This is a genomic window from Bradyrhizobium sp. GCM10028915, assembly GCF_042666195.1.
GTDB classification, from domain to species: Bacteria; Pseudomonadota; Alphaproteobacteria; order Rhizobiales; family Xanthobacteraceae; genus Bradyrhizobium; species Bradyrhizobium canariense_D.
Genome location: NZ_JBHTFN010000024.1, coordinates 165,509 through 220,445, shown reverse-complemented (window position 1 = coordinate 220,445; position 54,937 = coordinate 165,509). Strand labels below are relative to the sequence as shown.

The following is a 54,937-nucleotide window of genomic DNA, read 5'->3' as shown; positions in this document are numbered from 1 at the left end:
CATGGCGGCTGCGGCGCGCAGAGGCGCCATGCCGCCGACGATCTCGGTCCGGCCGTTCAGGCGGTTTTGCGCCCGATCGCCTTCAGCTCCCGATCGATGCGCAGCTGCACCCGTCGGATCGCCAACAGATCGATCTTGGTCTCGGTCCTGCCGGTCTTGATCTGCTCGCCGATCCGGAACTGCCACTGCCAGATGCCGGGAATTGCCGTCTTGGCGACGGTGAACTCGATGCCCCTGTGATTCATGGCCATCTCCCACGATTCACTTCCATCACTGAGAACATGCTGGGCGGCATAATATTCCAAGGGAAAGCCAAATCTGTCGGTAAGCCCCGGATAGCTCACGGCTATCGCGCAAACGCACGCGCTCCGGAACATACCGAAATCGAAATTCGAAAGACGCCGGCCGCCCAGCGTCGGCGCGAGACCTCATGCCCGTGGTTCTCCGGCCAAGAACAGAGTTCCTGGGATGGGTAAGGGCGCCTTCCGGAACGCGGCGGCATGTGCCTTGCTTGGCCGATGCGGTCAAGCAACATGGACGCGTCATGCCGGGCATTCCCCGCCGCTATTCTCATTTCGTGTTCGGAATCATCCAGTCCGGACTGACCTCGCTGATCGCCGCGGGCATCGCCAGCTTTCCCGCAGGGAACGCGCTGGACTTCCTGGCGCACTGGATGGTGTCGTGGCTGATCGCATGGGCGGCGATGCTGCCGATCGTGCTGCTCGCGGCGCCGGCGATCCGCGCCTTCTCGCTGCGGCTGACGCGGGAGGAGGACGGTTCGCAAACCGGCCGGCCGGCAAGAAAATCAGCATGAAAATCGGATGAAAATCGGAATGAAAAAAACCCCGCTTGGGAGAACCAAGCGGGGAGAAGGTTATTGGAGGCTGAGGTGCTGGGCTGCAACACCATAGCCGGATGACCCTAGCCGGCTCAGCTTACGACAGCCTGACAAGGCTCGACGGTGGCAGCAAAAGCCGGAGCGCGGGGGCCGCAGACTGGCCCCGCACCGGTCCCAATTTCGACATCCGTTCGCACAACTCAGGACACAACCGCAGGCGAGATTTCGCGGCGACGGTGCTGCCATGGGGGAAACGTGGCGTGCCGGCAACGGGGTGGCATCATGGACAACGTAGAGCGGTCATTCGCCGCCGCGACGGCGGCTGGCTTCGTCGTGCTGGTGATCGGCATCGGGTTGCTGGTTCTGCTGTAGGCGCTGTTGGAGCGGGAGATGGCTCCGAGGGTGGAAAGGCCCGTGCGCGCCTTTCAAAAACGCGAAAACAACCCCATGCACAGTAGCGTGCCTACAAATTTCCCCGCTCAATCAATGGCTTATTGGTAGTATTTAGATACCACATTTCCTCGGACTCGCCTTCCACGGCCATCCGAATCCCGATTCGCGTGCCGAGTCCCTGAGATCAACGGGCGGCCGCTCCGGCAGCGTCTCCAGCGCGGTCCCAGCGGCCTAATGAACCTTGACCGCGCCCAGCGGCAAACGGAGTTCGGCGGCACGCTCTTCGCGGTCTTTCTTGCGGAACTCGTTTTCCTTGCGCTCGAACTTGCTCAGCTCCTCCCGCGCCGCCTCCAGCAGCGGAGTGCGCCGGGTCGTATCGTGATGCGTGTTGTCCGTCATGACTGAAGTCCCCTCAGTTGAGGTCCCATCCAAGAGTCCATCCAGGAGAAGGCCGCAGACCGCGAAAGGTTCGGTGCCGCAGGATTGCGGAATCCTGACGGCGCACAGCGCATCCGTCTTTGATGCGCTTCAGGCAGCCAAATTCCCAAAAGAACATATTGCGAACCTAGAACAAATAGGGTACATTGTTTTTATCGCCGCGCCGCCTCGCCAATCGTTTGTCCCTCACGCGAATCCTCGTCATAAGGAGCACGACCCGATGTCCACCACTGCCCTGCGTATCGTCGAAGGATCCTCCATGGACAAGAGTAAAGCTCTCGCCGCCGCGCTCTCCCAGATCGAGCGTCAGTTCGGCAAGGGCTCGGTGATGAAGCTCGGCAAGAACGACCGTTCGATGGATGTCGAGGCGGTCTCTTCGGGCTCGTTGGGGCTCGATATCGCGCTCGGGATCGGCGGCCTGCCGAAGGGGCGCGTCGTGGAGATCTACGGGCCGGAATCCTCGGGCAAGACCACGCTGGCGCTGCACACGGTGGCGGAAGGGCAGAAGAAGGGCGGCATCTGCGCCTTCATCGACGCCGAGCACGCGCTCGACCCGGTCTATGCGCGCAAGCTGGGCGTCAATATCGACGAGCTCCTGATCTCCCAGCCGGACACCGGCGAGCAGGCGCTGGAAATCTGCGACACGCTGGTGCGCTCCGGCGCGGTCGACGTGCTGGTGATTGATTCGGTCGCGGCGCTGGTGCCGAAGGCCGAGCTCGAGGGCGAGATGGGCGATGCGCTGCCGGGTCTGCAGGCGCGTCTGATGAGCCAGGCGCTGCGCAAGCTGACGGCGTCCATCAACAAGTCCAATACCATGGTGATCTTCATCAACCAGATCCGCATGAAGATCGGCGTGATGTACGGCTCGCCGGAGACCACCACCGGCGGCAACGCGCTGAAATTCTATGCTTCCGTCCGCCTCGACATCCGCCGCATCGGCGCGATCAAGGAGCGTGACGAAGTGGTCGGCAACACCACGCGCGTCAAGGTCGTCAAGAACAAGCTGGCGCCGCCGTTCAAGCAGGTCGAGTTCGACATCATGTACGGCGAGGGCGTCTCCAAGATGGGCGAGATCCTCGATCTCGGCGTCAAGGCCGGCATCGTCGAAAAATCCGGCGCATGGTTCTCCTACGACAGCCAGCGTCTTGGCCAGGGCCGCGAGAATTCGAAAGCGTTCCTGAAGGCCAACCCCGACATCACCGCCAAGATCGAGACCTCGATCCGCCAGAACTCCGGCCTGATCGCCGAGCAGATTCTCGCCGGCAGCCCCGAGCGTGACGCCGACGGCGAGGAGCCGGCGGACGAGTAAGCTTCAGCAGTAAAGTTTTTCGCGAGGAGCGGGCGCTGAGGACGTTGAGTTGCCGACGTCTTCGGCGCCTGTTTCGTTTGGCGTGGGGGCACCGGGTGGTGCGATGAAGCGTCTGATCTTGACCAGTTCGTCCGGAGGCCAGCTCGCACGATCCGGGTTGGCGGAGCTTGTCATCTCATCCTCGTTTCACTTTGAGTGGGGACCGCTGCCCTCACCCGAGAAGCTCGCAGCCTATTTCGCGGCGCGTTCGGCGAATCTCGGGCCGGGTGATCATTGGTCCGATTGGGGCATCCGCTGGCCCAAGGGTATCAAGGACCGCAAAGACTTGTCCCTGGCAGACTTCTGCGAGCGATATGACGTGGTTGAACTTTGGTTCGACCCAGCTCCCCGGGATCAATTGCAGCTCGTCTGCCTGCTGGACCACCTCAGCTCCTGCTCCTCGCTGGTGCCAAAGCTTCGACTTCGACTTGTGTCATCCGAGCTGACGACAGCACACGGTGAGGATCTCGCTGCGTCCGAGCCGCACATCCATGTCGTGCCTGTTAGGGCCCAGGAGTTCGAGACTGCCCGGTTGGCGTGGTCGGCCTACCGCGCGATGACCCCTGAGGCGTGCGTCGTCCTTCACCAGGATCTCAGTGCATTGCTGATGCTGCGCCCGGCCTTGCTCGATCTCTTGGCAGAACTGCCGTCGCCTTTCACGGGTCTCGGTGCGACCGAGATGCGATTTCTGGAGCTCCTTGCCAGAGGGTTTGCAAACACGAATGCGTTGTTTCACCTGCGCTCGCAACGGCGCACATATGTGTTCGGAGAATTTGAGTTGGGTTCGTTGCTCGAGGGGCTCGCGCTCGGCCCCAAGCCCGTAGTGGCCGGGTTGGGCGACGAACTGCGCACGATCGATCGCGAAAATTTAAGAGCTCGGCACGAGGTCTATCTCCGCAGCCGGTTGTCGTTGACCGAGTTCGGCAGGGCCGTCCTGGCCCATCAGGAAGATTTCAGTCGCCACAATCCGATCGACCGCTGGTGGGGCGGCACGCACCTGACCAATGATCGGCTGTGGCGTTACGGTAATGTTTTGACGAAGCCTTGAGGCCACGGCATGACGCGGCTCATTGTCACGACCGACTCGTCCATCGCCGGCGCTATTCAACAGGCGGGCCTTGCCGACCTCGTGATTGCCATCGAGCGCCGGCTGGTCTGGGGACCGTTGCCAGCCGATGCAGAGCTGGACGCATTCTTTGCGCCGCGTACGACACAGCCCCGCGGGCTTCACTGGCTCGACGATACGCCGTCCTGGCGTCTCGAGGAATCAGGCGTGAAGGATCGAGGACTGATTGAACTGCTCGCGGAATATGACACGGTCGAGTTTTGGCGAGGGCCGGAGCCAAATGCGCAATTGATCCTGCTCTGGCTGCTCGATCATTGGGGCCGCCAACACGATGCAAATCCCGACTTTGTCGTGCGCTCCCTGTTCTTGGGTGTCAGGGATGTCGACCCACCGCGAAGCGAACTCTACCCGCCGGCTGTTGCGATCACACCTCGTCAACTCAAATCGGCCAAGCGTGCATGGCGGGCCTATCGCGCGCCGACCCCGCAAAGTTGGAGGGATCTCTTCAAGACCAATTTGAGCTGGCTGCCACAACTCGCCCCTCACGTGAGGGCTCTGCTCAACGAACTTCCGCGTCCCGCCTCAGGCCTTGGAGCCACGGAAGCGCGGATACTCCAGCTCATCGCGCGAGGCGGCATGCAGCCTTTCGATGTCTTTCCGGGCCATCAGAAGTGCAACGGGCTGGATGTGTATGGTTATTGGGAAGTTGGAGCGCTGCTTGACGGCCTTGCGCGGTGCGAGAGGCCGGCCGTGTCGGGACTGGATCAAGGTCCGTTTTCGCTAGAGATGCACAACGATTCAAGTCAGTTCGATCGGTGCGAGCGGTCGCAATTGACGCTGACCGAGTTCGGAAAGGCGGTGTTGGGAGGCGACCAGGATTTTCGCCGGCACAACCGGATTGATCGCTGGTGGGGCGGCACTCACCTGACCAACGAGCGACTCTGGCGGTGGGACCCCGAGACCCGCTCGTTGGTTGCGCCCTAAATGCGTGTTCCGTGCCGGAGGGTGGGTTAGCGAAGTGTAGCCCACCTCTTCCATTTCGCCAGAGACAGAAGTGGTGGGTTACGCCGGCGACTGCGCTTCGCGCAGCCGGTGGCTAACCCACCCTACAAAACGGTTACTCCGCCGCCTCCGCGTAATCGCTCACCGGCGGGCAGGAGCACACCAGGTTGCGGTCGCCATAGACGTTGTCGACGCGCCCGACCGGGCTCCAGTATTTGTCGGTGCGCGAGGTGCCCGCGGGGAAGCAGCCCTCGGCGCGGGTGTAGGCGCGCTTCCAGTCGTCATCCGCGATGTCGTGCACGGTGTGCGGGGCGTGGCGGAGCGGCGACGCCTCGATCTTGAAGCGGCCGGCCTCGACCTCGGCGATTTCCTTCCGGATCGCGATCATGGCATCGCAGAAACGGTCGAGCTCCGCCCTGGATTCCGACTCGGTCGGCTCGATCATCAGCGTGCCCGGCACCGGAAAACTCATGGTGGGCGCATGGAAGCCGTAATCGATCAGGCGCTTGGCGATGTCGTCGACGGTGACGCCTGAGGTCGTCTTCAGCGCGCGGGGATCGACGATACACTCGTGCGCGACGCGGCCCTTTTCGTTCTTGTAGAGCACCGGGAAGTGCGCATCGAGCCTTGCTGCGACGTAGTTGGCGTTGAGGATCGCGATCTCGGTGGCGCGCTTGAGGCCTTCGCCGCCCATCATCAGAATGTAGATGTAGGAGATGGTGAGGATCGAAGCCGAGCCGAACGGCGCGGCCGAGACCGGCCCCACGGGCGCTTTCCCATCCGTCGCGGGATGACCGGGCAAGAACGGCTTAAGGTGCGCCTTGACGCCGATCGGGCCCATGCCCGGGCCGCCGCCGCCATGCGGGATGCAGAAGGTCTTGTGCAGGTTGAGATGGCTGACATCGGCGCCGTAATCGCCGGGCCTGCTAAGGCCGACCTGCGCGTTGAGGTTGGCGCCGTCGAGATAAACCTGCCCGCCATGGCCATGCACGATGTCGCAGATCTCGCGGATGTGCTCCTCGAACACGCCATGGGTCGAGGGATAGGTGATCATGACGGCGGCGAGGTCGTTCGAATGCTTCTCGGCCTTGGCGCGGAGATCATTGACGTCGACGTCGCCGTTCTTCTCGCAGGCGACCACCACGACGTCCATGCCGACCATCGCGGCCGAGGCCGGGTTGGTGCCGTGGGCGGAGGAGGGGATCAGGCAGATCTTGCGATGCGTCTCGCCACGCGCCGCGTGATAGCCGCGGATGGCCAGAAGCCCGGCATATTCTCCTTGCGCGCCCGAGTTCGGCTGCAGCGAGATCGCGTCATAGCCGGTGATGTCGCACAGCCACTTCTCCAGGCGCGCGAACAGCGCGTGATAGCCGCGTGCCTGCTCGCGCGGGGCGAACGGATGCAGCGAGCCGAACTCGGGCCAGGTCAGCGGCATCACCTCGGTGGTCGCGTTCAGCTTCATGGTGCACGAGCCGAGCGGGATCATCGCGCGGTCGAGCGCGAGGTCGCGATCGCTGAGCTTGCGCATGTAGCGCAGCATCTCGGTTTCCGAGCGATGCGCGTGGAACACGGGGTGAGTGAGGAAAGAGGTCGCGCGCTTGAGCGTCTCCGGCAGCGCCTCGCGCGTGGTGGCGTCGATCTCGGCATAGGCAAGCTGGCCGCCGAAGGCGCGCCAGACCGCTTCGACCGTCGCGGGCGTGGTGGTCTCGTCGAGCGCGATGCGCAGAGCGCTCTCACCAATACCGAGATTGATCTTCTCGGCAGAGGCGCGCGCGACGATCTCGGCGCGTTTGCCACCTGCATCCACGCTGAGCGTGTCGAAGAAACTGTCGGACTGCAGCGCAAAGCCGAGCTTGCGCAGGCCGGCAGCCAGCACCGCCGTGCGGCGATGCACATTGCGCGCGATCTGCGAAAGGCCTTCGGGGCCGTGATAGACCGCATACATCGAGGCGATCACGGCGAGCAGCACCTGCGCGGTGCAGATGTTGGAGGTCGCCTTCTCGCGGCGGATGTGCTGCTCGCGGGTCTGCAGCGCGAGGCGATAGGCCGGCATTCCGCGCGAATCCACGGAGAGGCCGACGATGCGGCCGGGCAGCGAACGCTTCAGCGCATCGCGCACCGCCATATAGGCTGCGTGCGGCCCGCCATACCCCATCGGCACGCCAAAACGTTGCGCCGAGCCGATGGCGATGTCCGCGCCGAGCTCGCCGGGCGAGGCGAGCAGTGTCAGCGCCAGCAGATCGGCGGCAATGATCGCGAGTGCGCCCTTGGCCTTCAGGCTGGCGATCGCGGGCCTGAGGTCGCGCACAGCGCCTGACGAGCCCGGGTATTGCAGCAGCGCGCCAAGCACGTCCGTCTTGTCGAGATCGGTGAGGGGGTCGCCGACGACCAGGGTCCAGCCCAGCGGCTCCGCGCGGGTGCGCATCACGGCGAGCGTCTGCGGATGCACGTCCTTGTCGACGAAGAAGGCCTTTGCTTCGACCCGCGAGTGCCGCTCGGCGAGTGCCATCGCTTCGGCGGCCGCGGTGGCTTCGTCGAGCAGCGAGGCGTTGGCGACGTCGAGCCCGGTGAGGTCACAGATCATGGTCTGGAAGTTGAGCAGCGCCTCCAGCCGGCCCTGGCTGATCTCGGGCTGGTAGGGCGTGTAGGCCGTGTACCAGGCCGGGCTCTCCAAGATGTTGCGCTGGATCACCGCGGGCAGGATCGTGCCAGAATAGCCCTGGCCAATCAACGAGGTGAAGACCTGGTTCTGGGCGGCGAGTTCGGCCATATGCGCGATCGCCTCGGTCTCGCTCAAGGGCTTGCCGAGATCGAGTGGAGCAGTCTGCCGGATCGAAGCCGGCAGCGTCTGCGCCATCAGCGCGTCGACGCTGTTTGCGCCGACGGCCTCGAGCATCGCGGTGACGTCGCGCGTGGAGGGGCCGATGTGGCGGCGAACGAAGCTCGTGGTATCGCCGTTGGATTTGCGGTGCGCGGTCATCATGGGTCCTCGCTAGGAGTTGCTGTCATCGCCCGCGAAGGCGGGCGATCCAGTACGCCGCGGCCTCTCGGCTCTAGCCGAAGCGGCTGCGTTTACTGGATGCCCCGCCTTCGCGGGGCATGACAGTGAGTATGGGGAGACGGCTCGGCTCATATCTTCACGCCGTGTGGGCCTTGTACGCCGCTTCATCCATGAGGCCGCCGAGCTCGCTCTTGTCGGCCATCTTGATCTTGAAGAACCACGCATTGCCCTGCGCGTCCGAGTTCACCAGCGCCGGCTCGCTCGCGAGCTCGGGGTTGGTCTCGAGCACCTCACCGCTAACAGGCGCGTAGACGTCCGATGCGGCCTTGACCGATTCCACGACAGCGGCGGCTTCCGCCTTCTTCAGCACGCGGCCGAGCTTGGGCAATTCGACGAACACGACGTCGCCGAGCTGCGATTGCGCGTAGTCGGTGATCCCGACGGTGGCGACATCGCCGTCGATCGCGAGCCATTCGTGGTCGGAGGTGTAGAGCGTCGTGGTCATTTTCTCGGTCCTCAGCGTTTGTAGGTGTTTTTCACGAAGGGCATGGCGGCGATTTGCACGGCCAGGCGTTGGCCGCGCACCTCGGCGAAGAGTTTTGTGTCGATCGCGCTCGATGCGGTGGGCACATAGCCCATCGCGACCGGCGCATTCAGGCTCGGGCCGAAACCGCCCGAGGTGACCTTTCCGATCGGCTCGGCGGAGGTCGCATCCGCAAACAGCAGCGCGCCTTCGCGCACCGGCGCGCGGCCCTCGGTGCGCAGGCCGACGCGGCGGCGGGATGCGCCATGGTCGAAATGGGCGAGAATCTTTGCCGCGCCGGGGAAGCCCCCGCCACGCGCGCCGCCGGTGCGGCGGCTCTTCTGCACCGACCATTCCAGTGCCGCCTCGACCGGCGTGGTCGCGGTGTCGATGTCGTGGCCGTAAAGACAAAGCCCGGCCTCGAGCCGCAGGCTGTCACGGGCGCCGAGCCCGATCGGCATGACGTCAGGATTGTCCAGCAGGGCCTTGGCGAGCCGTTCGGCATCGCCGGCAGGAACCGAAATCTCGAAGCCGTCCTCGCCGGTATAGCCGGAGCGCGAGACGAAGCAGTCGAGGCCGGCAACCTTGTGCGGGCCGGAATCCATGAATTTCATGGCGGGCGCCTCTGCACATAATTTCGCCAGCGCCGATTCCCCCTTCGGCCCCTGCAGCGCGATCAGCGCGCGGTCAGCCAGCTGCTCGATGACGCAATCGTCCGAGAGATTCGCGCGCAGATGCGCCTCGTCCTCGGCCTTGCAGGCGGCGTTGACGACCAGGAAGAGGTGATCGCCGAAATTGGCGACCATCAGATCATCCAGAATCCCGCCCTCGGCATTGGTGAACTGGGCGTAGCGCTGCCGGCCAGGCGCGATCGCCATGATATCCTGCGGCACCAGCCGTTCCAGCGCGCGGGCGGCGTCCTCGACCTTGCCGGATTTCGGCCGGAGCGCGATCTGGCCCATGTGGGAGACGTCGAACAGGCCGGCTGCGTTGCGGGTATGAAGGTGCTCCTTCAGGACTCCGGCCGGATATTGCACGGGCATGTCATAGCCCGCGAACGGCACCATCTTGCCGCCGAGCGAGACATGCAGGTTGTAAAGGGGGGTGCGTTTCAGGGAGTCTTTGTCGTCACGCGCAAGCATCGGGGGGCCCTCGGCGGTTCCCCGGGAACGATTTCCCGTGGACACCAGTCGAAGCCCCATCTGTCGCTGTGCCTGAGAGTATTATCCCGTCGGCGGACGCTGTCCGGACCTAAACCCGTCGGCGCCTCTTTCCAGATGCTGTCAAAGCCACGCGGTCCTTTTGCCTGAGAGTTTCCGGGGCGGTTGCTCCTTCGGCGCCGGCACCAGTGCCGGTCTCTCCCGACGTGGCCGTACGATACAGATGGGTAAAGACCACAGGCCGGCCAAGCCTGTCAACGCGGCATCGGCGGCTTTCCAACGGGATTACGCGACTGCGGCAACGCCTTGATCTCTCTGCACAGTTTCTGGACAGCGAAGCTGGCCTTGTCTAAAAGCGCATTGGCCCGCAGATATCAGCCCAAACTTGCGGTTTGGGTGGCTGGAAGGCGGGTGCAAGCACACCCGATTGGATGAACATGAGCGGCGTCAACGAGATCAGGTCGACCTTTCTGAACTTCTTTGCCGAGAACGGCCACGAGATCGTGTCGTCCTCGCCATTGGTGCCGCGCAACGATCCGACGTTGATGTTCACCAATGCCGGCATGGTGCAGTTCAAGAACGTCTTCACCGGCGTCGAGAAGCGGCCCTATCAGCGCGCCACCACCTCGCAGAAATGCGTGCGCGCCGGCGGCAAGCACAATGACCTCGACAATGTCGGCTACACCGCGCGCCATCTCACCTTCTTCGAGATGCTCGGCAACTTCTCCTTCGGCGACTATTTCAAGGAGCGCGCGATCGAGCTGGCCTGGACGCTGATCACGAAGGAATTCGGGCTCAAGAAAGACAAGCTGCTCGTCACGGTCTACCACACCGACGACGAGGCGGCCGGGCTGTGGAAGAAGATCGCGGGCTTCTCCGAGGACCGCATCATCCGCATCCCGACCTCGGACAATTTCTGGGCGATGGGCGACACCGGCCCGTGCGGGCCGTGCTCGGAGATCTTCATCGATCGCGGCGAGCACATCTGGGGCGGGCCTCCGGGCTCGCCTGAGGAGGATGGCGATCGCTTCCTCGAATTCTGGAATCTCGTCTTCATGCAGTACGAGCAGGTGACGAAGGAGGAGCGCGTGGCGCTGCCGCGTCCCTCGATCGACACCGGCATGGGACTGGAGCGCATGGCCTGCATCATGCAGGGCGTCGACAGCGTGTTCGAGACCGACCTGTTCCGTCATTTGATCGACGCAACGGCGTCGGCTCTGGGAAGCGGACCGGACGAGAAGACCGTGGCCTCGTTCCGCGTCATCGCCGACCATCTGCGTTCGTCGGCCTTCCTCGTCGCCGACGGCGTGCTGCCCTCGAACGAGGGCCGCGGTTATGTGCTGCGCCGGATCATGCGCCGCGCGATGCGCCATGCGCAGCTGCTCGGTGCGCAAGAGCCGCTGATGCATCGGCTGGTCTGGGCGCTGGTGCGCGAGATGGGCCAGGCCTATCCGGATTTGATGCGCGCGGAAAATTTGATCGAGGAAACGCTGCGGCTGGAAGAAACCCGCTTCCGCAAGACGCTGACGCGCGGCCTCGCCATTCTCGACGAGAAGAGCGCGTCCTTGAAGAAGGGCGACATGTTCGACGGCGACGTCGCCTTCACGCTGTACGACACTTACGGCTTCCCGCTCGATTTGACGCAGGACGCGCTGAAGTCGCGCGGCATCAGCGTCGACCAGGCTTCCTTCACCGACGCGATGGAGCGTCAGAAGGCCAAGGCGCGCGAGTCCTGGAAGGGGTCGGGCGAAGCGGCTTCCGAATCGATCTGGTTCCCGCTGCGTGAGAAGCTGGGCGCAACCGAATTCCTGGGTTACGAGACCGAGAGCGCTGAAGGCGTGGTGACTGCGCTGGTCAAGGACGGCAAGGAAGCCACGAGCCTCAAGGCCGGCGAGACGGGCGCGATCGTGCTGAACCAGACGCCGTTCTACGCGGAGTCCGGCGGCCAGGTCGGCGACACCGGCGTATTGACCGGCGAGGGCGGCATCAAATTCCGCGTCACCGACACCCAGAAGAAGCTCGGTGATTTCTTCGTTCACGTCGGCACATTGGAGAGCGGCGAGCTGAAGCTCGGCACCGCGCTGCAGCTCGAAGTGGATCACGGCAGGCGCTTTTCGATCCGCGCGCATCATTCGGCGACCCATCTCATCCACGAGGCGCTGCGCCAGGTGCTCGGCGACCACATCGCCCAGCGCGGCTCGATGGTCGCGCCGGATCGGCTGCGTTTCGACTTCGTGCATCCGAAGCCGATCACGGCGGAAGAGCTCGCGCGCGTCGAGGACATCGCCAACGAGGTGGTGCTGGAGAATGACGAAGTCTCGACCCGCGTCATGGGCGTGGACGAGGCCCGTGAGGCCGGCGCACGCGCCCTGTTCGGCGAGAAATATGGCGACGAGGTTCGCGTCGTCTCGATGGGCCGGACCGCGCGCGAGCGCGGCGCCAACGCACTCGGCTGGTCGGTCGAACTTTGCGGCGGCACGCATGTCAGGCGGACCGGCGACATCGGGCTGATCACGCTGACGGGCGAGAGCGCGGTCGCCTCCGGCGTGCGCCGCATCGAGGCTTTAACCGGCAACTACGCGCGAAAACACGCCAACGACACCATGGCGCTGGCGAAGACCGCGGCCCACGAGCTGCGCACCTCGATCGACGACGTCCCGGCGCGCATTGCCGCTCTGATGGAGGAGCGCAAGAAGCTCGAGCGCGAACTCTCCGACGCCCGCAAGAAGCTGGCGATGGGCGGCGGTGCAGCTTCGAGCAACGGCGCGGCCTCAGGTGTGCGCGAAGTCGGCGACGTCAAGCTGATGGCGCGCGCGGTCGAGGGCATCGAGATGAAGGATCTCAAGAGCCTTGCCGACGACGGCAAGAAGCAGATCGGCTCCGGCGTCGTCGCTATCGTCGGCGTCACCGAGGATGGCAAGGCCGGCGTCGTGGTCGGCGTCACCGCGGACCTCACTTCGCGTTTCAATGCGGTCAATCTGGTGAAGGTCGCCTCCGAAGCGCTCGGCGGCAAGGGCGGCGGCGGGCGGCCCGACATGGCGCAGGCCGGCGGCCCTGATGGCGCGAATGCGGCCGCGGCGCTCACGGCGATCGAAAAAGCCATGGCTGAACAAAAATCGGCCGGCGCGTAGGCAGGTGCGCCCCGTTCCGCGAGGAATTGGGCTTCGCGATCCCAATCTGAGGGATCGCCTCTACGAATTGCTGGAGCATGATCCGCTGGCCTACTCGGTCGGGTCGCGCTTCATCCAGCTGATCATCGGCGTCATCGTGCTCGATGTCGCCGCGATGATCCTTGCCTCGGTGCCGGAGCTGGACGCGCAATTCGGCGCGCTGTTTTCGGCGATCACCATCCTGTCCGTGATCGTGTTCGCGCTGGAATATGCGGCGCGGCTGTGGACGGTGGCGGGCCATACCCAGCGCCCGGCGTCCGCGCTGTCCGACCGGCTCAGCTATGTCTTCTCCGCACTCGGCATCATCGATCTGCTCGCGTTCCTGCCGGCTGCGGTCGTGCTCGCTACGGGCCGGCATGCGACGCTGGCAGCGCTCGGCGTGCTGCCGTTCTTCAAGCTGGTGCGCTACTCGCCGGCGATGCGCTCGCTGCTCGCGGCCGTGCACGCGGAGCGGCGGGCGCTGATCGGCTGCATCGTCATCCTGATCGGCGCGGTTCTGACGTTTGCCTCGCTGCTCTATGCCATCGAGCGCGACGTGCAGCCGGACAAGCTCGGCACCATTCCGCAGGCGATGTGGTGGGCGATCGTGACGCTCGGCACCGTCGGTTACGGCGACGTCGTGCCGGTGACGGCGCTCGGAAAGTTCATCTCCGTCTTCACCATCATCAGTGGATTTGCCATGATCGCGCTGCCGGTCGCGATCATCTCGACGGCCTTTGCGGAAGAGGTGAAGCGGCGGGACTTTGTCGTCACCTGGGGCATGCTGGCGCGGGTGCCGCTGTTCTCGCATCTCAGCGCATCCGAGATCGCCGACATCATGCGGCTGCTGCGGGCGCGCACGATCGAGCAGGGCGAGATCCTGGTGCGGCGGGGCGATGCGGCTTCGTCGATGTATTTCATCACCGCCGGCGAGGTCGAGATCGCGCTGCCGAACCAGCAGGTGCGGCTCGCGGATGGCACCTTCTTCGGCGAGATCGCGCTGCTGCACAAGACAAAACGCAGCGGCACGGTGACGGCGACACGCAAGACCCGGCTGCTGGTGCTCGACGCCCAGGATTTTCACGCCTTGATCGAACGCATGCCGACGCTCGCCGCGCACGTCCACAAGACGGCGAAGGCGCGACTGGAGGGCAGCGGCGACCTTGCAGTGGCGGAGCTGGCGCAGGCGGAGCGCGAAGACACCGACCGCTGAGGGCTCAGCCCTTCTTCAGGAAGACGTAGTCGGCTGAATAGGGCGCGCTCTTGAAGTCGCCGGCCTTGTCGCACGCGCCGTCGAGCTTGCCGCCATGGGTGTTGATGCGCTGAACCGTGGTAACGGGCGTGAGGACGCCGCTGCCGCGGTGGGCGGTCACTTCCAGCTTCAGCCAGGGAATGTCGGCGGCAGTGGTACCCGGCGCATTGCCGGCGGCCTTGGCGGCCACGGCGCTGCCGTCGGCATGCTCCCAGTTCGGTCCGGCATAGTGCCGGCCGATCGTCTTGCCCTCGGCGAGCAGGGTGGCGATCGGTTCACGAAAAGCCCAGGCGAGCTTGCCGTCGGTGCCGGCCTTGCATTCATAGACCTGCGCGCCCTCGGCGTGGACGCTGAGCACGATGCTCTCGCCGAGCGCGGCGATGGCGTCGGGAAGCGGGTCGGCGGCCACAGCCGGTCCAGCGAGCAGCAACAGGCAGGGGACGGCAAGCTTGATCGACATGGTCGCATCTCCGCGCAAAGGTCCAAATAAGCGAACGGGCCGCGCTTGCGACGCGGCCCGTGATGATGTCCGGCCCAGTCGGGCGAAATTGCGGACGGCTTACGCTGCCAGCGCCTTCCCGAGGTTCTCGGCGACCTTGTCGAGGAAGCCGGTGGTCGAGAGCCAGCGCTGGTCGGCGCCGACCAGGAGCGCGAGGTCCTTGGTCATGTAGCCTTCCTCGACAGTGTCGACGCAGACCTTCTCCAGGGTGTTGGCGAACTTGGCGAGCTCGGCATTGTTGTCGAGCTTGGCGCGGTGCGACAGGCCGCGGGTCCAGGCGAAGATCGACGCGATCGAGTTGGTCGAGGTCTCCTTGCCCTTCTGGTGCTCGCGATAGTGGCGGGTCACAGTGCCGTGGGCGGCTTCGGCTTCCACCGTCTTGCCGTCGGGAGTGAGGAGGACCGAGGTCATCAGGCCGAGCGAGCCGTAGCCCTGCGCCACCGTGTCGGACTGCACGTCGCCGTCGTAGTTCTTACAGGCCCAGACATAGCCGCCGGACCATTTCAGCGCCGAAGCGACCATGTCATCGATCAGGCGGTGCTCGTAGGTCAAGCCCTTGGCGTCGAACTCCTTCTTGAACTCGCGCTCGTAGATGTCCTGGAAGATGTCCTTGAAGCGGCCGTCATAGACCTTCATGATCGTGTTCTTGGTCGAGAGATAGACCGGGTAGTTGCGCAGCAGGCCGTAGTTCAACGAAGCGCGGGCGAAGTCGATGATGGAGTCGTCGAGATTGTACATCTGCATCGCGACGCCGGCGCCCGGGGTCTTGAACACTTCCTTCTCGATGACGGTGCCGTCCTCGCCGACGAACTTCATCGTCAGCGTACCCTTGCCCGGGAACTTGATGTCGGTGGCGCGATACTGGTCGCCATAGGCGTGGCGGCCGATGATGATCGGCTTGGTCCAGCCGGGAACCAGGCGCGGCACGTTCTTGCAGATGATCGGCTCGCGGAAGATCACGCCGCCGAGGATGTTGCGGATGGTGCCGTTCGGCGACTTCCACATCTGCTTGAGGTTAAACTCCTTCACCCGGGCTTCGTCCGGGGTGATGGTGGCGCACTTGACGCCGACGCCGACCTTCTTGATCGCCTCGGCGGCGTCGATCGTGACCTGATCGTTGGTGTGGTCGCGGTACTCCATTCCCAGGTCGAAATATTGCAGCTCGACATCGAGGAACGGGTTGATCAGCTTGTCCTTGATGTACTGCCAGATGATCCGGGTCATCTCGTCGCCATCGAGTTCGACGACGGGGTTGGACACCTTGATTTTTGCCATGATCGGGGAAGCCTCTTGGGAACGGCGCTTGTGGCGCGCCACGGGAATATCCGCCGCCTCTTAGCACCGGGACGCCGCCGGCGAAAGCCAAGGGATTATGCACTTTTAGCTCATCCAGCCTCCGCAGATGGGGGGCGGGAGCAGCCCTGCCGCGGGGACCGGGCTGAGGTATCAGGCGAGATTCAAAAGTCGAATCCAACCCGTTATTTCCCTTGAGAATTTTGTCAGGACAGGCAAACGACAGGCGAACGGGCAGCCGGCCCAAGACCGAAGTCAAGACCAGGTCAGGACCGGCCTTGAATCAGTTCATGAAGAGCGCCTGTCCAAGACCTTGAGAACCAGTGTGAAAGCGAAGCGAGATGTCCGGGACTGACAAGAGCAAGGCGGGCCTTTCCCTCGACGGTCCCATCGTGATCCTGGTCGAGCCGCAGCTGGGCGAAAACATCGGCATGGCCGCGCGCGCCATGGGCAATTTCGCGCTGAGCCGATTGCGCATCGTCAACCCTCGCGACGGCTGGCCCAACATCGCCGCCCAGCGCGCCGCCGCCGGGGCCGACTATATTCTGGACAAGGTCGAATTGTTTGACACGGTCGGTGAGGCCGTCGCCGACCTCGACCTGCTGTTCGCCACCACCGCGCGTCCCCACGACCAGGCCAAGCCGGTGGTGGGACCGGAAGCCGCAGCTAGCGAGATTTCCGGGCACGCCGCCGCCGGCGGCAAGGCCGGTATCCTGTTCGGCCGGGAGCGCTGGGGCCTGACCAATGAGGAGGTCGGGCTCGCCAACCGCATCATTACCTTCCCGGTCAATCCGGGCTTTGCCTCGCTCAACCTCGCCCAAGCGGTGCTGCTGGTCGGCTACGAATGGTTCAAGCGGGCGACCTCCGGCGAGCTGCCGCACGCCATGCCGGAGCGCTCCGAGCGCGCCTCGCAGCACCAGATGCAGGCCTTCTTCGACAATTTGATCCGCGAGCTCGACCGGGTGGAATTTTTGCGCCCGGCCGAGAAGCGCGACACCATGCTGGTGAACCTGCGCAACATCTTCACCCGGATGGAGCCGACCAAACAGGACATGCACACCCTCCATGGGGTGGTGATGGCGATCGCGGAAGGGCGCAAGGGCCCGGCCAAAGGCGGCGTGCTCGACGGCGAGCAGGCAACGCGGCTGCGTGCGCTTCTGGCCGAGCACGGTCAGGGCGGCGGCGTCCCTGACAGCGGCTCCACCGTGCGCGGCCTCGCCCGTCTGCTCCGCCGCAACCCAACCGATGCCGAGCGGCTGCTGTGGCAGGCCCTTACACGCGACCGCCGCTTCGCAGGCCAGTTCAAGCGCCAGACTCCTGTGGGGCGGCATATCCCGGACTTCGTCTCGTTCCCGCACCGGATCGCGATCGAACTGGTGAACACGGGCGAGAACGAGACGATCGTCGCGGATCGCGCGTCGCGGCGGGCGTGGCTCGAGGCGCGCGATTATCGCGTGATCGAGATGCGGGCTGCGGACGTGGAGCGGGATCTCGAGGCGGAGCTGGTACGGTTGCAGGGGATGATCGAGGAGAGCGTGTAGATTTCGTCGGGAAGCAGAGCGAATGGTCTCTGTCGCTCACCTTGGCCGATCAGGGCCGGTTCAGCGCTGGAAGACCACCTTGCCGCCGACCAGGGTCAGGTCCACCTTGATGTCCTTGATCTGCTCCTCCGGCACGGCCGCGTAGTCAGCAGAGAGCACCACGATGTCCGCCAGCTTTCCGGGCTCAATGGTCCCTTTGCGCGCTTCATCGAACGTATAACGCGAAGCCGCGCTGCTGTAGAGCCGGAGGGCCTGCTCGCGCGTGATGGTTTCTGCCGAGCCGTAGACGTTTCCGTTGGGGTCCTTCCTGGTGACCATGATGTACATGTTGAGGAAGGGGTTGATCGGGTTGACCGGAAAATCCGTCCCGGCGCCGAGGCTGTTGAGCCCCATTTTTTCGATCAACGTCCTAGTCGGCACGGCGCGGTCGGCGGTTGCTTTCCCGAGAAATCGTTCGACGGTCGCTCCCTTATCCCACATGAAAACGTTCTGGAAATCTATGCGGACTCCCAGTCTTTGCGCACGCTCCATCTGTTCTGGCCGGATCAGGCTGGCGTGGATGAGGACGAAGCGACGGTCGCGGATCGATTTTTCTTTATCCGCTGCCTCGAAGGCATCGAGCACCTGGTCAATACCCAGATCGCCCACCACGTGGACACCGACACGCCAGTCATAACGGTTGCAGACGGAGATGAGTTGCTTCAGCCGCTCGGGAGTCTGCTGCGTGATGCCGTGATAGTTGTCGTGTGAATCGGGATACACGTCACGCATGAGCGCTGTCTTCAGCGTCATGCCGCCGTCGTAAAAGATCTTGATGCCCGCGAACTTGAGCCAATCGTCGCCGAAGCCTGATGAGGCCCCATTGCCTGACATGATCGCTTCCCATGCCGTCACATCGGCTGGGGGCTCCGGTCGAAACATCACGCCGGTGCGCAAAGTGGCTTTCCCGGCTGCGACAAGCTTCTGCAGCGTGCGGACATCGCGCGGCTCTGTTGCGCCTTCGATCACACTGGTGATGCCGAAGCTGTTCAGCACACCTTCGGCGATGGTGAATTGCCGCATTTCGTCGTCTTCTGTCCAGGGTGGTACGGCCTTCTCGACCCGATCGATCGCCGTCTCCACGAGCACGCCGGTCAATTCACCGGCTGCGTCGCGTTCAAACTTTCCACCACTCGGATCCGAGGTGGTCTTGTCGACACCGACCACTTGTAGAGCCATGGTGTTCGCCATCGAGAAATGCCCGACGGTGCGAAGATAGACCGGGTTGTTCGGAGCAACGCTATCGATCTCCTGCCTCGTGAGATAGCGCTTCTCGGCCAATTGCGAGGGCGGGTGCCACGCGCCACCTACAATCCACTCACCCGGCTTCTTCTTGGTGACGAACGATTTGATGGCCTCGAGCGCGTCCGCAACGGTCTTGGCTCGGCCCAGGGTTACGACATAGTCGCCCAGACCAGCGGCCTTGAAGTGAGCGTGTGTATCGATCAATCCGGGGATGACGGTCTTGCCAGACACATCGAGCACGCGGGTCCGGGCGCCTGCAAGCGCCTTGATCGAAGCACTGGTTCCGGTCGCGATGATCTTTCCATCCGCGACGGCGACTGCCTCCGTGACGGTCGATCGGTCGTCTAAGGTCAGAACCTTGCCATTAACGAGGACCAGGTCAGGCGCATTAAGCTCCGGCTGCTGTGCCTCGGCATTTGCGACGCCAGCGATGAACATGCCCGTAGCAAGGATTGCAAATGCCTTTAACTTGCGGACCATCGCGTACCCTCTTGGATCTTTTTTGCTTGGCGACAACTGCAAGAGTATCTTTGATTAAACGTGGGTTCAACGCTTCTCGAGGCTTGGCAGCGTCGCACGGTGGCCAAAGTGGAGTGCTCCCGTGGTTAGCTGGAAAGCTGGCCCTCCTGGTACCGGGCACCCATGTCCCCTCTACGAAGGACGTCCGAGCTGCACTTCGCGCTGGACCGCAATCCATGTCGCTCGCGCCACCGCCAGCAATCTCCCGGCTTCATCGTGAAGCGCAGCTTCGGCCGCGCGTTTGCGGCCGTCGCGGCCGATGGGCCAGGCCGTGATGATGCAGCGTTCTCCCGGGCGCGGGCGGGCTTCGATCCGTGCTGACATTCGCCCCAGCAGCAGCGGTGCCTTGTCGAAGCCGCCGCTCTGTGGATCGCAATTGCAGGCAAAACCGGTGGGGCAGTCGAGCGCCGACCAGAGGAATTCCGGCGCGACGAGGCCGTCGTCGGCGGCGAGATTCTGATCCGGCGTCCAGCTCGCCGCGAGAACGGCGTTGTGACCACGGAGCGAGCCGGCAAAAATGCGCAAGCCGTCGCCTTTCGCCCTTGCCGGACCGCAGAAGAAACATGTCGGCAATGGATGCTCGTGCGGCTTCACCGGGGTCAGCAGTTCGGCGGCGCAGGCTTCCTCGAAGCTGGCTGTCTCCAGCCGCTTGAGCTCGACGCTTGCCGGCTGCCCGGTCGCGACGATCTTGTCGCCGTCGCGAAGCTCCCATGTGCCGTCGTCGGTTGCGGCCGCATCGAGCGGTGTGTCCAGCGGCGGCGGTGCGCGCAGCGTTATCTCCGCGGCGCCGGGAATGTGGCGGGCGAGCCGGCCGCAGACATAGCCGCCGTTGCCGGAGTTGGGAGGACCGCAAAAGCGCTTGTCGATGATAATCTGTGTCATCGGTTTGTTCTCTCTTCCCGGTGTACTTTACCTGATCTTGAGGACAATTCGCCCCTGAACCGTTCGGTTGGCCACGGCACGCATGGCGTCGCTGGCATCCTCCAAAGGGAGGACGCGATCGATGTGCGGGCGGATTTTTCCGCCGGCCAGCAGTTGCATCAGCGTGGCGTTCATACGGGCGGCTTCAGCTGAGAATTTCTCCGCCCAGACGCCGACGAAGACGCCGAGGATGGAATAGTTCTTCAGCAGCGGGAGGTTCATCGGGAGCTGTGGAATTTCGCCGCTGGTGAAGCCGATCGGCATCAGCCGTCCGCCCCACTTCATCGACCGGGCCATCTGCTCGAATATCGCGCCGCCGACATTGTCGAAGCCGATATCGATCCCTTCGCCACCGGTGATCGCCTTGATCCGGTCGCGCAGATTCTCTGTGCGATAGTTGATGACCTCGCTGGCACCGTAGGCGCGCACCAGGTTCGCCTTGTCATCGGAGCCGATACCGGCGACGACGCGCAGGCCCAGGTGGCGGCCAAGGTCGACCGCGGCAAGGCCGACTCCGCCGGCGGCGCCGGTGACGTACAGCGTTTCGCCGCGCTGCGCCCTGGCCCGCTCGACCAGCGCATAATAGGCCGTGCCGTAATTGTGCAGGACCGTCGCCGCTGCCTCGAACGCGACGCCATCCGGCAGTCGCACGGTTTTCGATTCCTTCGCTATCATCCGTTCGGCGTAGCCGCCGGTCCAGGCGCTGCACGCCACGCGGTCACCAGGCGCGAATCCCGTGACCTTGTCGCCGACGGCGACGACGACACCGGATGCTTCCGTGCCGGGCACGAAGGGCGTCGGCGGCCGCATCTGATAGAGACCCGAGACCACCAACTGGTCCATGAAACTGACGGAGGCCGCATGGACGTCGATCAGGATCTCCTCGCGGGCCGGCTTCGGCTCGTCGATATCGCCGAGGCGCAAATCGGCGGGGCCAGTGAATGAGCTGCATAGAATTGCTCTCATCGTGTCGATCCAACGGATTGTCTGCATTCGGCAGGTTTGCGTAACGGCGTCGCATATCCCGCGACAAGCTTGACGAAATCTGCCTGTCGCGCTGCACCGGTCTTTTCAAACAGGCGCCGGACATGCGTCTTGATCGTCGTATTGGCGACGCCGAGTGCCGCCGCCACTTCGGGAACGCCGCCGAGTTCGACGATCGCGAGCATCACACGCAACTCGGTCGGCGTCAGTTTGAATGCCTTGCCGATCACTTCGGAACGAGACGGTAGCATCAGCGCCGCCCTGCGGACGAACAGCGCTGCGACGGCGCTGTAGGCGACACCCCCACGTCGGCGTGCGCCGGAAGTCAACGGCAGAGCATGGGCGACGTGGCGCTTCCCATCCCGCCCGATCATCGGCACCGCGATCCCGTCGGCGCCGAGGAACGCGTTTTCCTTCCCGGCGGCGGCGAAGAAATGCTGCAGGGTCCGGTTGATCGTCGGATCGCAAGCCGCGAGGTGCCCGCGGATTTCGTGCAGGATGTCGCGCGCTTCGATCATGTCCTGCCCGGCAGTATTGGCGTGAATGAGACGCGCCTCCGCGTCAACGAGACAAAGACCGACGTCAAGCCCATCGAGCGTATCGGCAAACGTGGCGGCCTCCGCCGACATCCGGGGAATAGCTGATATTGTATTCATTGCGACGCTCCAGCGGGCCGAGGCGGCTGGCGATCTTCCCGCCGACGACCGAAAAGACGGGGCAGCAGCATGGGAACGCGCCGGCGATAATCCTGGTAGGTCGCGCCGAACTCGGCGATCAGGTCGCGCTCCTCGAACTGAAGCGCGGCCAGGATGTAGGCGGTGTTTGCGAGCGCAAACAGGAGGTGGCCAACAGTCATCTCGGGCGTGGCCCAGAACGCGAGCAGAAAGCCGAGCATGATGGGATGGCGCACGATCTTGTAGAGCAGCGGCGTCCTGAACGATTGACCTGGTATCGCGCTCCCGCGGAACGCGACGAAGGCCTGGCGGAGGCCGAACAGATCGAAATGATCGATCATGTGGGTCGAGGCGAACGCGATCAGCCAGCCAAGCCAATGCACGCCGATCAGCAACCAGGCCGCTATTCCGCTCGCTTGCCAGACCGGCGTCGGGATCGGACGCCACTGCCAGAACAGCAGCAACAAGATCAGGCTGGAGAGCAGCACATAGGTGCTGCGCTGGCAGGCGAGGGGAAGGAATTTGGCCGACCATCGCTTAAAGGCCGGGCGCGCCATGACGCTGTGCTGGATCGCAAACAGGCTCATCAGCAGCAGGTTGACGACGATGGCGAAGCTCAGGTCCGTGGGGTTGCCGACATCGATCGACATGTCGATCGACTTGGGCACGACATAATTGCCGACGAAACCGAGCGCATAGAGAAATGAGACCGTGAAGATGACGTAGCTCACGATCGCGTAGAGCAAGATCAGGAAGCGCGAGATCATGTTTTTTCCTATTGTGCCTGATGCAGCCGTGCCGCATGCAGGAGCCTGAATTGCTCGCTGGCGAGCAGGCTCGATCTGCCCCGACTGCTATTGCTGGACCGTCCCCTGTGCGTCCCCCGGGGCGCCGCAAGGGGAGGGAGGACTTTCATGACGGCTTTCTCGCTGGGGACATTCGGGTTCCCTGAGGTCCACGCCGACGGCCGCCCGATCAAGTTGGCCTTGCGCAAGGGCCTGGCGCTGCTGGTCTATCTCGCGGAGGCCAAGGGTGCTGTGGCCCGGGACGTCCTGGCCACGCTGCTGTGGCCCGAGGCCGAGCGCGAGACCGGGCTTGCGCGATTGCGGCGGCTGCTTCACCGCATCGAGCTGACGCTCGGCCAGCAAGTGTTCGAGACCGATCGGACCAGTCTGCGATGGTCTCCGGCAGCCGCGCTGCAGGTCGATGCACATCTGTTCGAGAGCGCCTGCGATCGCGGTAACTTTGACGAGGCCAGCCAGATTTATCGGGGAGATTTCCTCGCAGGCTTCTCGCCAGAGGATTGTCCGGAATTCGACGACTGGGCGTTCTTCCGCCGCGAGGCGCTGCGGGGACGGCTGATGCACGCGCTGGAGCGTCTGGTGCAGGACAAGACCGCTGCCGGCGACTACTTTTCCGCGGCCACGCATGCGACCCGTCTGGCCGAGCTCGATCCTTTGAGCGAGGTCTATGGCCGGCATCTGATCCGCAGCCTGCTGCTGGCGGGCGACCGCAGCGCGGCAGAGCGGCACCATGCGGCACTGACGCGGCGGCTGCGTGACGAGCTTGGTGTTACGCCGGAAGCCGAGACCGCGGCGTTGATGAGTCCTGTGGCGGCACACTCCGTACCAGCGACGCGCTACGTCAAGGGCGCCGGTGTGCATCTGGCGTATCAGACCTATGGCAGCGGTCCGCTCGACATCCTGGTCATGCCCGGCTTCGTATCGCATGTGGAACGCGCCTGGGAGCATCCGGCGAGCCGAACCTTTCTGGCCTCACTGACGAAGCTGGGGCGTCTGATCGTGTTCGATCGTCGCGGGATCGGGTTGTCCGACCGGGTTGGGTCGGCGCCTGATATCGACGTCACCGCGGAGGATATCGGCACCGTGCTGCGCGCCGCGGATGCGCGCCGCGTCGTGCTGTTCGGCGCATCCGAGTGCGGACCGGCCTGCATCAAATTCGCCGTCGACGAGCCGCGTCTCGTGGCCGGACTCATCCTGTTCGGTGCATTGGCCAAGGGCTGCTGGTCGCAGGATTATCTGCACGCGTTGCGCGCCAGCCAGTACGACGCCTGGAGCAAGCACCTCATCGCACAATGGGGAGGTCCGGTGGGGATTGAGACCTTCGCACCCAGCCTTGCCGGCGATCCCCAGGCCCGCGCCTGGTGGGCGGGGCTATTGCGCGCGGCCTCCAGTCCCGGCGGCATCTCGGCCGTGCTCGAGGCGTTTCGCGACGCCGACGTGCGGCAGCTTTTGCCGCAAATTGCCATGCCGACACTGGTGCTGCATCGTCGTGACGACAAGGCCGTACGGATCGCGGCCGGCCGCGATGTGGCGAGCCGGATCAAAGGTGCGCAATTCGTCGAGCTCGACGGCAACGATCACTGGTTCTTCGCGGGTGATCAGAGGCCGGTGCTCGATGCGATCAGGGGATTTACGGAAGGATTGCCGAGGCGATGAGGCGAGGCACGTAAATCCGAGCCTCGGTCATTGGCACGTTTCGTGCCTGCCAAAGTGGCACAAAAAAGCGTCGCGTCTATCCGCTGCCTCGAGGAAATGAGCCGGCGCGACATAGTCTTAGCCAAGGAGACCCTGACATGAAACGCGAAGACCTCACCGAGAAGCTGCTCGACATCAAGCGCGAGAAGGGCTGGAGCTGGAAATATATCTGCGAAAAGATCGGCGGCTATTCCGAGGTGCTGATAACAGGCGCGATCCTCGGCCAGATGAAACTGACGAAGCCGCAGGCGGCCAACGCCGGCGAACTGTTCGGCCTGTCGAAGGCGGAGACCGCCATGCTGAACGAGGTGCCGATGCGCGGCACCGGCACGCCGATGCCGCCGACCGACCCGCTGATCTACCGCTTCTACGAGATGGTGATGGTCAACGGCCCGGCCTGGAAGGCGCTGATCGAGGAGGAGTTCGGCGACGGCATCATGTCGGCGATCGACTTCGACATGGCGATCGAGCGCGTGGCGAATCCGAAGGGCGACCGTGTCAAGTTCACGATGAGCGGCAAATTCCTGCCGTACAAATATTACGGCGCCAGCGCCAACGTGCCGGAATATGGGTTCAAGGAGGGATAGCTGGTTGGCATTCCGGGGGCGCATCTTGGACGTGCCCCGGAATGACGCTTCGCCTTATTTCCCGGCCTTCACCTCGGCCGCCGCCACCGCGATCAGCTCGTTCATTTTGGCCCGAATCGCCTGTTCGGTGATGGCGACGTTCTTGGCGGCGAAGTCGGCCATGACCTTCCGCAGGACGTCGGCGTCACCGGCTTCCTCGAAATCGGCCGCGACCACCTCCTTGGCATAGGCCGTGGCGGCATCGCCGGTAATGCCGAGCTTTTCGGCCGCCCACAGACCGAGCAGCCGGTTGCGGCGGGCTTCCGCCTTGAATTTCTGCTCCTCGTCGAGGGCAAACTTCTTCTCGAAGCCTTCCTCGCGCTTGTCCAACGTGCTCATGCCTTTTCCAATTCCCTGCTGACTGGACCCGGCTGGCCCTCGTTGCGAGAGCCCCGGTGCATGCCTAGATAGGGGGCAGGAATCGGCAAAACAACGAGCCGTTAAGCCGCAGGCAAGGCGGTATAAGTTTGATGCCGGACGGCCGGATCGATTGTGCTGGGACAGCCAATCGGATAGGTTGCCTCAGGCTGGGTTCCCGTTCTGTTTTCCAGGGGTTCCGGGCCGTTCACGGCAGCTCCGCTGTGGGTCGTAGTCTCGTCAACCGGAGCACACCAAATACATGGATTTCAACAAAACACGGTACATCCCCATGAGCCGTCGGCGTCGCATTTATGAAGGCAAGGCAAAGGTTCTTTACGAAGGCCCGGAGCCCGGTACCCTGATCCAGCACTTCAAGGATGACGCCACCGCGTTCAATGCGAAAAAGCATCAGGTGATCGAGGGCAAGGGCGTCCTCAACAACCGGATCTCGGAGTACCTGTTTCAGCACCTCAACGACATCGGGGTGCCGACCCATTTCATCCGCCGCCTCAATATGCGCGAGCAGTTGATTCGCGAAGTCGAGATCGTGCCGCTGGAAGTGGTGGTGCGGAACGTTGCCGCCGGCTCGCTGTCGCAGCGCCTCGGCATCGAGGAGGGCACGCAGCTGCCTCGCTCGATCATCGAGTTCTACTACAAGAACGACCAGCTCAACGATCCCATGGTGTCGGAAGAGCACATCACCGCTTTCGGTTGGGCGACGCCGCAGGAGATCGACGACATCATGGCGCTCGCCATTCGTGTCAACGACTTCCTGACCGGCCTCTTCCTCGGCATCGGCATCCGCCTCGTCGACTTCAAGATGGAGTGCGGCCGGCTGTTCGAGAACGAGATGATGCGGATCATCGTCGCCGACGAGATCTCGCCGGATAGCTGCCGCCTGTGGGACATCAAGTCGAACGAGAAGCTCGACAAGGACCGTTTCCGCAGGGATCTCGGTGGGCTGCTCGAGGCCTATACCGAAGTCGCCAAGCGTCTCGGCATTCTCATGGAGAACGAGCGTCCGGCGGGCTCCGGCCCGGTGCTGGTGAAGAGCTAAGAGGAATCTGACGTGAAGGCACGTGTTACCGTGACGTTGAAAACGGGCATCCTCGATCCGCAGGGCAAGGCGATCGAGGGTGCGTTGAAGTCGCTCGGCGTCGACGGCGTCGCCAGCGTCCGGCAGGGCAAGGTGTTCGACATCGAGCTCGCGGGCGCCGACAAGGCGAAGGCGGAGGCGGCGTTGAAGGATGCCGCCGACAAGCTGCTGGCGAATACCGTGATCGAGAACTACCGGGTCGAGCTGATCGGGTGAACGGGATGGCTCACAGCCATCCGACCCGACGAAAACGCCAATACAGCGCGCCGCACGCCGTCAGCATCACGCCGAGCAGCGTGTAATAGCCGTACTCCCAGTCCAGCTCCGGCATGTGCTTGAAGTTCATGCCGTAGATGCCGGCAAGCGCGGTCGGGATCGCGATGATCGCGAGCCAGGAGGCAAGTTTCTTGGAGACCGCCGTCTCCTGGGCCTGGCCGACCAGCAGGCTCGCTTCGAAGGCGAAGGCCAGCACCTCGCGCATGGAATCGATCCGCTCCTGGATGTTGCGGACGTGGTCGGTGACGTCGCGGAACAGCGGCTGCATCGTCGCGCGCACCATCGCAAGCTCGTCGTGCTCCAGACGGCGGCAGACCTCCACCAGCGGCCCGATCGCGGTCCTGAGCCGCAAGAGGTCGCGGCGCAGCATATAGAGCCGCTCGATCTGCGCCTTGCTGATCGCCTTGGAGAGCACGTCATCCTCGATGCTCTCGACCTCTTCGTGAATGCTCTCGAGCACGGGCGAGTAGTTGTCGACGATGAAATCGAGGATGGCGTAGAGGATGTAGTCCTCGCCGCGCGCGAGCGCTCGCGGGCAGCTTTCGCAACGTTCGCGCACCGGCGTGTAGGATGTCGACGCGCCGTGGCGCACCGAGACCAGATAGCCTTCGCCAACGAAGATGTGCGTCTCGCCGAAGGCGATCCGGCCCTCGATCAGTTGCGCGGTTCGCGCCACGATGAACAGGGCCTCGCCATATTGCTCGATCTTCGGTCTCTGATGGGCGTGGTTGGCGTCCTCGATGGCAAGCTCGTGCAGGTCGAACTGCTTCTGCACCGCGCTGAGCAGCGCCATGTCGGGCTCGTGCAGCCCGATCCAGACCACGTGGCCGGGCTTCGCCCGCCAGCTCGAGGCCTCGCTGATGGCAATATTGGCGACGCGCCGGCCGTCGACATAGGCACCGGCGGCGATCACGCCCTCGGTGGACACCGGCTCGGAGAGGGATGCGGGCAGCGAGGGGACATTCATGGCTTTAATCCCGGGCGAATCGATCGGCCGATGGCGGGCTATGGCCTGTGCACAACGCTCGCGGGCAAGGCTAGCACTGGTAAAATCCCCGTCAAATGGATATGTCTGCTCACGATTTGGCAGCCGTGCCAGCCCCATTCAATCTTCGTTCGGAACCTCTGCCATGAAAGCCGCCATCCTCGTCTTTCCCGGAATCAACCGCGAGCGCGACATGGCGCGTGCCTTGAGGCTGATCTCGGGCAGCGAGCCCGCGATGGTGTGGCATGCCGAGACGTCGCTGCCTGATGGCACCGACCTCGTGGTGGTGCCCGGCGGGTTCTCCTATGGCGATTATCTGCGCTGCGGCGCGATTGCGGCGCGGGCGCCGGTGATGGACGCGGTGCGCGACTATGCGGCCAAGGGCGGCCTCGTGCTCGGCGTCTGCAACGGTTTTCAGATCCTCTGCGAGTCCGGCCTCTTGCCTGGCGTCCTGATGCGCAATGCGCGGCTGAAATTCATCTGCCACGACGTGCATCTGCGCGTGGAGCGCTCCGACACGCCATTCACGCGCGGCTACAATGCCGGGCAGGTGATCCGCGTGCCCATCGCGCATGGCGAGGGCAATTATGCGGCGGACGCGGAGACCATCAAGCGGCTCGAAGGCGAGGGTCGCGTCCTTTACCGCTATTGCTCGGCTGACGGCGCGATCGACGATATCAGCAACATCAACGGCGCCGCGCAATCCATCGCCGGCATCGTCAACGACAAGGGCAACGTGCTCGGCATGATGCCGCATCCGGAAAACCACGTCGAAGACATCATGGGCTGCACCGACGGTCGCGGCCTGTTCGCCGGCCTCACCGCGCATCTGGAAAAAGCCGCGTGATTGCGTTCGTGCTGAAGCGGCTGCCGGCCGCTGTCGCCGTCGTTGCGTTCGCGACGGTCGCGTTCGCACAGGATTTCCCCAAGCGTCCCGTCACCATGATCGTGCCGTTCGCGGCCGGCGGCACGTCCGACGTGATCGCGCGCACGGTTGCCGAGCAGATGGGCATCGCGCTCGGCCAGACCATCGTCATCGAGAACGTCGCCGGCGCCGGCGGATCGACCGCACTGGCGCGCGCCTCCCGTGCCGAGCCTGACGGTTACACCATTGCGATCGGCAATGCCGGCACCAACGCCGCGACCTATACGATCTATCCAAAGCTGCCGTTCACGCCGGACTCCTTCGTGCCGATCGCCATGGTGGCGAAGACGTTCGGCATCATCGCCGTGCGCAAGGATTTTCCGGCAAAGGACCTGAAAGAATTCATCGCCTACGCCAAGGCCAATCCGGGTAAGATCAATCTCGGCCATGCCGGCGTCGGGTCCTCGAACTACCTGATCTGCAAGAGCTTCGTCACAGCCGCCGGGATCGACGCGACGCTGGTCGGCTATCGCGGCGCCGCCCCCGCGCTCACCGATGCGATCGGCGGCCAGATCGACGGCGTCTGCGATGCGGCAGCCTCGGTCTCGCAGTCGATCAACGAGAAGCTGGCGCGCGGGCTCGTGGTCGGCTCGACCGTGCGGCTCGCGACCCTGCCGGATCTGCCGACGTCGGCCGAAGCCGGCCTGCCCGAATTCGAGGCACAGGGCTGGAATGGTCTGTTCGCGCCCAAGGGTACTCCGCCGGCGGTCATTGCCATGCTGAATGCCGCCGCGCGTACGGCCGTGGAAACCGACGCGGTGAAGAAACGGTTCGCCGACCTCTCGACCGTTGCCCCCGATCCCGACGAGCACACGCCCGAGGTGCTGCAAAAGCTCGTGACGCGCGACGTCGAGAAGTACCGCAAGATGCTGGCCGACGACGCCAAGTAATAGCGCGAGGCTCCTGACGGTTGGCATCATCGCCACCGAGAACGCTTACCCCGCAGCAGGAATGCGGGCGATCACCTTGATCTCGAAGTCGAACCCGGCAAGCCAATTCACTCCGACTGCCGTCCAGTTCGGATAGGGTGCCTCCCCGATCTCCGCAGCGCGAATTGCCATCACCTTCTCGATCTGCGTGGCCGGATCGGTATGGAACGTGGTGACGTCCACCACATCGTCCAGCGTGCATCCGGCCGCTGCGAGAACGGCACGCAGATTGGCAAACGCGCGTCGGACCTGGTCCTCAAACACCGGTTCGGGCGAGCCGTCCTCGCGACTTCCAACCTGCCCGGAGACGAAGAGCAGGTCGCCGGACCGGATCGCGGCCGAATAGCGGTGCGCTTCATAGAGGGCGTGGCGGCCGGCCGGGAAGATTGCGTCGCGCTTGGGCATGTCTGGATCCTTGATTGATGGATGGCGGTCGCAGCTGTGGTGGGCAGGGCCTGCCACTGGATTTCCACGAGCTGTTCATATACGTAGCGTATGTGGAATATGGATCACATACGGACCGTATGTCAATAGGGTCGGCAAATGGAGTTGGGAAGCATGGCGAAGGGCAAGCGCGCCGAGGCGATGGCGGAAAGTCGGGCCAAGCTCATCCGCGCGGCGCGCAGGGCGTTTGCCACACAGGGCTATGCAGCCGCGTCGATGGACGAGCTGACTGCTTCCGTCGGACTGACGCGGGGCGCGCTGTATCACAACTTCGAAGACAAGAAGGGGCTGCTCTGGGCCGTCGTTGAGCAGATCGACAGCGAAATGGCGGAACGGCTCCGCACGGCCCGCGAGCAAGCGCCGAGCTTGTGGCAAGGACTGCTTGCAGAGGGGACCGCCTATATCGAGATGGCGCTCGATCCTGAAATTCAGCGCGTCATGCTTCTGGATGGACCGGCCGTGCTCGGTGATCCATCCAAGTGGCCCGGCGAGAATGCCTGTCTTGAGATTACCATGCGAACCATTCGGTCGCTGATCGAACAGGGGATTGTGAAGCCCGTCGATGTCGAAGCGGCGGGACGCTTGCTGAACGGGGCTGCGCTGAGCGCAGCGCTGTGGGTCGCCGCAGCCGACGATCCGCCAGGCGTCCTGACCAAGGCCGTTGACGCCTTCCAAGCGTTGGCGAGCGGATTGTTGCGCAAGCCGCATTGAGCGCCTCGTGCCGAACGGCGGAAGCAGCGGGTCACCGCAGCTTCAACCGCTCCGTCGGCATCGTCATCGCGGCGACGCCCGCCATGACCAGCACCAGTCCCAGCGCCAGGTTCGAGGGCACGCTCTCGCCGAGCAGCAGCACGGAGAGGCCGACGCCGATCGGGATGCGCAAATAGCCTTGCGCGTTCGTCGTCAGCGTGCCGAGCCGTCCCAGGCACATGTAGAACAGCATCAGCCCCAACGCGCTGGAGACTATGCCCATGACAATGGTGGCTGTGATCGCGGTCGGCGTCGGGTGCAGCGTCCAGGGCTGGTCGACGATCAGCGAAGGCGGCAGCAGCACGAGGCCGCCGAACAGCAGCGAGCCGGCTGCCACCACCATCGGATCGTATTCGGACAGCCGCAGGCCGAAGATCGTGGCGCAGGCGAACGAGATGGTGGCGAGCAGGATGGCGATCTCGGCCACGATCTCGCTGCCGAAGCCGCGCAGCGCATCCAGGCCCACGATGACGATTGTGCCGGCGAGGCCGAGGAGCGCGCCCAAGAGCTTCAACAGCGTTGCCGGTTCGTGACGCGTGATCAGCGAGGTGATCAGGAAGGCGAAGATCGGCGTGGTCGAGGCCAGCACCACCGTGTTCGACGCCGGCACATATTGCTGCGACCAGGTGATGATCAGGAACGGAAAGGTCGAGTTGATCAATTGCTGGGTGGCGAACAACTTCCACGCCTTGGCGTCGGTCGGGATCCTGACGCCGCGCATCCACAGGATCGCGAACAGGAAGGCGGCCGCGATCAGCGAGCGCGCCGAGATGAAGGTCACGGGCGGGATCGTATCCAGCGCGAGCTTCGCCAGCGGATAGGTTGAACTCCAGCAGCAGGCCAGCGCGAACAGCAGCGCATAGTCGCGCCAGTTGCGCGCGCCTGTGGCGGGCATGGACGGCAATTGCGAGACTGTGGCCCGCCCCGTCGGCGATGTGCTCTGCGGCACCTTGATGTTGCTCCCCGGCGCGACAGCGCTGGACACAAGTCTGGGCGAGGGGGCGCCAAAAGGGAAGGCGGCGAGCTATGCGTTTGGCTGCGGTGCCGGCTTCCGCTTCACCCGCTTGATTGTGCCGGAGAAGGTGAAGAGAGGCCGCCCGCCCGATATCAGCTTGCCGCGCAGGAAGATCAGCGAGCCGCCGGCGCGGGAGACCTCGCCGACGCATTCGATCAACTCGCCTTCGCGCGCCGCGTCGAGGAAGTCGCAGGCGAAATTGGTGGTCACCGCCGGCCCATCCAGTTCGTGGGTGGCGATCGCGAACAGGCAATAGTCGGCAAACGCCATGAAGCAGCCGCCATGGACGTTTCCGGAGCCGTTGAGGTGCTTTTTCTCGACCCGGAACGCCGAGCGGACGCTGCCGTCGTCCTCGATCTTGTGCCAGAACGGGCCGATATGGCTCTCAAAACTGTCACGAATCCAGGTTCGCCAGCCCTGGAATTCCCCATCGGTGGCGACGTGGAGGTCGGGGCGGCGAGGCGGGGGCGCTTTGGTCAATTCATGCAAGGAAATGGGCCTTCAATTGCGGGTCTTTTGTCCTTAAATCCGATCTGTCCGCGCTGTGCAATTCCTGTTCCCGCAGCCCCCGGCCGCAAAACGTGGGACAGCGGGAAAATGCGCCATAAAGGGCTTTTCCAAGCCGTCCGATGTTCCTAAGAACGGCCAACCGCCGTCGAAAGCCCAAATTCCATGAAGAACGAACCCAAGATCACCCCCGAGCTGATTGCCGCCCACGGGCTCAAGCCCGACGAGTATGAGCGCATTCTCAAGCTGATCGGGCGGGAGCCGACCTTCACCGAGCTCGGCATCTTCTCGGCGATGTGGAACGAGCACTGCTCGTACAAATCCTCGCGCCTCCATCTGAAGGGCTTGCCGACCAAGGCGCCCTGGGTGATCCAGGGCCCGGGCGAGAATGCCGGTGTGATCGACATCGGCGACGGCCAGGCAGTGGTCTTCAAGATGGAGAGCCACAACCACCCGAGCTACATCGAGCCTTACCAGGGCGCGACCACCGGTGTCGGTGGCATCTTGCGCGACGTTTTCACCATGGGCGCGCGGCCGATCGCCTGCCTCAACGCGCTGAGCTTTGGCGCACCGGAGCATGCCAGGACGCGGCATCTCGTCTCCGGTGTCGTCGCTGGCGTCGGCGGCTACGGCAACTCGTTCGGCGTGCCGACGGTCGGCGGCCAGGTCCGTTTCCACACCCGCTATGACGGCAACATTCTCGTCAACGCGATGGCGGTCGGCCTCGCCGATACCGACAAGATCTTCTATGCCGCCGCCTCCGGCGTGAACATGCCGATCGTCTATCTCGGCTCCAAGACCGGCCGCGACGGCATCCACGGCGCTTCGATGGCCTCGGCCGAGTTCGACGACAAGTCCGAAGAGAAGCGTCCGACCGTGCAGGTCGGCGATCCCTTTGCCGAAAAGCTGCTGTTGGAGGCTTGTCTCGAGATCATGGAGAAGGGCTGCGTCATCGCGATCCAGGACATGGGCGCGGCGGGCCTGACCTGTTCGGCGGTGGAGATGGGCGCCAAGGGCGACCTCGGCGTCGATCTCGATCTCGACGCGGTGCCGACGCGCGAGATCGGCATGAGCGCCTACGAGATGATGCTCTCGGAGAGCCAGGAGCGCATGCTCATGGTGCTCAAGCCCGAGAAGGAGAAAGAGGCCGAGGCGATCTTCAAGAAGTGGGGCCTCGATTTCGCCGTGGTCGGCTACACCACGCCGAGCAAGCGCTTCGTGGTCAAGCATGGCGGTGACGTCATGGCCGATTTGCCGATCAAGGAGCTCGGCGACGAGGCGCCGCTCTATGATCGCCCGCATGTCCCCTCCGCCGCGCTGCCGGTCGTGCATGCGCGCGAGGTGGCAGCGCCAATGGGTCTCGGTGCCGCGCTCGAAAAGCTGATCGGAACGCCCGATATGTGCAGCAAGCGCTGGGTCTGGGAGCAGTACGACCACGTCATTCTCGGCAACACCATGCAGCGTCCCGGCGGCGATGCCGCGGTTGTGCGCGTGCAGGACGGCCCGAAGGGCTTGGCGCTGACCGTCGACGTGACGCCGCGCTATTGCGAGGCCGATCCGTTTGAAGGCGGCAAGCAGGCGGTGGCGGAAGCCTGGCGCAACATCACCGCGGTTGGCGGCAAGCCGCTTGCGATCACCGACAATCTCAATTTCGGCAATCCTGAGCGGCCCGAGATCATGGGCCAGTTCGTCGGCTGCCTGAAGGGCATCTCGGAAGCCTGCCGTACGCTCGACTTCCCGGTCGTGTCCGGCAACGTCTCGCTCTACAACGAGACCAACGGCCGCGCGATCTTGCCGACGCCCTCGATCGGCGGCGTCGGCCTGCTCGATGATTTCACCAAGTCCGCGTCGCTCGCCTTCAAGGCCGAAGGCGAGGCGATCCTCCTGATCGGCGAGACCCATGGCTGGCTCGGCCAGTCCGTTTACTTGCGCGACATCTGCGGTCGCGAGGAGGGCGCGCCGCCGCCGGTCGATCTCGCCGCCGAGAGGCGCAACGGCGACTGCGTGCGCGGCATGATCCATGCGGGCACCGCGACCGCCGTGCACGATCTGTCCGACGGGGGCCTGCTGATCGCGCTGGCCGAGATGGCGATGGCGAGCGGCATCGGCGCCAAACTGCTCGCGGCGCCGACCTCCTTGGTGCCTCAGGCCTATTGGTTCGGCGAGGACCAGGCGCGCTATCTCGTCACCGTGCCTGAAACCGAGGCCGGCCGCGTGCTCGCCAAGATGCGCGGCTGCGAGGTGCCCTGCGTGCGGATCGGCACTACCGGCGGCGACGCGATCGCGATCGCGGGCGAAGCGCCTGTAACGATCGAGGCGCTGCGGACCTCGTTCGAGCGCTGGCTGCCGGAGTATATGGGCGGCAAGGCAGCCTGAGGGGCTGAACCGGTAGCCCGGATGAGCGAAGCGATATCCGGGTCTTTGTCGTGAGGTTTCCCGGATATCGCTACGCTCATCCGGGCTACGGGTATCGCGCCTCACAACACGTGCGACGCTCCCGGAATCTTCCGTAAGGCCGCCGTCAGACCCCAGCTCAGGATCACCGTAAGCACGAAGCCGATCGCAGCCTTCACGATCGCCGGCAGGCTGTAGTCGAACAACGCGTACTGGATCCACAACGCGATCGGGTAGTGCACCAGGAAGATGCCGTAGGCATCCGCCTGCATGCGGTCGAGCAGGTTCGGGCCCGGCGACTTCTGGTGCAGGAAGAACGCGAGAATCGCGAGCAGGATCGAGCCTGAGAACAGCACGAAGAACGTACCGTAGATCGCCTGATACCAGTGCGGTTGTGGGTCGGGATTACCGAGGATCTCGCGCTTGATGTAGATCATGCCCCACATCAGGCAGTAGGGGATCAGCGTGGCGATCACCCACAGCCAGCGCTGTTTCGGCAACTGCCCGCCGGCGCTGAGGATGCCGCGATCGAAGTTGGCCGCTCCAACGCTGACGCCGATAAAGAAATAGGCGAAGTAGAGCAGGATGCGGCTCGCCTGCACCGAGAACGGCCCGAGCTCGAACCATTTGCTGCCGCCGAAATAGAGCAGCGCCGGCACGTAGGCGATTGCCGTGACGACGACGAGCAGCAGCCAGAATACGGCCGGCTGGTCGAATCCGCGCAGCGACACCCGGTTGCCCGGGTCGACCAGATGCGCGGAGACCCGGTAGAGCAGGCTCGCGGTCAGGTCGAATGCCAGCAGCACCCACACGAACCAGATCGGGCCGCTCGGCCACGGGCCAACCGTGATCGTCTTCCACCAGAACGCCGTGAAGCTCAGCCCGGGATCGTGCCGCAGCGCGATCGCGTAATAGGCGAGCGGGATGACGGTGAACGCCGCGATCGCGAACGGCAGCCCGAGCCGCAACAGGCGGTCGCGGAGAAAAACTGACGGCGCCTTGCGCGCGATGCCCGGCCAGGTGAACAGTCCCGACAGGAAGAAGAACATTGCCATGAAGAAGCTGTCGGTGGCCAGCACGACCACGTCGAAACCGGCCCAGGACGCCGGATCGGTGTGCCCGAAATAGGTGTAGGGAATCACGGCGTGGTGCAGCAGCACCACCAGCGTCAGGAAGGTGCGGGCGCGATCGAGCGACAGATTGCGCGCCTTGGCCCTCGGCGCCGCGTGCGCCTCTGCCCCGATCGTCGCTGAATGTGACATCGTCATCGTGGCCGCCCCGGTCGCGCTTCTGTCCCGCCCGGACTTTGCCGCCGGGAACCGGATTCAGCAAGGGTCGTTTGGGACGCCCGCAGGCCTGAGACCGCCAGGAACCAGTTCCCTGCGACGAAGTTAGCGTTCGCCAAAAGGGCTTGAGGACCGCGGCAGGCGGTACAATTTCGGAGCTGGCGATGACGATCCTGAAATGGGCACTGATCTTCTTACTTGTCTCGATCGTAGCCGGCGTGCTCGGCTTCACCGGGATCTCGGCCGCCTCCGCCGACATCGCCCGCTTCCTGTTCTACGTGTTCGTCGCGATCTTCCTGGTGCTGCTGATCCTGGGGCTGACGATATTCAGGGCGTAGCGGGGGCGCTGCCCACGCACACAGTCGTCATGCCCGGGCTTGCCGTCTTCGCTGAAGCTTCGCCGGCCCAACACCTATAGCCCGGCGAAGCCTCGGCGGAGCCGGGTCCCGGGCATCGACGTTGTTCTGTATCCGCGATTGCCCAAAAACGTGGATGGCCGGGACGAGCCCGGCCATGACGGAAGCAGCTACCCCAATTCCTCGATCTTCACCTTGTCCGGATAGAAGGCGAGATGGCCCGAAATCTCGGTCATCGCGGGAAAGGGGGCCTCATAAGTCCAGATCGCGTTGTCCAGTGTCTTGCCGTCCGCCTTGACGCTGTAATAGCTCGCATCCCCCTTGTAGGGGCAGTGGGTGACGCGGTCGGTGCGCTCTAGCAGCGCCATGTTGGCGTCCTGCCGCGGCACATATTGCACCGCCGGATATTTCGCCTCTTTCAGCGTCAGCGCTTTGGTGGTCTCGGCGATCACGATATCGCCGGCTGTGACGCGGACGCGCCGGGGATTTGGGGTGATGGTGATGGGGTGGTCGGGCCCTGGAAGCTTCATGATTTCACGCCTTTTTCGATCACTCTGCCGCGCGCGGCACTTTGTCGTGGCTTTATCCAGATCGGATCACCGATATAGTGCCGGAAGGCGTGACGTAGAAGGCCGTTCACGCTAAGTTTGGCCGCGCCGGAAGGTTGGCTTTGTAGAACCGGACCCCGGCAGCGATTCGACGACAAGACTGATTGCAGCCGAGACAGGAGCACGACCCGAATGCCAATGGACGCCCACGATATCGAGGCGATGATCAAGGCAGCGATCCCCGATGCCGAGGTGACCATCCGTGACCTCGCCGGGGACGGCGATCACTATGCCGCGACCGTGATCTCGGAGACCTTCCGCGGCAAGTCCCGCGTCCAGCAGCACCAGATCGTCTATCAGTCCCTCCGCGGCCAGATGGGCGGCGTGCTGCATGCGCTGGCGCTGCAAACCGGGGTGCCGGGCGCTTGATCTGATCGTGACGGGGTGATGACGATGGCTGCGGACAATCCGCGCGGCGCGATGTTTCGCGTCATCTTGCCAAACCAGCACAGCCGCGTCACCAATGCCGAGCTGTTCTTCGACCTGGTCTTCGTTTTCGCGATCACGCAGGTCTCGCACACACTCCTGCACCATTTCACGCCGCTCGGTGCGGTGCACGTCGCGGTGCTGTTTCTCGCGGTATGGTGGGTGTGGGTCTACACCGCCTGGGTCACCAACTGGCTCGATCCCGAGCTGACGCCGGTCCGGATCCTGCTCTTCCTGATGATGTTGGGCGGCCTCGTGCTGTCGACGACGATCCCGACCGCCTTCGAGGGGCGGGGCCTGTGGTTTGCGATCGCTTACGCAACGATGCAGGTCGGGCGCACCGCCTTCTGGATGATTGCCACGCCGCGGCATCGAACTGCGGTCCGGCACAATGCAATCCGCATCCTGACGTGGCTCTCGTTCTCCGCGATCTTCTGGATCCTCGGCGGCCTCGCCCATGACGAGGCGCGGCTATGGTTCTGGATCGTGGCGCTGACGATCGAATATGTCTCGCCGGCGGTGCGCTTCTGGGTCCCCAAGCTGGGCTTCTCGTCGGTCGAGGCCTGGGCGGTCGAAGGCGGCCACATGGCCGAGCGCTGCTCGCTGTTCGTCATCATCGCGCTTGGCGAGGCCGTTGTCGTCAACGGCGCGACGTTTGCCGAGCTTGACTGGACCGCGGACAACATTTCGGCCTTCGTCTCCGCGCTGGTCGGCAGCATCGCGATGTGGTGGGTCTATTTCCACAAGGGCGCCGAGGCCGGAGCCGAGCGCATCTCGAGATCCGCCGAATCCGGCCGCTTGGCGCGGCTCGCCTACACCTACCTGCATATGCCGATCGTCGCCGGCATCATCCTGACCGCGGTCTCCGACGAACTCGTGCTGAAGCATCCGGTGGGGCATTCAGATGTCAGGATCATCGTGAGCACGATCGGCGGGCCGCTGCTGTTCCTGGTCGGCACCATCCTCTTCAAGCACGCGATCCGCGGCTTCCTCCAGCTCTCGCACGGGATTGGCATCATCGCGCTCGCGGCACTGTGGTGGTTTGCCGCCGAACTGTCGCCGCTATGGCTGTCGGTCGCCGCGACGGTGATCATGATCGTTGTTGCGGTATGGGAGTCGGTTTCGCTGGGATCGACGCCGGAAGAAGCCGAGGAGCATTGAGCCGCCGCCATTGGCGCCGGAGCGCTTACTCCGCCACCTCCAGCGCGTGCACCGAGAACATCTTCGCCGCATCCGTCCAGCTCTCGCGCACCCGCCAACCCGCGCCTTGCGCCAGCGTCGCGAAGCGCTCGATGCTGTATTTGTAGCTGTTCTCGGTGTGGATGCTCTCGCCGGCGCGGAACGAAAAGCTGGTGCCGAGCAGGCGCACGGTCTGGCTCTTCTTGCTGATCAGGTGCATCTCGATGCGGTGCCGCTCGCGATTGTAGATCGCGCGATGGGTGAAGGCGGAAAGGTCGAAATTGCCGCCGAGCTCGCGGTTGATCCGCACCAGCACATTGAGATTGAAGCGAGCGGTGACGCCGGCGGCATCGTTATAGGCGTCGTGGAGCAGGCGCTCCTCCTTCTCGAGATCGGCGCCGATGATCATCTGCGCGCCGCGGCCCAGAATGGCGCGTGCGCTCTTCAGGAAGGCCTGCGCTTCATGCGGCTCGAAATTGCCGATGGTCGAGCCTGGGAAGAACCCGACCTTGGGCATGGTCGCCACCGCCTTGGGCAGCTCGAACGGCGTGGTGAAGTCGGCCGCCACCGGGTAGATGCCGAGTGACGGAAAATCCCGCTTCAGTCCGTTTGCCTGCGCCGTCAGGAAGTCGCCGGAGATGTCGACGGGCACATAGGCCGCGAACTTGCAGTGGTTGAGCAGCAGGCGGACCTTTGTGGTCGCGCCTGCGCCGAATTCGACGAGGGCCGCGTGCTCCGGAATGATTTTCGCGATCTCGCTGCCGCGCTCCTTCAGGATCGCTAGCTCCGTGCGCGTCGGGTAATATTCCGGCAGCCGCGTGATGGCCTCGAACAATTCAGATCCGGCCGCATCGTAGAAATATTTCGGCGACAGCTTTTTAGGCTGCTGCGAGAGGTCCTCGATGGCCTCGCGGGCAAAGGCGGTGGTCTGTTCGTCGGGAAGATGGGCTTCGGCCAAGGCGCTAGCGTGCACATTCATGATACTCTCCTGAACGCGCTGTCCGGCGCGCATTTGTCGTCGGATGAGAATTTTACCCGTAGTCGGCGAGCCGCAGTCCCGTGAATTGCCAGCGGTGGTGCGGATAGAAGAAGTTGCGATAGGTGATACGGCTGTGCCCCTCCGGAGTTGCAAGCGAAGAGCCGCGCAGCACCAGCTGGTTGACCATGAACTTGCCGTTGTATTCGCCGAGCGCGCCTTCGATCGCGCGATAGCCGGGATAGGGCGAGTAGGACGATCGCGTCCACTGCCAGACAATGCCGAAGGCATCGTTGAGCTGGCCCGAGCGGGCCGCGACCTCCCATTCCATCTCGGTCGGCAGATGTTTTCCGGCCCAGCGCGCAAAGGCGTCAGCCTCGTAATAGCTGACGTGGCAGACGGGCGCGTCGGGATCGACCGGCTTGAGGCCGGCCGGCGTCATCACATGCCATTGGCCGTCGATCTCGCGCCAATGACCGGGGCAGTCCCAGCCCTCGTTGTTCACGGCCGCAAAACCGTCCATCAGCCACAGCGTTGCGGTCCGGTAGCCCCCGTCACGCATGAAGGCGAGCCATTCGCGATTGGTGACGAGATTGCGTGCGAGCTTGACCGGGCCGACGAGGGCGCGGTGTGCCGGCTTCTCGTTGTCGAAATGAAAACTATCATCGACGTGACCGACGGTGTGGATGCCTTCGTTCAGCGTCAGCCAATCCTCGCTGGCCGGCGTCGCGGCCGGGAAGCGCCAGTCCGGATCATAGGCCGGCGGGATCGGGTTCTGCGCGAAGGCGTGCAGGATGTCGGTGAACATCAATTCCTGATGCTGCTGCTCGTGGTTGAGGCCGACCTCGACCAGCGGCGCGATCTCGCGCAGCTTGTCCTCGCCGGCGTCGCGGAAGAATGTCACGACGGCAGCGTCGACATGTTTTCGATAAGCGCCGACCTGATCGGCGCTCGGACGGGTGATGTCGCCGCGGTGATTGCGGGAATGGCGCGGACCGGCGCTGACGTAATAGGAATTGAACAGGAAGGCGAAGTCAGGGTGAAAGGGCCGGTAGCCCGCACAGTGCTCGCCGAGCACGAACTGCTCCCAGAACCACGTGGTGTGCGCTCTGTGCCATTTCGTCGGGCTCGCATCCGGCATGGACTGGATCTGCTGGTCCTCCGGCGACAGTGGCGCGGCCCGGCGCTCCGTCTCGTCGCGAACGGCGAGAAACGCGTCTTCCAGCCTCTGGGCAAGGCCGCCCAAATCGACCGACAGTGACGGAGCGGGGGCCGGAGCGGAGGCTTGTTTCGTCACGTTTTTCTCCAGACAGGACAAGAGAACGTTGTTGGTGTGGACGGGTTCCAAAACGCCGGGTTCGTCCTAGATAGGGGCTCCGTGACGGTATGAAAGTCCTCCCTGACGATGATATTCGTGGCATCATGCAATGGGCCGGTGCAGCCGAGAGCGGTCCACAAGAGGCAGCTCGCCGCCATTTTACTTTGGATGCACAACGGTTTGGGCTACATATATACCCAGGTATCGGGTTAGATCGGCGGAGCCAGCCCGAAGCAATTGGAGTGGGCTCCGCCCCATAAGGACACGGATATGAGCATCGAGGAATTCATCGCCAACGAAGTGAAGTCGAACGACGTGGTTCTGTTCATGAAGGGCACACCGCAATTTCCGCAGTGCGGGTTCTCCGGCCAGGTCGTCCAGATCCTCGACCACATGGGCGTCGGCTATAAGGGCCTCAACGTTCTCGAATCCGCCGAACTGCGCAACGGCATCAAGGACTATTCGAACTGGCCGACCATTCCGCAGCTCTATGTGAAGGGCGAGTTCGTCGGCGGCTGCGACATTGTCCGCGAGATGTTCCAAGCCGGTGAATTGCAGCAGCTCTTCTCCGAAAAGGGCGTCGCTGTCGCGGCCTGATACGTGACCCAGCTGACGCGCCGGATCGGCGGCGCGGAGCTCAAGGTCATCGTTGCTGACATCACCACGCTGAGCGTTGACGCCATCGTCAACGCGGCCAACACGTCGCTCCTGGGTGGGGGCGGCGTGGATGGCGCGATCCATCGGGCGGCCGGGCCCGAGCTTCTAGCCGAGTGCCGGAAGCTCGGAGGATGCCCGACCGGCGATGCCAAGATCACGAAGGGCTACCTTCTCCCTGCGCGTCATGTCATCCATGCAGTCGGTCCGGTCTGGCACGGCGGCACTCGCGGTGAGGCAGAGGCGCTGGGCTCCTGTTATCGCCGTGCACTTGAGCTCTGCGGGGCCAATCAGCTGACCTCCGTGGCGTTCTCCGCGATTTCGACCGGGGTTTACGGCTTTCCAGCCGACCAGGCCGCGAAGATTGCGGTCCATGCGACCATTGAGGCCCTGCCGGCCGCGCCGTTGGTCGTCGACGTCATATTTTGCTGTTTCTCGGAAAAGAGCGCGGCTCTGCACGCGGACGCTTTGGCGCGGTACGGCGGCCCTTGTGCCTGATGACGTGGTCGGTACACTCCGCCGGGCCATGTTCCGGGGAGGGGATATGATTTCACAGTCTGGACTGCGCGCGCTTGTCTGCGCCGCGCTTGTATCGTTAGGTACGATGTCGTTCGCGCGGGCGGAGGGCACCTACGAGATTCCGGCCGGCGCGCATTTCAATCCGGACAAGCTCGCGAGGATCACCGAGTTCTTCAAGAACGAGGTCGCGACCGGCAAGATCGCAGGGGCAAACGTCCTCATCAAGCAACATGGCAAGCCCGTCTACCACGAAGTCTTCGGCGTGCAGGACGCCGTCAGCAAGGCGCCGATCACCGACAAGACGATCTTCCGCCTGTTCTCGATGAGCAAGGCGATCACTTCCGTCGTTGCAGTGAAGTTGATCGAGGAAGGTACGATCAAGCTCGACGATCCCGTCTCGAAATACATTCCCTCCTTCGCCAATGTGAAAGTCGGCGTCGAGAAGAAGGCCGAGGACGGCACCAAGTCGCTCGAGCTCGTGCCGCCCAACCGGCCGATGACGGTGCACGATTTGATGACGCACACCTCGGGCGTCACCTACGGCTTCTATGGCGACAGCCTGGTCCGCAAGGCCTATCGCGACGCCAACATCTATGCCGGCGATTTCGACCTCGCGGAGTTCGCCGAGCGCATCGCAAAACTGCCGCTGCACAACCAGCCGGGCGCGCTGTGGCAATACGGCCATTCCACCGACATCCTGGCGCGGGTCATGGAAGTCGCGGCCGGCAAGCCGCTCATCGAGATCGAACGGGAGAAGCTGCTCGACCCGCTCGGCATGGTCGACACCGGCTTCTTCGTCACCGATCCCGAGAAGCAGAAGCTGCTGGCGCAGCCGGTGCCGAACGACAGCGATTTCCGGGTCGGGCGGATCAACGATCCGACAGTCGTCAAGAAGATCCAGTTCGCCAGCGGCGGTATGGTCACGACCATGGCCGATTATGAGCGCTTTACGCAGATGCTGCTACAGGGCGGCAATCTCGACGGCAAGACGATTCTCAAGCCCGAGACGTTCAAGCTGATGGTGACTGACCAGATCGGCCTCAAGTCGGGCGTCGATCGCGATTATTTTTATTTCCCCGGTGACGGTTTTGGTTTCGGTCTCGGACTTGCGGTGCGCACCGACCCCGGCAACGCAAAACCGGCGCCGCCCGGCGATCTCGGCGAATTGAAATGGGATGGCGCCTCCGGCTGCTATTTCGTGGTCGACCCCAAGCAGGACATGTTCTTCGTGCTGCTGGAGCAGACCCCGACCGAGCGCCAGCGCGTGCAGCGAACATTGAAGCAGCTGGTTTATGAAGCGATGGAGAATTGACATGTTCGGGCGCCGCGCATTGATCGCGGCGCTCGTCCTTCTCGCCGGCGGCATCGTTGCGAAGGCAGGTTCCGAGAGACCTGCGGTCCACACGCTCGCGCCCGCGGGGCTGGCGAAGGTTTCCGACTACATCCGCAACGAGGTCGCCACCGGCAAGATCCCCGGAGCCATCCTGCTGCTTCAGCAGCACGGCAAGCCGGTCTATTATCAGAATTTCGGCGTCCGCGACGTCGCGACCGAACTCTCGATGAGCGCGGACACGATCTTCCGCCTCTACTCGATGTCGAAGCCGGTTACCTCAGTCATGGCGATGATGCTGGTCGAGGAGGGCAAGCTGTCGCTCGACGATCCCGTCTCGAAATACATTCCGGCCTTCGCCGGCATGAAGGTCGGCATCGAGAAGAAGGCCGAGGACGGCAAAGTCGCCCTGGTGCTGGAGCCGCTGGAGCGACCCATCACGATCAAGGATCTGCTGCGCCACACCTCGGGGCTGCCTTACGGCTATTACGGCGGCGGCATGGTGCGCGAGCTCTATGCGAACGCCAATCTCTTCAACAGCGATCTGACCAACGCCGAATTCGCCGCCAAGATCGCCACGCTGCCGCTTGTCGAGCAGCCCGGCACGGTGTGGGATTACGGCTATTCCACCGACGTGCTCGGCCGCGTCGTCGAAATCATTGCGGGAAAGACGCTGCTGCAGTTCGAGAAGGAGCGGCTGCTCGATCCGCTCGGCATGACCGAGACGGCTTTCTTCGTCGCCGATCCCGCCAAATTCCCGCGCATCGTCGAGCCGATGCCGGAGGATCGCAACATCAATCCGACGACGCAGGTCCGCGACATCAGGCGGCCTGCGACCTGGGAATCGGGCGGCGGCGGCATGGTCGGTACGATCGGCGACTACGCCCGCTTCGCCCAGATGCTGCTGAATGGCGGCACCTATGACGGCCGACGCTATCTCAAGCCCGAGACCATTGCGCTGATGGCGTCGGATCACATCGGCCCCGAGACGAAGATCGCGCGCGACCAGAACTATTATCCGGGCGGGTCTTCCGGCTTCGGCCTCGGCTTCGCCGTGCGCACCTCGGTGCCTCCTGGAACAACGTGGCCGCTTGGCGAATATCGCTGGGACGGCGTCGGCGGCACGTTCTTCTTCATCGATCCCGAGGACGATCTGTTCGGGATCTTCATGGTGCAGACCCCGACGCAGCGCGGCCGGATTCAACTGGCGCTGAAGACGCTGATCTACCAGGCGATGGGGCGGTGATTACGCTCCGCGCACGATCTCGCGGATATATCCGATCGTCTCCTCGACCTGGCTCGCATCGACGTCGAGATGCGTGCAGGCGCGGATGCGGCCATCCATCATCGCAAGCGTCACGCCGCGCTGGCGCAGCGCCGCGACCATCTTGTCGCCGGGAATGCCGGTACCATCGGGCTTGAAGAACACCAGGTTGGTTTCGGGCTCCTGCACCTCGATGCCTGCGATCTGCGACAGTCCGCGGGCGAGCGCGCGCGCGTTGGCGTGATCGTCGGCGAGCCGATCGACATGATGGTCGAGCGCGTAGATGCAAGCCGCCGCGCAGATTCCGGCCTGTCGCATCGAGCCGCCGAGGCGCTGCTTCCACTGCCAGACCGCATCGATGAAGGCGCGCGAGCCCGCGAGCACGCCTCCGATCGGCGCGCCCAAGCCCTTCGAAAAGTCGATCCAGGCCGAATCCCACCCCGCGGTCATTTCGCGCGGAGAGATGCCGCTCGCAACTGTGGCATTGAGCAGGCGCGCGCCGTCCATGTGGGTGACGAGGCCATGTTGTTTCGCGATCGCGACGATCTCGTCGAGCGCGGCCTTCTTCCAGACCGTACCGCCGCCGATATTGGCGGTCTGCTCGACGCTGACCACCGTCTGTGACGGTTGGTAGCGCGTGCGCGGATGCAGCGCTCTGCGAAAGGTCTCCGGCGTGAACTGGCCGTCGGGCCCCTTCAGCTGCGTGACCTGAAAGCCGCCGATCGCGGCATGCGCGCCGCCTTCGCGCGCGATGATGTGGGCGCTCTCATGGGCGAGGATCTCGTCGCCGGGGCGGCAATGCACCAGCGTCGCTGTGACGTTGCACATCGTGCCTGACGGCATGTACACCGCGGCTTCCTTGCCGAGCAGCTCGGCCACGCGCTCGCACAGGGCGTTCACGGTCGGATCGTCGCCGACCTGCTCGTCGCCGACCTCCGCCCGCGCCATCGCCTCGCGCATCGCAGGTGTCGGCTTGGTCTGCGTGTCCGAGAGCAGATTGATGCGCACCGGCGGCGCCTTGGGATCGATCGGGGGAGGGGTATAGAGCATGCGACGCCTCCTGAAGGTAAACGGCCACTGAAGTGTGGCTCTTTAAGCAAAAAAGGCCCCGGCGAACCGGGGCCTTTCGATATTCAGATCTTAGCGCGAATAGAATTCGACGACCAGATGCGGCTCCATCTGCACCGGGAACGGCACGTCGGAGAGGTGCGGGATGCGAATGTATTTCGCGGTCATCTTGCCATGGTCGACTTCGAGATAGTCGGGGGTGTCACGCTCGGAGAGCTGGCTGGCTTCGAGGACGTGGGCAAGCTGCTTGGATGATTCCTTGACCTCGATCACGTCGCCGAGCTTGACCAGATAGCTCGAGATGTTGACCTTGCGGCCGTTCACCTTGACGTGACCGTGGTTGATGAACTGGCGCGCGGCGAAGATCGTCGAGACGAACTTGGCGCGGTACACAACCGCGTCGAGACGGCGCTCGAGCAAGCCGATCAGGTTCTCGCCGGTGTCACCCTTGAGGCGGCTGGCCTCGACATAGATGCTGTGGAACTGACGCTCGGAGATGTTGGCGTAATAGCCCTTCAGCTTCTGCTTGGCGCGGAGCTGCACGCCGAAGTCGGAGAGCTTGCCCTTGCGGCGTTGGCCGTGCTGGCCGGGGCCGTATTCGCGGCGGTTCACGGGGCTCTTCGGGCGGCCCCAGATGTTCTGGCCCATACGGCGATCGAGCTTGTACTTCGCCTCACTGCGCTTAGTCATCGCGTCCTCTTCAGGTACTTGGTTTGAGGAAACGCGCCCTCCTGTGTGACGGGCTAGCCCGGCACTGACAGGTCCGATCCCAAAGCTTAAGGGACAGGACCACGGGTCGCGAAACGCTTCGCGGGCCGAAATCGGCCCGCGAGCAAGCGGCTTTTAGGGGGATTTGGGGCTCGCTGTCAATGCGAATGGCCCGGAATCACGTTCCGACTGCCCGGATCGACTTCGACCCGGCCGCACGCAATTCGGCAGCGATTTCAGTGTTCAGGACCTGTTCCAGCCGGGTCAGGACGCGGGCGATCGGGGCGGCGTCGGTGACCCGATGATCCCAGCGGATCACGACATGGATGGTCTGGTCAGGCCCGACCACCCCATAGCTGACGATGAAGGGGCCGGGCGTGATCGGGTGAAGCTCGCCACCGCCATAGGCGGCCACCGAGCTCACCGCGAAGCTGCCGAACCAGTTGCCGCGCTGCCGGCCGAAATTCAGCCCGATCGCCCAAGACAGCCGCCGCAACGGCAGCGGCAGGCGGGTCGCCCGCATGATCTTGCGAAACATGGGAATTTCGTCGATCGGGGCGGTCTTTGCGTGCCGGATCTCGGCGTCGACCGCAGTCAGCGTCATGGCCTCGGGAGCCGCGATTCGCTGCGGGATCACGCATTCCTCGCCGCCCTCGACCCGGGCAATGGCCACCGACGCTACGCTCTTCGGCAGCTCGTAAAGCGACGGCCAGGGCCATTTGGCATAGACGGTACGCAGGACCGGCTCGTCCCTGGCCACGAGGGCAAAAGCCTTGACGAACATGGCCGCCCAGCCGGCTGGCGCCATCGCGCCCGCGCGGGCCTCCAGCAGGGGGCCGATATCGAGCGAACGGGACAGCGACACGAAGGGCACGCCCATCGAGGCGTGCATGAGGTCGATAATCAGGCGACGCGGCAGCGAAATGGTCTTGGGCGTCCCGCGCATCGCTCTTTGGTTTCCCCTGATTAAAGTTTGTGCAGCGAGCGGGGTTCCCGCTCGCCGCCTGCTCTAGCACGAACCAACCCGCGTGGGGCCGGTCGGTTCGCCGCATCAGGGCGCCGGCGAAGCCAGCGGCTTGGTCTTGTCGACGACGTAAACTCCAAGCACTTTCATAGCCTTGTCGCCGTGGGCTTTGGCGTCATGCACGACGCCCGCCGGGATCTGGTAGGAATCGCCGGCTTTCAGCCTCTTTTCCGGCTGCCCGTCGATGAGGAGATTGAGTTCACCTTCGAGCACGTAGCCGGTCTCGATGCCCGGATGGGTATGGCGTCCGGCCGCGCCGCCCGCCGGGACCTCCGCGATGGCCGTGATGGTGTTGTAGCCATCCGGAAATTCGACCTTCTGGAGCGGGGTGCGCTTGATGCCGGGCTGCTGGGCGAAGGCCGCAACAGCGAGGCCGGTGAAGGCGAGAGCGAGCAAAGTCTTTTTGAGCATGGTTTTTCCTCCCTGGAACGGCTGAGCCTAGCAGCGCCGCGGTTCCCGGCAAGACTCAATGGCTAGCGCTTGATCCCCTCGAACGCTGCCATGATGCCGCGCTGGAATAGCGACCAGTCGAAGCCGAGCGCGATCGCGCGGTAGCCGCGGTCGACCAGGGCGTTGGCCTGATCTGCGGTCCGCGCCACGCCGCCGATCGGCACACCGCTTCTGAGGATGCCGGCCTCGGCCCGCGCCACCAGCTCCAGCAATTCCGGATCGTCCATCTGGCCGCGCTTGTTGATGGAGGTGGCGAGATCGCCGGGGCCGATCACAGCTACATCGATGCCGGGCGTGGCCATGATCTCGTCGATGCGGTTGACGGCGTCGACGTGCTCGATCGTGATCATGCAGATCATCTCGTCGTCGGCGCTGGCCATGTAGTCCGGCATCGACTGGCCCCAGCGGAATGGCGCATGGAACGGACCCCAGAGCCGATCGCCGCGTGGAGGATAGCGCACGCTGCGCACCGCTTTCTCGGCCTCCGCGCTATTGGTGATCATCGGGAAATTGATGCCGAAGGCGCCGATGTCCATCGGTGCCTTCGCAAGCCATGGCTCGTTCGCCGCGATGCGCACCAGCGGCGTGCATGGGGTGCCGGTGGTGGCCGCGATCATCGCATGTGCTTCGGTCAGTCCAATCGGCCCGTGCTCGAGATCGACGATGATCCAGTCGAGAGAGCGCGCCATGATCTGCACGGTCTGCACGCTCGGGATCGTCGCGATCGCGCCGAAGGCAGGACGACCCTCGCGCCAGAGCTGGCGAAGACGGTTGAGCGGCGTGGTCGGGACGGACATGGGAAGAACCTGTAGGAAACGACGACGGCCGACCCTAGCAGCGGGGCGTCGAGGCGCAAGATCAGGCTGGAATGCGGCCGCCGAAGAACGGCGTCAGCATGGCCGAAAGGCCATGCACGCGGTTCGAGGTGAAGATCATTTCGGCGCTGGATTGCGCGATGCCACCGGTGTGCGGGCCGAGCAGATCCGAGACGCGGCGGGCGATCGCGGGCGCCGGATCAATCCAGTCGACCGGCCAGGGGGCGAGCTTTTTCAGCCGGTCGAGCAGCAGCGGGTAATGCGTGCAGGCGAGCACCACGGTGTCGGTGCGTGCGCCTGCGTCCCCGGCATCGCCCACGAAACACGGGGCGAGCTCGGCGAGGATGGCGTCGTCGCTGACGGGAGAGCCGCTGAGCTCTGCCTCAGCCAGCGCGGCCAGCTCGGGCGAGCCGACCAGTGTCACCTCGCAACCCTGTGCGAAATCGCGGATCAGCGCCTTGGTGTATTCGCGCTTCACGGTGCCCCTGGTGCCGAGCACCGACACGCGCCGGCTCCTCGATTGCGCGCAGGCCGGCTTGATCGCCGGCACCGTGCCGACGAAGGGCAGGGAATAAGCGGCGCGCAGATGCGATAGGACCAGCGTGGACGCCGTGTTGCAGGCGATCACGACGAGGTCAGGATCGTGCATGCCGATCAATTCCCCCATCAGCGGCACCACGCGGGCGATGATCTCGTCCTCGCTGTGGTGGCCATACGGGAAGAAGGCGTCGTCGGCGACGTAGACGTAATGCGCGTCGGAGCGCGCGGCCACGACCTCACGCAAGACCGTGAGCCCGCCAAGGCCGGAATCGAACAGCAGAATCGTCGGAGAATGGGTCACGTGAACACTCTAGCCCGCCATGGTTACCATTCGGTTTTTGGGCGGTTTTGCGGCAAGGGCACTTACGGCTATTTTGGAACGATTCAATTTCGCGACGGCCACATGTTCCCGGTATCAGCTGCCGTACGGCGGTGCGGATAGGGACAGGCCCGCAAAACTCCGGAGCACCGACATGATCAGAAATACCAGTCACGGCTGGGGCAGCATTTCCCGATGGCTGCACTGGAGTCTGGCGCTGACTATCATCGGCATGATCGGCTTCGGGTGGTGGATGAACCATATCCCGGCGCGTCCCGACCGCTTCTTCTACCGCTCGATCCACGCCGATATCGGCTATGTGATCCTGCTGCTCACGGTGCTTCGCCTGGTCTGGCGTCTCGTCGACCCGGCGCCCGCCATGCCGGCCGGGACCTCGCGCTGGCAGAAGGTCGCCGCCCATGTCAGCCACGGCGCGCTCTACCTCGCCGTCATCGTCGTCACCCTGCTCGGCTGGGCGCATTCCGGTGCGCACGCCCCTGATTATTCGGACTTCTTCGGCCTGTTTCACGTGCCGCAATTCACGGCTCCCGACCGCGCGGCGGCTGGCGTCTATGAAGACCGCCACATCCTCTTTGCCTATGTGCTGCTCGCCTTGATCGCGATTCACGTGATCGCCGCCCTGTGGCACCATTTCATCCGCCGCGACCGCATCGTGGCGCGGATGGTGACGGACGAGGCGGGGTAGGGCGGACATGGGAGGAAGCATCGCGCCCGCGATTGCTTCGCGGCGCTCGCAATGACGGAGTAAGGTGTGGGGTCACGAACTATCCAATTGCGATCGCAGGAGGCCTCATGCTCACCGTCCATCATCTCGGCAAGTCGCAGTCCGAGCGTATCGTCTGGCTGTGCGAGGAGCTGGGGATTCCCTACGAGTTGAAGCGCTATGCGCGCGATCCCGTCACCATGCTGGCTCCGGCCGAGTACAAGGCGCTGCATCCGGCCGGCACGGCGCCGGTGATCACGGATGGCGAGCTGGTGCTCGCGGAATCCGGCGCCGTCGTCGATTACATCGTTGCAAAATATGGCAACGGCCGACTCGTGCTCGGTCCCACTGATCCCGCCTTCGCGCAGTTTCTATATTGGGTTCATTTCGCCAATGGCAGCCCGCAACCCGGTATGGGACGGATGATGATCCTGAACCGGCTCGATCTCGCCAAGGACAATCCGACCCTGCTCGCGATGAAGGGGCGTCTCGATCGGGCCTACGATCTTCTCGACGCAAGGCTTCGCGAGGCCGAATATCTTGCGGGCAGCGTCTTCACGACCGCCGACATCATGACAGTTTTCTCGCTGACCACGATGCGCTACTTCCAGCCCTATGACCTCCAGCGCTCTCCGAACGTGGTCAAATATCTCGGCCGCATCAGTGCGCGAGCGGGCTATCGGCGTGCGATGGAGAAGGGCGACCCGGGCATGGCGCTGCTCTTGGACTGAGCGGCGAGGCGATCGCTCACGCGATCCTGTTCGTGGTGGCGGCCCTCTCTGTTGCCAGCTGCTTCTGCAGGCGCTCGATGTTTTGCAGCAGCCGCTGGCTGGTCAGCACCAGGAAGTAATAGCCGAACTGCGGGTCCTGGAAGTAGATCTCGAGCAGCCGGTCGTAGGTGATCGTCAGCACCTGGCCGTCCTCGATGCACTCGACCGTTCCGGTGCGCCGGTTGTCCGGCGTGAGGAAGCCGAGTTCGCCCATGAGCGTTCCGGGCAGGATCTCGATGTTGATCTCCTTGACCAGGAACTTGCCGGTGACGGTGAGGAACATCTCGTTGGCCGGATCGCGCAGCTTGAACAGCGTATCGCCGCGACGATATTTGCGTTCGGTCATGAACGGCTTGAGCCATTCGATCGACATGTCGCCTTCGGCTGCATGGCGCGCCTTCTTGACGAGCTTGAGCATCTGCCGCAGGCGCAAGGCGTTGATCGGTAGCAGCAGGAGATAGAGCAGGAAGGTCGACACGTTGGCGGAGAGCGCGCCGAAGACGGCGAAGAACGCGCAGCCGACCATGTTGGCGACGCGCAGCGGCACCATCGTTCGCATCAGGAGGGTGGCGACGAAGAAGCCGGCGCCGACCGCGGCGAACATATTGGCCAACGTGATGTTTTGGACGAAGATCTCCAGCATCCGATTGAAGATCGAGTCATAGGTGACGTTGTTCGGATCGAGGCCCATCTGGACCAGGATCTTCGCGATCCTGAGGTTATCCGTCGCCGCCTCGAGAATGCGGTCGAGGATCGACGAAATGTCTGCGCTGCCGGACGGCATGGTACTATCCCCGCGTAAGGCCTTCAGTCCCGGTCGGTATTCTCGATACCTATAGCCGAAATCGAACGACGACCGCTTGAATGAAGTTTTGGGCCGCCGTGCCGCAAGAGGCAAATTTTAGCCTGATCGGGCGTTTCGGCAATTGCCTGTTTGGCGGTGCATATGGCCGTGGCGCGCCCGCGATTCGGGGGCCAGTGGGTACGAGCCTCGGCGTGATCGACCTCGGCGGCCGACCGGGCGAGGGGGGCAGGCGTGGGCGTGGGGCGATCCCCCCGCCTTAGGGCTTGGCGGGCGGCACGACCTCCTGCTCGACCAAGCCGAGGTGCCCCGGCAGTGAACCAGCGCGCAGCAGCATGGCGACGCTGTTTGCTTCCTCCAGGGTGAAATTGCCGGAGATCTGGCCCGAGCCGCCGGTGATGGGCTCGCGGATGATGGGGGCGGAGATCACCTTGCCGTCGAGCACGATGGCGAAGGGCTTTGCGATATTCTCTTCGGTGATGTGGGCAAAGCGCCGCGTGCCGCGGCCGTTGAAGCGGAACGAGGCGATCGGCTCTTTCGTGGCGCTCGCAAACCCCGGGCCCGCATAGCTGATGTCGTCGCCGTCGAGCACGCTGTCCTTGGCGACCAGATAAAGGCTCTTGTCCTTGAAGCCGGGCAGGACTTCCGTGCCTGCCGGTGGCGTGCCGGATTGCGCCTGCTCCGGCGGCACCGAGAGGTCGATCAGGCGGAAGCCGACCTTGACCCTGAGGGCGAAGACCGCGGTGACGCGCTCGGGCTCCATCACACCGGGCAGGAAGATGCGGATGCGGTCGGTGCCATCGGGCTGGACGCTGGCCAGCTGGACGCCGGCCTCCTTCAGGCGCTGCTCGATCATGGCGATGGCATCTTCGACGAGTTCGTGCAACCGCGCGGCGGATGCCGCATTGGTCGGCGCGAGCCTGACCAGTCCGTCGCCGCCGTCGGTCACGGCGAGTGCATGCGACGGCAATCCTTCCGCGGCGGACGCGAGCTTGCGCGCGAGTTGCTCGCGGCCCTTGACGTCGGCAATCTTCAACTCGACGCCGCCGTCGCGGATCGCAAGACCGGAGAAGGCGATCTTGCCCTCGCGCAGGTTCTTGTAGACGTCGTCGCGCAAATCCGTGACGACGCTCTCGCGCAGGCCATCGGTGTCCACCTTGTAGACGATGCGTGACCCGCCGAGCTTCTCCATCTTGTCGCCGATGAAGGCCGAGATCTTGGCGCGCATCTTGTCGAGCTGGCCGTCCTCGGCGAGTGCCGCGCGGGGCAGGGCGATCACCGATGTCATGATCCCCGCTGTCACGGCGAGCGCGATGAACAGCCGGGTAGCGCAATCCCGCGGGGGCGTAGTCATGATCACCTCAGTCTTGCGCCAGGGCGCTGGCGAGGACGCCGGCATGTGAGTCCTATGCCAGTTCTTGGTCCCCGGATCGGGCGCGCAGGTTCAAAAGCCTCTCACCACAGCCCGAGGCCGTTAGGTCATGGACGAACGCCAAATCATGCATCATTCTGCTCGTGCTCGGCCGGCCCATCGGTCGAGGCCACGCGGCCCAAAAAGTCAAAAGACAGGGCGCGGGGACATGCATCTGAGGGAGGACGGAATTCCATGGCGGGCATCCATGCGCTCGATCGGCTCATCGGCAGCGACTATCCGGACCTGGCGACGGACGCAGAGGTTCGAGCCTTCGAGCAGGTCCCTTATGCCGATCGCGTCGCGGCCGAGAGCACCTATGACGCCATCAGGCTCGGGGCTGACCGCAATCCCGACGGGCCGGCGCTCCAGTTCCTGCAAAATGCCGATCCCGCCGACACGCCGGTCGTGGTCACGTACCGCGACTTCATCGCGCGCGTCACGCAAGCCGCCAACATGTTTCACGCACTCGGCGTGGAGAAGGGCGACGTCGTCAGCTTCATGCTGCCGCTGGTGCCGGACGCCTTTGTAACGCTGTTCGGCGCGGAGGCCGCCGGCATCGCCAATCCAGTCAATCCGCTGCTGGAGCCGCACCAGATCGCTGAGATCCTCGAGGCCGCGAATACGAAGATCCTGGTGGCGCTCGGGCCGATGCCGGGCACCGACATCTGGCAGAAAGTCGAGCAGATCAGGCCGCAACTCAAGCAGCTCAAGGCGATCGTGCAGGTGTTCGGTGCTGGCGATCCGGCGAGAGGAATCTTTGCCTTCAACGACCTCATCAAGCCGCAGCCTTCAGACCGCCTTATCAGCGGACGCAAGATTCTCGGCAGCGACATCGCCGCCTATTTCCACACCGGCGGCACCACCGGCACGCCAAAGCTGGTGCGGCACACGCATGCCAACCAAGTCTATCAGGCCTGGGCGCTCAATCTGCTGCTGAAGTCGAAGCCGGGCGCCAACATGCTGTTCGGCATGCCACTGTTTCACGTCGGGGGCTCCTTGACGCAGGTGCTGACGACGCTGTCGGCTGGCGGTTCGCTGGTCGTGCTGTCGCCGAGCGGATGGCGCAACCCGAGTGCGGTGAAGAACATCTGGCAACTGGTCGAGCGCTTCAAGCCGGAGGCGCTGTCGAGCGTCCCCACGGTACTCGCCGCGACGCTCGCGGTACCGCCTGGCAATGCAGACATCTCCAGCCTGAAATATGCAGCCGGTGGCGGCTCCGCGATCCCGGTCGCGGTGGGGTCTGCGATCCAGGACAAGCTCAAGCTGCCGGTCGTCGAGGTCTACGGCATGACCGAGACCTCGAGCGTGCACACGCTGGCCTATCGGTCGCGGCCGATCCGGCTCGGTTCGGTCGGCCTTCCCATGCCTTACGCGCGGGTCCGCATCGTCCAGCTCGATGCCGAGGGCAAGCTGATCCGCGACTGCGCGCCGGACGAGATTGGCGTCGTCATCATGGCTGGCCCAGGCGTGTTCGGCGGCTATCTCAACGACGAGCACAACAAGGGTGCCTTCGTCGACGAGGTCTGGGTCAATTCCGGCGATCTTGGCCGGCTCGATGCGGACGGCTATCTCTGGATCACCGGCCGCGCCAAGGATCTCGTGATCCGCGGGGGCCACAACATCGATCCGGCGCCGATCGAGGAGATCATGTTCCGGCATCCCGCCGTCGGCTTTGCCGCCGTGGTCGGCCAACCCGA

At 64.0% G+C, this 54,937-nt stretch carries 54 protein-coding genes and 1 riboswitch (1 of these 55 only partly in view); of the genes, 25 read left to right on the top strand and 29 right to left on the bottom strand.

Annotation, left to right across the window (positions count from 1 at the left end; translation table 11 throughout):
• Positions 1-56: 56 nt before the first annotated feature.
• A complete protein-coding gene (locus ACFQX9_RS15830; RefSeq protein ID WP_085349427.1) occupies positions 57-245 on the bottom strand; it encodes a hypothetical protein in 189 nt (62 codons plus the stop codon).
• A 299-nt stretch (positions 246-544) separates the two neighbouring features.
• On the opposite strand from ACFQX9_RS15830, the gene ACFQX9_RS15825 reads away from it, so the two are divergent.
• Complete coding sequence (locus ACFQX9_RS15825) at positions 545-814, top strand: DUF2798 domain-containing protein (protein WP_377789341.1); 270 nt, start codon at positions 545-547, stop codon at positions 812-814.
• A 648-nt stretch (positions 815-1,462) separates the two neighbouring features.
• On the opposite strand, the gene ACFQX9_RS15820 is transcribed toward ACFQX9_RS15825, so the two are convergent.
• Positions 1,463-1,630, bottom strand: coding sequence for a hypothetical protein (locus ACFQX9_RS15820; protein ID WP_377789339.1), 168 nt, complete (start codon positions 1,628-1,630; stop codon positions 1,463-1,465).
• A gap of 259 nt (positions 1,631-1,889) precedes the next feature.
• Between ACFQX9_RS15820 and recA the strand changes: the two genes are divergently transcribed.
• The 3 genes from recA (at position 1,890) to ACFQX9_RS15805 (ending at position 5,067) form a co-directional block, all read left to right on the top strand.
• On the top strand, positions 1,890-2,978 hold the full coding sequence (gene recA / locus ACFQX9_RS15815; protein WP_026233157.1) for a recombinase RecA: 1,089 nt from the start codon (positions 1,890-1,892) through the stop codon (positions 2,976-2,978).
• A gap of 103 nt (positions 2,979-3,081) precedes the next feature.
• Entirely contained in the window at positions 3,082-4,065 is a 984-nt protein-coding gene (locus ACFQX9_RS15810) for a hypothetical protein (protein WP_377789337.1), read from the top strand.
• Positions 4,066-4,074: 9 nt separating this feature from the next.
• Positions 4,075-5,067 (top strand): hypothetical protein, encoded by a 993-nt coding sequence (locus tag ACFQX9_RS15805; RefSeq protein ID WP_377789335.1) that lies wholly within the window; start codon positions 4,075-4,077, stop codon positions 5,065-5,067.
• Positions 5,068-5,200: 133 nt separating this feature from the next.
• Here ACFQX9_RS15805 and gcvP read toward each other — a convergent pair whose 3' ends face one another.
• From gcvP to gcvT, 3 genes are all read right to left on the bottom strand, one after another.
• Positions 5,201-8,065: an aminomethyl-transferring glycine dehydrogenase gene (gene gcvP / locus ACFQX9_RS15800; protein WP_377789534.1), complete on the bottom strand. Its 2,865-nt coding sequence runs from the start codon at positions 8,063-8,065 to the stop codon at positions 5,201-5,203.
• Between the two features lie 157 nt (positions 8,066-8,222).
• Positions 8,223-8,591 carry a glycine cleavage system protein GcvH gene (gene gcvH, locus ACFQX9_RS15795; protein ID WP_085349374.1) on the bottom strand — a complete coding sequence of 123 codons (369 nt, stop codon included), beginning with the start codon at positions 8,589-8,591 and terminating at the stop codon, positions 8,223-8,225.
• An 11-nt stretch (positions 8,592-8,602) separates the two neighbouring features.
• Entirely contained in the window at positions 8,603-9,751 is a 1,149-nt protein-coding gene (gcvT, locus tag ACFQX9_RS15790; RefSeq protein WP_377789333.1) for a glycine cleavage system aminomethyltransferase GcvT, read from the bottom strand.
• 143 nt (positions 9,752-9,894) lie between these two features.
• A riboswitch (glycine riboswitch) is annotated at positions 9,895-9,983 on the bottom strand.
• 223 nt (positions 9,984-10,206) lie between these two features.
• Here gcvT and alaS point away from each other — a divergent pair.
• Positions 10,207-12,900: an alanine--tRNA ligase gene (gene alaS / locus ACFQX9_RS15785; protein ID WP_377789331.1), complete on the top strand. Its 2,694-nt coding sequence runs from the start codon at positions 10,207-10,209 to the stop codon at positions 12,898-12,900.
• 4 nt (positions 12,901-12,904) lie between these two features.
• Positions 12,905-14,131 (top strand): cyclic nucleotide-gated ion channel, encoded by a 1,227-nt coding sequence (locus ACFQX9_RS15780; RefSeq protein ID WP_247392666.1) that lies wholly within the window; start codon positions 12,905-12,907, stop codon positions 14,129-14,131.
• 4 nt (positions 14,132-14,135) lie between these two features.
• Here ACFQX9_RS15780 and ACFQX9_RS15775 read toward each other — a convergent pair whose 3' ends face one another.
• The gene (locus ACFQX9_RS15775; protein ID WP_377789329.1) at positions 14,136-14,630 is read right to left on the bottom strand and encodes a DUF3455 domain-containing protein; all 495 of its coding nucleotides are present in this window, start codon (positions 14,628-14,630) and stop codon (positions 14,136-14,138) included.
• 99 nt (positions 14,631-14,729) lie between these two features.
• Positions 14,730-15,944, bottom strand: coding sequence for an NADP-dependent isocitrate dehydrogenase (locus tag ACFQX9_RS15770; protein ID WP_018456365.1), 1,215 nt, complete (start codon positions 15,942-15,944; stop codon positions 14,730-14,732).
• Between the two features lie 359 nt (positions 15,945-16,303).
• Between ACFQX9_RS15770 and ACFQX9_RS15765 the strand changes: the two genes are divergently transcribed.
• Positions 16,304-17,503, top strand: coding sequence for a TrmJ/YjtD family RNA methyltransferase (locus ACFQX9_RS15765; RefSeq protein WP_247491183.1), 1,200 nt, complete (start codon positions 16,304-16,306; stop codon positions 17,501-17,503).
• 60 nt (positions 17,504-17,563) lie between these two features.
• Here the strand turns inward: ACFQX9_RS15765 and ACFQX9_RS15760 are convergent, their stop codons facing one another.
• From ACFQX9_RS15760 to mddA, 5 genes are all read right to left on the bottom strand, one after another.
• Complete coding sequence (locus ACFQX9_RS15760; protein ID WP_377789326.1) at positions 17,564-19,267, bottom strand: amidohydrolase; 1,704 nt, start codon at positions 19,265-19,267, stop codon at positions 17,564-17,566.
• Positions 19,268-19,438: 171 nt separating this feature from the next.
• Positions 19,439-20,188 (bottom strand): PaaI family thioesterase, encoded by a 750-nt coding sequence (locus ACFQX9_RS15755; protein ID WP_377789324.1) that lies wholly within the window; start codon positions 20,186-20,188, stop codon positions 19,439-19,441.
• A gap of 27 nt (positions 20,189-20,215) precedes the next feature.
• A complete protein-coding gene (locus ACFQX9_RS15750) occupies positions 20,216-21,193 on the bottom strand; it encodes an NADPH:quinone oxidoreductase family protein (protein WP_377789322.1) in 978 nt (325 codons plus the stop codon).
• Positions 21,190-21,840 carry a helix-turn-helix transcriptional regulator gene (locus ACFQX9_RS15745; protein WP_377789320.1) on the bottom strand — a complete coding sequence of 217 codons (651 nt, stop codon included), beginning with the start codon at positions 21,838-21,840 and terminating at the stop codon, positions 21,190-21,192. The genes ACFQX9_RS15750 and ACFQX9_RS15745 overlap by 4 nt, the downstream gene beginning before the upstream one ends.
• 23 nt (positions 21,841-21,863) lie before the next feature.
• Entirely contained in the window at positions 21,864-22,652 is a 789-nt protein-coding gene (gene mddA / locus ACFQX9_RS15740; protein ID WP_377789318.1) for a methanethiol S-methyltransferase, read from the bottom strand.
• A gap of 147 nt (positions 22,653-22,799) precedes the next feature.
• Between mddA and ACFQX9_RS15735 the strand changes: the two genes are divergently transcribed.
• Together ACFQX9_RS15735 and cynS are read left to right on the top strand one after the other, a co-directional pair.
• Positions 22,800-24,344: an alpha/beta fold hydrolase gene (locus ACFQX9_RS15735; RefSeq protein WP_377789317.1), complete on the top strand. Its 1,545-nt coding sequence runs from the start codon at positions 22,800-22,802 to the stop codon at positions 24,342-24,344.
• A 137-nt stretch (positions 24,345-24,481) separates the two neighbouring features.
• The gene (gene cynS / locus ACFQX9_RS15730; RefSeq protein WP_377789315.1) at positions 24,482-24,970 is read left to right on the top strand and encodes a cyanase; all 489 of its coding nucleotides are present in this window, start codon (positions 24,482-24,484) and stop codon (positions 24,968-24,970) included.
• Positions 24,971-25,024: 54 nt separating this feature from the next.
• Here cynS and ACFQX9_RS15725 read toward each other — a convergent pair whose 3' ends face one another.
• Positions 25,025-25,348: a DUF1476 domain-containing protein gene (locus ACFQX9_RS15725; protein WP_007602260.1), complete on the bottom strand. Its 324-nt coding sequence runs from the start codon at positions 25,346-25,348 to the stop codon at positions 25,025-25,027.
• A 310-nt stretch (positions 25,349-25,658) separates the two neighbouring features.
• Here ACFQX9_RS15725 and purC point away from each other — a divergent pair, with 310 nt between their 5' ends.
• Positions 25,659-26,426: a phosphoribosylaminoimidazolesuccinocarboxamide synthase gene (gene purC / locus ACFQX9_RS15720; RefSeq protein ID WP_008974302.1), complete on the top strand. Its 768-nt coding sequence runs from the start codon at positions 25,659-25,661 to the stop codon at positions 26,424-26,426.
• Positions 26,427-26,438: 12 nt separating this feature from the next.
• Entirely contained in the window at positions 26,439-26,681 is a 243-nt protein-coding gene (purS, locus tag ACFQX9_RS15715) for a phosphoribosylformylglycinamidine synthase subunit PurS (RefSeq protein WP_007602264.1), read from the top strand.
• 10 nt (positions 26,682-26,691) lie between these two features.
• Here the strand turns inward: purS and ACFQX9_RS15710 are convergent, their stop codons facing one another.
• Complete coding sequence (locus tag ACFQX9_RS15710; protein ID WP_018455523.1) at positions 26,692-27,708, bottom strand: magnesium and cobalt transport protein CorA; 1,017 nt, start codon at positions 27,706-27,708, stop codon at positions 26,692-26,694.
• Positions 27,709-27,871: 163 nt separating this feature from the next.
• Here ACFQX9_RS15710 and purQ point away from each other — a divergent pair, with 163 nt between their 5' ends.
• On the top strand, positions 27,872-28,573 hold the full coding sequence (gene purQ / locus ACFQX9_RS15705) for a phosphoribosylformylglycinamidine synthase subunit PurQ (protein ID WP_018455524.1): 702 nt from the start codon (positions 27,872-27,874) through the stop codon (positions 28,571-28,573).
• Positions 28,570-29,541 carry a tripartite tricarboxylate transporter substrate binding protein BugD gene (locus ACFQX9_RS15700; protein ID WP_377789312.1) on the top strand — a complete coding sequence of 324 codons (972 nt, stop codon included), beginning with the start codon at positions 28,570-28,572 and terminating at the stop codon, positions 29,539-29,541. Before purQ ends, ACFQX9_RS15700 begins: the two co-directional genes overlap by 4 nt.
• A gap of 45 nt (positions 29,542-29,586) precedes the next feature.
• Here ACFQX9_RS15700 and ACFQX9_RS15695 read toward each other — a convergent pair whose 3' ends face one another.
• Positions 29,587-29,985, bottom strand: a complete 399-nt coding sequence (locus ACFQX9_RS15695; protein WP_018455526.1) for a RidA family protein — start codon at positions 29,983-29,985, stop codon at positions 29,587-29,589.
• A gap of 153 nt (positions 29,986-30,138) precedes the next feature.
• Here ACFQX9_RS15695 and ACFQX9_RS15690 point away from each other — a divergent pair, with 153 nt between their 5' ends.
• Positions 30,139-30,735, top strand: a complete 597-nt coding sequence (locus ACFQX9_RS15690) for a TetR/AcrR family transcriptional regulator (protein WP_085349363.1) — start codon at positions 30,139-30,141, stop codon at positions 30,733-30,735.
• A gap of 31 nt (positions 30,736-30,766) precedes the next feature.
• Here the strand turns inward: ACFQX9_RS15690 and ACFQX9_RS15685 are convergent, their stop codons facing one another.
• Positions 30,767-31,723 (bottom strand): DMT family transporter, encoded by a 957-nt coding sequence (locus tag ACFQX9_RS15685; RefSeq protein WP_377789308.1) that lies wholly within the window; start codon positions 31,721-31,723, stop codon positions 30,767-30,769.
• A gap of 75 nt (positions 31,724-31,798) precedes the next feature.
• A complete protein-coding gene (locus tag ACFQX9_RS15680) occupies positions 31,799-32,278 on the bottom strand; it encodes a PaaI family thioesterase (RefSeq protein WP_085384292.1) in 480 nt (159 codons plus the stop codon).
• A 183-nt stretch (positions 32,279-32,461) separates the two neighbouring features.
• On the opposite strand from ACFQX9_RS15680, the gene purL reads away from it, so the two are divergent.
• Positions 32,462-34,672: a phosphoribosylformylglycinamidine synthase subunit PurL gene (gene purL, locus ACFQX9_RS15675; protein WP_247392673.1), complete on the top strand. Its 2,211-nt coding sequence runs from the start codon at positions 32,462-32,464 to the stop codon at positions 34,670-34,672.
• A 101-nt stretch (positions 34,673-34,773) separates the two neighbouring features.
• Here purL and ACFQX9_RS15670 read toward each other — a convergent pair whose 3' ends face one another.
• Positions 34,774-35,952, bottom strand: coding sequence for an acyltransferase (locus ACFQX9_RS15670; protein WP_377789532.1), 1,179 nt, complete (start codon positions 35,950-35,952; stop codon positions 34,774-34,776).
• 188 nt (positions 35,953-36,140) lie between these two features.
• Here ACFQX9_RS15670 and ACFQX9_RS15665 point away from each other — a divergent pair, with 188 nt between their 5' ends.
• Complete coding sequence (locus ACFQX9_RS15665; protein ID WP_007602280.1) at positions 36,141-36,314, top strand: DUF1328 domain-containing protein; 174 nt, start codon at positions 36,141-36,143, stop codon at positions 36,312-36,314.
• Between the two features lie 188 nt (positions 36,315-36,502).
• Here ACFQX9_RS15665 and ACFQX9_RS15660 read toward each other — a convergent pair whose 3' ends face one another.
• Positions 36,503-36,862: a DUF427 domain-containing protein gene (locus ACFQX9_RS15660; protein ID WP_018455532.1), complete on the bottom strand. Its 360-nt coding sequence runs from the start codon at positions 36,860-36,862 to the stop codon at positions 36,503-36,505.
• Positions 36,863-37,072: 210 nt separating this feature from the next.
• Between ACFQX9_RS15660 and ACFQX9_RS15655 the strand changes: the two genes are divergently transcribed.
• Positions 37,073-37,309: a BolA/IbaG family iron-sulfur metabolism protein gene (locus ACFQX9_RS15655; protein WP_007602284.1), complete on the top strand. Its 237-nt coding sequence runs from the start codon at positions 37,073-37,075 to the stop codon at positions 37,307-37,309.
• Positions 37,310-37,333: 24 nt separating this feature from the next.
• Positions 37,334-38,527: a low temperature requirement protein A gene (locus tag ACFQX9_RS15650; RefSeq protein WP_085358889.1), complete on the top strand. Its 1,194-nt coding sequence runs from the start codon at positions 37,334-37,336 to the stop codon at positions 38,525-38,527.
• Positions 38,528-38,552: 25 nt separating this feature from the next.
• On the opposite strand, the gene egtD is transcribed toward ACFQX9_RS15650, so the two are convergent.
• Positions 38,553-39,524 (bottom strand): L-histidine N(alpha)-methyltransferase, encoded by a 972-nt coding sequence (egtD, locus tag ACFQX9_RS15645; RefSeq protein ID WP_085384329.1) that lies wholly within the window; start codon positions 39,522-39,524, stop codon positions 38,553-38,555.
• A gap of 52 nt (positions 39,525-39,576) precedes the next feature.
• Positions 39,577-40,869, bottom strand: a complete 1,293-nt coding sequence (gene egtB / locus ACFQX9_RS15640; protein WP_377789303.1) for an ergothioneine biosynthesis protein EgtB — start codon at positions 40,867-40,869, stop codon at positions 39,577-39,579.
• A 240-nt stretch (positions 40,870-41,109) separates the two neighbouring features.
• On the opposite strand from egtB, the gene grxD reads away from it, so the two are divergent.
• Genes grxD through ACFQX9_RS15620 form a run of 4 tightly spaced genes read left to right on the top strand, consistent with a single transcriptional unit; the run spans position 41,110 to position 44,588 of the window.
• Entirely contained in the window at positions 41,110-41,436 is a 327-nt protein-coding gene (gene grxD, locus ACFQX9_RS15635; protein ID WP_377789301.1) for a Grx4 family monothiol glutaredoxin, read from the top strand.
• A gap of 3 nt (positions 41,437-41,439) precedes the next feature.
• The gene (locus ACFQX9_RS15630; RefSeq protein ID WP_377789299.1) at positions 41,440-41,991 is read left to right on the top strand and encodes an O-acetyl-ADP-ribose deacetylase; all 552 of its coding nucleotides are present in this window, start codon (positions 41,440-41,442) and stop codon (positions 41,989-41,991) included.
• 46 nt (positions 41,992-42,037) lie between these two features.
• Entirely contained in the window at positions 42,038-43,324 is a 1,287-nt protein-coding gene (locus ACFQX9_RS15625) for a serine hydrolase domain-containing protein (protein ID WP_377789297.1), read from the top strand.
• A 1-nt stretch (position 43,325) separates the two neighbouring features.
• Positions 43,326-44,588: a serine hydrolase domain-containing protein gene (locus ACFQX9_RS15620; RefSeq protein WP_377789295.1), complete on the top strand. Its 1,263-nt coding sequence runs from the start codon at positions 43,326-43,328 to the stop codon at positions 44,586-44,588.
• On the opposite strand, the gene ACFQX9_RS15615 is transcribed toward ACFQX9_RS15620, so the two are convergent.
• From ACFQX9_RS15615 to murI, 6 genes are all read right to left on the bottom strand, one after another.
• Positions 44,589-45,656, bottom strand: a complete 1,068-nt coding sequence (locus ACFQX9_RS15615; RefSeq protein ID WP_377789293.1) for a threonine aldolase family protein — start codon at positions 45,654-45,656, stop codon at positions 44,589-44,591. It lies immediately after the preceding gene.
• A gap of 90 nt (positions 45,657-45,746) precedes the next feature.
• Entirely contained in the window at positions 45,747-46,364 is a 618-nt protein-coding gene (gene rpsD / locus ACFQX9_RS15610) for a 30S ribosomal protein S4 (protein ID WP_007602315.1), read from the bottom strand.
• 196 nt (positions 46,365-46,560) lie between these two features.
• A complete protein-coding gene (locus ACFQX9_RS15605) occupies positions 46,561-47,328 on the bottom strand; it encodes an acyltransferase (RefSeq protein WP_018455541.1) in 768 nt (255 codons plus the stop codon).
• A gap of 105 nt (positions 47,329-47,433) precedes the next feature.
• Positions 47,434-47,817, bottom strand: a complete 384-nt coding sequence (locus tag ACFQX9_RS15600; RefSeq protein WP_018455542.1) for a cupin domain-containing protein — start codon at positions 47,815-47,817, stop codon at positions 47,434-47,436.
• 62 nt (positions 47,818-47,879) lie between these two features.
• Complete coding sequence (locus tag ACFQX9_RS15595; RefSeq protein ID WP_085349355.1) at positions 47,880-48,653, bottom strand: HpcH/HpaI aldolase/citrate lyase family protein; 774 nt, start codon at positions 48,651-48,653, stop codon at positions 47,880-47,882.
• Positions 48,654-48,714: 61 nt separating this feature from the next.
• A complete protein-coding gene (gene murI, locus ACFQX9_RS15590; protein ID WP_377789289.1) occupies positions 48,715-49,512 on the bottom strand; it encodes a glutamate racemase in 798 nt (265 codons plus the stop codon).
• 172 nt (positions 49,513-49,684) lie between these two features.
• Here murI and ACFQX9_RS15585 point away from each other — a divergent pair, with 172 nt between their 5' ends.
• Positions 49,685-50,236: a cytochrome b gene (locus tag ACFQX9_RS15585; protein WP_247368135.1), complete on the top strand. Its 552-nt coding sequence runs from the start codon at positions 49,685-49,687 to the stop codon at positions 50,234-50,236.
• Positions 50,237-50,343: 107 nt separating this feature from the next.
• The gene (locus tag ACFQX9_RS15580; RefSeq protein ID WP_377789286.1) at positions 50,344-50,985 is read left to right on the top strand and encodes a glutathione S-transferase family protein; all 642 of its coding nucleotides are present in this window, start codon (positions 50,344-50,346) and stop codon (positions 50,983-50,985) included.
• A 16-nt stretch (positions 50,986-51,001) separates the two neighbouring features.
• Here the strand turns inward: ACFQX9_RS15580 and ACFQX9_RS15575 are convergent, their stop codons facing one another.
• Both ACFQX9_RS15575 and ACFQX9_RS15570 read right to left on the bottom strand, forming a co-directional pair.
• Entirely contained in the window at positions 51,002-51,808 is an 807-nt protein-coding gene (locus ACFQX9_RS15575; RefSeq protein ID WP_027518831.1) for a Crp/Fnr family transcriptional regulator, read from the bottom strand.
• Positions 51,809-52,085: 277 nt separating this feature from the next.
• Entirely contained in the window at positions 52,086-53,180 is a 1,095-nt protein-coding gene (locus ACFQX9_RS15570; RefSeq protein WP_377789284.1) for a preprotein translocase subunit SecD, read from the bottom strand.
• Positions 53,181-53,432: 252 nt separating this feature from the next.
• Between ACFQX9_RS15570 and ACFQX9_RS15565 the strand changes: the two genes are divergently transcribed.
• On the top strand, positions 53,433-54,937 hold the 5' portion of the coding sequence (locus ACFQX9_RS15565) for an acyl-CoA synthetase (protein ID WP_377789282.1). It continues 403 nt past the right edge of the window; only the first 1,505 of its 1,908 coding nucleotides appear in the window; the start codon lies at positions 53,433-53,435; its stop codon lies beyond the right edge, outside the window.

Coding starts and splice junctions, on each gene's coding strand:
- ACFQX9_RS15595 (WP_085349355.1), bottom strand. CDS start 48,653: ATGTCCGTCCCGACCACGCCGCTCAACCGTCTTCGCCAGCTCTGGCGC.
- ACFQX9_RS15825 (WP_377789341.1), top strand. CDS start 545: ATGCCGGGCATTCCCCGCCGCTATTCTCATTTCGTGTTCGGAATCATC.
- purL (WP_247392673.1), top strand. CDS start 32,462: ATGAAGAACGAACCCAAGATCACCCCCGAGCTGATTGCCGCCCACGGG.
- ACFQX9_RS15580 (WP_377789286.1), top strand. CDS start 50,344: ATGCTCACCGTCCATCATCTCGGCAAGTCGCAGTCCGAGCGTATCGTC.
- ACFQX9_RS15745 (WP_377789320.1), bottom strand. CDS start 21,840: ATGTCGGCGGAGGCCGCCACGTTTGCCGATACGCTCGATGGGCTTGAC.
- ACFQX9_RS15660 (WP_018455532.1), bottom strand. CDS start 36,862: ATGAAGCTTCCAGGGCCCGACCACCCCATCACCATCACCCCAAATCCC.
- ACFQX9_RS15605 (WP_018455541.1), bottom strand. CDS start 47,328: ATGCGCGGGACGCCCAAGACCATTTCGCTGCCGCGTCGCCTGATTATC.
- ACFQX9_RS15585 (WP_247368135.1), top strand. CDS start 49,685: ATGATCAGAAATACCAGTCACGGCTGGGGCAGCATTTCCCGATGGCTG.
- gcvT (WP_377789333.1), bottom strand. CDS start 9,751: ATGCTTGCGCGTGACGACAAAGACTCCCTGAAACGCACCCCCCTTTAC.
- gcvP (WP_377789534.1), bottom strand. CDS start 8,065: ATGACCGCGCACCGCAAATCCAACGGCGATACCACGAGCTTCGTTCGC.
- ACFQX9_RS15570 (WP_377789284.1), bottom strand. CDS start 53,180: ATGACTACGCCCCCGCGGGATTGCGCTACCCGGCTGTTCATCGCGCTC.
- purQ (WP_018455524.1), top strand. CDS start 27,872: ATGAAAGCCGCCATCCTCGTCTTTCCCGGAATCAACCGCGAGCGCGAC.
- ACFQX9_RS15655 (WP_007602284.1), top strand. CDS start 37,073: ATGCCAATGGACGCCCACGATATCGAGGCGATGATCAAGGCAGCGATC.
- ACFQX9_RS15805 (WP_377789335.1), top strand. CDS start 4,075: ATGACGCGGCTCATTGTCACGACCGACTCGTCCATCGCCGGCGCTATT.
- ACFQX9_RS15765 (WP_247491183.1), top strand. CDS start 16,304: ATGTCCGGGACTGACAAGAGCAAGGCGGGCCTTTCCCTCGACGGTCCC.
- ACFQX9_RS15690 (WP_085349363.1), top strand. CDS start 30,139: ATGGCGAAGGGCAAGCGCGCCGAGGCGATGGCGGAAAGTCGGGCCAAG.
- ACFQX9_RS15725 (WP_007602260.1), bottom strand. CDS start 25,348: ATGAGCACGTTGGACAAGCGCGAGGAAGGCTTCGAGAAGAAGTTTGCC.
- ACFQX9_RS15775 (WP_377789329.1), bottom strand. CDS start 14,630: ATGTCGATCAAGCTTGCCGTCCCCTGCCTGTTGCTGCTCGCTGGACCG.
- gcvH (WP_085349374.1), bottom strand. CDS start 8,591: ATGACCACGACGCTCTACACCTCCGACCACGAATGGCTCGCGATCGAC.
- ACFQX9_RS15770 (WP_018456365.1), bottom strand. CDS start 15,944: ATGGCAAAAATCAAGGTGTCCAACCCCGTCGTCGAACTCGATGGCGAC.
- purC (WP_008974302.1), top strand. CDS start 25,659: ATGAGCCGTCGGCGTCGCATTTATGAAGGCAAGGCAAAGGTTCTTTAC.
- egtD (WP_085384329.1), bottom strand. CDS start 39,524: ATGAATGTGCACGCTAGCGCCTTGGCCGAAGCCCATCTTCCCGACGAA.
- ACFQX9_RS15735 (WP_377789317.1), top strand. CDS start 22,800: ATGACGGCTTTCTCGCTGGGGACATTCGGGTTCCCTGAGGTCCACGCC.
- ACFQX9_RS15810 (WP_377789337.1), top strand. CDS start 3,082: ATGAAGCGTCTGATCTTGACCAGTTCGTCCGGAGGCCAGCTCGCACGA.
- alaS (WP_377789331.1), top strand. CDS start 10,207: ATGAGCGGCGTCAACGAGATCAGGTCGACCTTTCTGAACTTCTTTGCC.
- rpsD (WP_007602315.1), bottom strand. CDS start 46,364: ATGACTAAGCGCAGTGAGGCGAAGTACAAGCTCGATCGCCGTATGGGC.
- ACFQX9_RS15600 (WP_018455542.1), bottom strand. CDS start 47,817: ATGCTCAAAAAGACTTTGCTCGCTCTCGCCTTCACCGGCCTCGCTGTT.
- ACFQX9_RS15670 (WP_377789532.1), bottom strand. CDS start 35,952: ATGTCACATTCAGCGACGATCGGGGCAGAGGCGCACGCGGCGCCGAGG.
- ACFQX9_RS15820 (WP_377789339.1), bottom strand. CDS start 1,630: ATGACGGACAACACGCATCACGATACGACCCGGCGCACTCCGCTGCTG.
- ACFQX9_RS15625 (WP_377789297.1), top strand. CDS start 42,038: ATGATTTCACAGTCTGGACTGCGCGCGCTTGTCTGCGCCGCGCTTGTA.
- ACFQX9_RS15575 (WP_027518831.1), bottom strand. CDS start 51,808: ATGCCGTCCGGCAGCGCAGACATTTCGTCGATCCTCGACCGCATTCTC.
- ACFQX9_RS15755 (WP_377789324.1), bottom strand. CDS start 20,188: ATGACACAGATTATCATCGACAAGCGCTTTTGCGGTCCTCCCAACTCC.
- recA (WP_026233157.1), top strand. CDS start 1,890: ATGTCCACCACTGCCCTGCGTATCGTCGAAGGATCCTCCATGGACAAG.
- ACFQX9_RS15760 (WP_377789326.1), bottom strand. CDS start 19,267: ATGGTCCGCAAGTTAAAGGCATTTGCAATCCTTGCTACGGGCATGTTC.
- ACFQX9_RS15830 (WP_085349427.1), bottom strand. CDS start 245: ATGAATCACAGGGGCATCGAGTTCACCGTCGCCAAGACGGCAATTCCC.
- cynS (WP_377789315.1), top strand. CDS start 24,482: ATGAAACGCGAAGACCTCACCGAGAAGCTGCTCGACATCAAGCGCGAG.
- ACFQX9_RS15750 (WP_377789322.1), bottom strand. CDS start 21,193: ATGAGAGCAATTCTATGCAGCTCATTCACTGGCCCCGCCGATTTGCGC.
- ACFQX9_RS15710 (WP_018455523.1), bottom strand. CDS start 27,708: ATGAATGTCCCCTCGCTGCCCGCATCCCTCTCCGAGCCGGTGTCCACC.
- ACFQX9_RS15695 (WP_018455526.1), bottom strand. CDS start 29,985: ATGCCCAAGCGCGACGCAATCTTCCCGGCCGGCCGCCACGCCCTCTAT.
- ACFQX9_RS15615 (WP_377789293.1), bottom strand. CDS start 45,656: ATGCTCTATACCCCTCCCCCGATCGATCCCAAGGCGCCGCCGGTGCGC.
- ACFQX9_RS15665 (WP_007602280.1), top strand. CDS start 36,141: ATGACGATCCTGAAATGGGCACTGATCTTCTTACTTGTCTCGATCGTA.
- ACFQX9_RS15650 (WP_085358889.1), top strand. CDS start 37,334: ATGGCTGCGGACAATCCGCGCGGCGCGATGTTTCGCGTCATCTTGCCA.
- mddA (WP_377789318.1), bottom strand. CDS start 22,652: ATGATCTCGCGCTTCCTGATCTTGCTCTACGCGATCGTGAGCTACGTC.
- ACFQX9_RS15620 (WP_377789295.1), top strand. CDS start 43,326: ATGTTCGGGCGCCGCGCATTGATCGCGGCGCTCGTCCTTCTCGCCGGC.
- grxD (WP_377789301.1), top strand. CDS start 41,110: ATGAGCATCGAGGAATTCATCGCCAACGAAGTGAAGTCGAACGACGTG.